Origin of the sequence: Acetobacter sp. (genome assembly GCF_047723915.1) — a bacterium.
Classification (GTDB): Bacteria; Pseudomonadota; Alphaproteobacteria; order Acetobacterales; family Acetobacteraceae; genus Acetobacter.
Genome location: NZ_JBDOBQ010000002.1, coordinates 1 through 57,671, shown reverse-complemented (window position 1 = coordinate 57,671; position 57,671 = coordinate 1). Strand labels below are relative to the sequence as shown.

The following is a 57,671-nucleotide window of genomic DNA, read 5'->3' as shown; positions in this document are numbered from 1 at the left end:
TCGTGAGATTGCGCAGGCTGGAAGCCAGCGCCGAGGCTGCCGTAGTATCTGCCATGTCATGATCCCTATCAAGAAAAGTCCCGGCGGACCGAACAGCCGGGCACCGACATTACGCTTATCAAATATGCCTGCAAGAGCCCATACACCGCCCCGCAGTCCGCGCAACCAGGCCGTTCCGGGCCAGTTCCGCCACCGGCAGGATGCCGCCTGTCATTCACCCAATGGCGATGACGCGCCCTGCCATGATACGAAAAACCGGGCCACGCATGACACCAGACCCGCGCCTGCCCCACTGGCCATGACCAAAGAAGCAATACACGCCTATTTTATGAGATGGCCCCGCCTTAGCCAAGGTGTTTTTTGTCTCTCCGACCCGGTTTTTCTTGCCTTCGGTCCGAATATCCCCGAGATTGTATTGATCCGAAACAATGGTGCAACGCCTTAGCGCGGATTTGCACTGACCTGCCCAGGCCACCGGCGGCCGAACAGAACCGGGCCGGTTGATGTGACAAAATTTTAAAAGCCTGATCACGACCTTTGCCTGACGTGACATCCCGACCACAGGCACGCCGGCTCTGCCGTCATGGCACCGCCCGGCGACTGAACAGAGATGTCGGGCCTATTAGAGACGGAAACAGCAATGCGGATATTGTGCATCGGTGACACTTCGACCCAGGGCGACAGCAGGCCGTGCAACGGATTATCCAAGGCCGCGCTGGAAGGCATGATCTCCATTACCATGTCAGGCCCGGAAGGCGTTGCCGAGACCCTGCGCCGCTCCCATTACGACCTGGCCGTTATCCAGCAGGCGACACCTGACCCACGCCTGGTCCGCCATATCCGCAAAAGCCGCGTGCCCACACCACTGCTGATCATTGCCCGCACCCTTGCCGCAACCACAGTAGCCGACGTACTGTCCGCCGGGGCCGATGACTGCGTGCCAATTTCCGTCGAACCGGTGGAACTGCTGGCGCGACTGCGCGCCATTGTCCGACGTGTCAGCGGCCATGACAGCCTGACGCTACAGGTCGGGCGGCTTTCGGTCAGTCCGGAACGGCGGGTCAGCCATATCGATGGAAAGCTGGTACCGCTGACGCGGCGCGAATATGATCTGGTCGAGCTTCTGGCCCTTCGCAAAGGACAGGTGCTGAACAAGGAAACGCTGCTGGACAGCCTTTACGCCGGAGAAAGCGAGCCACACGGCAAGGTCATCGATGTCATGATCTGCAAAATCCGCAAGAAAATACGCGAATTCGGCATAGACGAACCGTTTACGACCCTTTGGGGCATTGGCTACCGCCTGAACGAAGACGCCTTTATTCCCCTTGGCGCCAGAATGAACAGTGCGGAAAACGCCGGTAATCGCCCTGCGCGCGAAAGCTGCATTCCCGTGACATCGGGCATTAATATCCTGGCGTCGTCAAACGCGCTGGACCTCGCATGACGTCACCCCGGCCGGGCAGGCGGGCATATCAGGCGTCCGGCCCGACATAGCCCGCCCCGGACAGTCAGGAATCGGCGGACGACGTATCGGAATCGGATGACGTGTCCGTATCCGAAGATGAGGTAGAAACATTCTCGACGTCGGACATGGGAATACTGGCGCTGCCCATGTTCACCATCACGCCGGAAGAGCCCTTCTCGATACCCGTTATGGTGCCGCTGACGGTAAACGGAACGTCCGAGGTGGTTCCCGAGGAATCGATCGTCTGGACGGACACGGTATAGGCGCCATCGGCCAGTTGAGTTCCGCTGTTGTTGGTGCCGTCCCAAGTCCAAGTATTGGTGCCTGTTGTCGGGCTCACCAGAGCATCCTTCACGATCGTGCCGCCGGAATTGGCAACCGCGATCGCGACCATGCTGCCCGACGTTCCGGTAAAGCTCAGCGACGCGGATTTGTTCTGCAGCGGCAATGTCGTGGTGCTGGCCGTTGCCGTGCTGCCCACCAGACTGCTACCGGAGGTCAGCTGGCTGTCTTCGTTGAGGGAAATCAGGGTCGACAGGTTGGTATTGGTCTGGACCTGCTGTTCCACCCCTGCAAACTGCGCCAGTTCGGACGTGAAGGTGTCCGTGCTCATCGGGCTGCTGGGATCCTGGTTCTTGAGCTGCGTGGTCAGCAGTGTCAGGAACGTGGTATAGTTATTCGCAAGAGATGACAGAGCGCTTGTCGAAGACGACGCGCTGGAGGAAGACGACGAACTGGCGGTGTTGGCAGCACTTTTAGCCGAGGCTTCCGCCGCCTGCATCACCTTTATTTCGTTGCTGACCGTCGACGTCGTCATATGCTCTCCCTCCCCTCCCCGTGCCTCCGTCAGGCAGTGATGTTGATGCCACTTGTAGCATACATGCCCGTGGGTCGCGCAATGGCTTCGGCGCCGGTATCGGCATTATCCGCATCTGTCGCGGCCAGAAGTCCGGTCGTGCCGTTCTGGGTCGCGCCGGCATAGGTCTGCCCGCCTGCCTGCCCACCGCCATTACCGGCCATGCCAGCGAACGCGCCGCCATTGTCGGAAGACCCGCCAGACGCCCCCTGATCGTAGCTGGTGTCGCCCCCCTGGCTGGCGGTCACGATGTCTATCTTCAGGTTGCCCACATCGACACCCGCCGCGCCAAGAGCCGCCACCAGTTCATGGCGTGTATTGGCCAGATGCCGGGCGGTCACCGAGTCCTCGCTCTGCAGCACGACACCCGTGGTCACGCCGTCCGTGCCCTCAAGCCTGACATGGACCGGTGTTGCGTCATCGGTCATGACGGTCATGGACACGGCGGTTGTTCCATCCGTCGACTGCGACAGGGATGTGGCGGTCGGGGCCGAACCTTCCAGTTCGGCGGATGTTTCGGTCTGGTTCAGACCCTGCGCGTTCTGCACCTGCGCGGTTTTCTGCTCGAGCGCGGCGGCAAACGTGGTGGTGGTGGCAGCAAGATTGATCTGCGGCATGACACCCGACGGCGCCGCCGCAGCGCCCTGCCCCGCATTGCCGCCGTCCTGCCCGGAGGACGAACCGGACTGGCCGGATGACGCATGACCGACAGTCGTCGCAAGCTGGTCCGCGCTGCCCGAGGCCAGAACGGCCGAACCAGAAACCGGCAACCCGTCCGGGCCGAGAGACGCCTGGTCCTGCCCCGCTGTGGCGGTGGCAGCCCCGGTCGTATCGGCCGCGCTGGCGGCAGCCGCCATCTGGGCCGGGGTATTGGCCGCGGATGCGTTCTGCGTATCCGCGACGGAAGCGGTTGCGGCCTGCGCCTGTGCGGTAGCGGACACAAGAGCATCGGACAGGGACGAGCGCGCATCCCGCCCGATTTGCCCCGTAGTGGTGAACAGGGATGACACGGGCGCCATCAAAGACCCATCGGCCACAGAAAGGCTCACAGCCGGGGTTGCCGTCCCCTGCTGAGCCGACGCGCTCCCCTGCGCCGCATGTAACGCACTGGCTGCGCCGGGCGCGCTGCCGCTGCCGGCCTGCGAAGCAGCGGTACCGGCACCATCCGTTCCCGCCGGCAGGGCGGAAGCTGCTGCAAGAGAGACCTCCTGCGCCATCAGCAGGGGTGACCCCGCCAGCGTGGCAGGGGATGTCGTTGTGCTGGCCGCATCGGTCGTTGTGGCGCTGCCGGTCGTCGCGGAAGCCGGCATATCAGACGATGTGCCGGATGTTGCACCGGCTGGCGCGGTCTGAGAGGCCGCCTGCGCCTGAACCAGTGCCGCCTGTGCCGTCATGGACGACGGCAACGTCTGGTCTGCCTGCTGGGTTTGGGCCGCTGCGTCGCCCGATGCGTCAGCGGCAGAACGGGCTTTCCGCGCCTTGCCAGAACTGTCCGCAATACCCTGCGCCGCATTGTGCGACGCCGACGGGGTGGACGCCACACCGCTCTGCCCGTCGGATGGCGCGGCGGAGCCCCCTGCGGACGTGCTGCCAGATGCGTCGCCCGACGTGCTGCTGGACGCCGGGTCGTCGTTAGTCGCATTTTTGCTGGACGATGCCGTGCCTGAACGCTGGGCCTGACCTGTGGCGGATGCGGTGCCGGTCGCGTTCGACCCGGTTGACGTGCCCGCCGTACTATCCGCCTGCCCGTCATACTGGGTAGTATGCGTCATGCCATTGAGAATGGTGCCGAACGTACCCTGCTTGCTGGCATACGTGTTCCTGAACGCACCGCCCGCTTTAGCAGAGACCGCGGGCTGAACAGGGGTTATTGCCGCAAGCAGGCTGGAGACCGAGGAGTCCTGCGCCTGCTCTGTCACGGTCGACGGTTTTGTAACGATCATGCCCATCAGATACGCCGAGCCTGCACGGCCCCCTCCGGTTGGGCGGAAGCCTGCTCAGGCTGTCCCTGCCGCGTGGTTAGAGGACTCAGACAATGCGACGTCCAGTTCGGTAAATGACGGCATGAAGGCATGCGGTATATCCTTACGCCCGATTTCCGCGCTGATCTGGGGCGGGCTACCCTGAAGATGCGCCACAAACACGATTCTGATGATATCCTGATAACGCCCGTCCTGCATTATCACATCGCGCATCTTTGACGCCAGCGGTGCGACGACACCGTACGATAAGAGCACACCAAGGAATGTGCCCACAAGGGCCCCGGCAATCATTTCACCCAGGATGGCGGGAGGCTTGCTGATGGAGGCCATTGTCTTGATGACCCCCAGCACCGCGGCCACAATGCCCAGGGCGGGCAGAGCGTCGGCAATACTTTGCAGGCTGGCGGAAACACGCAGTCTTTCGTGCTGGTTTTTCTTCAGCTCCCGGCTCATGACCTCATCGAGCTGGTAGGCATCCTCGACATTCAGGCTGACCAGACGCAGATAGTCGCAGATCAGGTCGCGGGTGGGCGGGTCGTCCCTGAGTTTGGGCACCAGTGCGAAAATGGAGCTTTCGTTCGGGTTTTCCACATGCTCTTCAAGCGCCATGTTGCCCTTGGCCTGTGCCAGACGCGTAAACCTGAACAGGGTCACAAGCAGTTCGATATAGGCCGCCTTGTCATAGCGCGGGCCGCCAAGTGTCAGTTTGAGGTCGCCCACCAGCTGCTTGAGCGCATCCTTGGAGTTGGCCATGACGAAAATACCCGTCGCCGCCCCCAGAATTGTCAGCAACTCGAAGGGCATGGAAGCCAGAAGCGGCCCCAGAACACCCCCCGAGGCCACAAACGAGCCAAAAACGCAGAGCATCGCGAAAATAAGCCCGCCGAGGAAAAGCATTGAGCAGTCTCCACTTTCATAATTCATGTGCCGGGCAGCCAGGGCGACCTGCGGCTTTTTATGGTTTTCCGGGCGGAATGTCCGCCCTTAAATGATGCAGCGCCCGAAGTTCACGCATTTTTCCGGGCGCTACGGAAAGAACCGTTTATTACTGTGTATTCGTACCGGGTGGTGTCTGGACCTGAGACTGGGGCTGGGACACAGACGGGGCAGGGGCAGCCGCGACGGAAGGCTGCGCGGTATCGGCGGCCGGGTCGGCAAAACGCCTGTGCATCACCAGCACCACGCGCCTGTTCCCCGCCGCAGACGGGTCGGACGCAATGGCCAGGTCACGGTCGGACCGGCCTGACACGTCCAGTATCTTGGTGTCGGGGTAGCCGGCATGCACCAGCGCTTCACGCGCATGGTCGGCACGCAGGGCCGACAGAGTCCAGTTGGACATGCCCCATGCCTTGCCCGAGCGGTAGGATGCCGCATCGGTATACCCGATAATGGAGAGAGTTTCGGGCATGGGGGCCAGCCAGTTTGCGATTTCGGTCAGCATCTTGCGGCCACGGCTATTGGGCACGGCCGAACCGGAATCGAACATGGGCGCGTTATCCGCGTCACGCAGTTCAATCCGGATATCGTCCCGCCCGACCTTGACGGACACATTGGACGAGGCGCCGCGCAGATCGGGATTATTCTGGATCGCCCCTTCCAGGCCCTGGGTCATTTTATTGATCTGGGCCTGTTCGGTCTGGGGCTGGTCGCCCTGGAACGCACTGGCCTGGTCCGTGTCGGCCTGGTCCTGCGTCGCATCCGCCGGGGTGGCGCCGTCAGCACCGATATAGCCGAGATTTTTCGCGCTCCCGGTGCCCGAACCGCCGATAGGGACGATACTGGGCCGCACGGTGGCAATCTGCGCGCGGATGCCAGCGGTGATGTCATTGGACGCCGCCATACGCGCCAGTTCGCCCGCAACACCCTGTTCCGCCGCCTCGCCACTGCCCGAACCGGCACCCTGCCCCGTATCCGGGCTGGTGGATGTCTCCCCGTCCTTGATGCGCTTGACCGACGTACCACCCGTGAGCGGAGAAGGCTGGGCCTCAAGCATGGAATCCGTCGGCTGCGAGTGGGTTTCGCGTTCGGCCATGGGGTTGAAGAACTGCGCAATCCCCTTGCGCTGCTCGTCCGTCGTCGCGTTGAGCAGCCACATGACAAGGAAGAACGACATCATGGCCGTCATGAAGTCGGCATAGGCTATCTTCCACGCGCCACCATGATGGGCGTCTTCGTGGTCGTCGCCGCCATGCTTGATAATGGTGGGGTGGTTGTTGTTCTTTGCCATGGGGTGCTACCGCGCCTGTCAGGCGCCCTTACGGTGTGCCATGCCCAGACGGCTGGCCGGATTGCCACGGAAAGACGCACGCCCTGTATGCGTGAGCGAGATCGACGTATCGAGCCAGACTTCGCCGCCGATTTCGCGCCAGCGGCGGCAGAACGTGAAATCCTCGCTCAGATAGGTGCCGGTTTCGGGGTCTATGCTGGCGTCGAACAGCGCATGGAACTGCGTGCCATCCCCCTCGCCCGACGAATCAATGCGACGATAGGCGGTCTCGGGGTAGCTCTTGATCATCGTGGCAATCGCCTTGCGGCTGATCATCATGAAACCCGTTCCGACGTAATGCGTCTTGATAAGGGGGCCTTTTTCCCATGCCTCATGCATGGCCGCGGTTTCCCCCACATAACGCAGGGAGGCTTCGTCCTGGGATTCGCCGTGCAGCACGTTGTCATGCGTCGCCTTGTCCCAGAACCGGTCCTTGATCGGGTACATGCCGGCCACGACATCCTTGTCCGCAGCCAGCAGCCGGGCGGGGGCTTCAGCCGGGAAGCCGATATCGGCATCGATGAAGAGAATATGCGTGGCGTCGGAACGCGTGAAGAACTGATGCAGGAGTGTGTTACGGGCCCGGCTGATCATGGCATCGTCACCAAGCAGGGAAAGCGTCATGGGAATACGCAGCACGCTGGTGCAGGCAATAACGGATTCCATGTAATCCTGCGTCACCATTCCACCGTAACAAGGCGTTGCGATAAATACCTTCGGTGTCGGCTGCTCTGTCTGTTGCATTCGCTATCCTAATTGCTTGCGGCCATTGGCATGCCTGATCGCGCGGGTTCGATCGCTGTCTGACCTTCCTGAACAGCGATAGCGGGCGCCTGCCAGTTTCTCAAGGACGAAACAGGAGGAAATACGGCCCCTGGCACCCGGTTCAGCCCGATTCCGGCACGGCACGGCCCTGATATGGCTTTGTAGGGTCATGAAAAGACTATGTTAAGTTTATGCTTGTCCGGCGTGACAGGTCGTCTATCTCGTTCTGTTCGCGTCGGGTACGGATTTCGTTTTCTTCCTCCTGGCGTTTGTCCACAATGGCCTGCGCCGCCTTGAGCGCCGCATTGGCCTGCATCATGGCCACACGCGCCTGCTCGCTCGCCCGCCTGGCCGCATCCAGCCCGGTCTGGGCACGCTCCACCGCCTCCCGCCCGACGGGCAGCCAGTCTCCAAAGGCGGTCGCAAACGTGGCGTCCCCCATCGCGGCCTGGCGCTCGCTCTCTATGCGTGCGCGACTGGCCTGCACCAGATCGGCCGCGGCCTGCTCATCCGCCAGCATTCTGGCAAGCGTTGCGCGCGCCCGGTCGGCCTCGGTCCTGCGCAACCGGACAAGCGCATGCAGCGTACGGTTGCGTGGGTCCATTATGCAGGCTCAGGCTTTGAAAGGGCTGTGCGCAACGCCGCGAAACTGTCCGCAAGCGTCGCCTTTTCCCCCCGCCCCTGCTTGAGCACGTCCTCAATGGCCGGGGCAACGCGAATGGCCTTGTCCACCTTGGGGTCGCTGCCCTGACGGTACGCCCCCAGGCGCACCATGTCCTGCATTTCGTCCCAGGTGGACAGGTCGGCACGGGCTTCCTGCACCAGCGCGTTTTCGGCCGGGGCATTGCAGCCCGGCACGGTGCGGGACAGCGAGCGCAGAACGTTGATGGCCGGGTACCGCCCGGATTCGGCAATGCGGCGCTCCATGACCACGTGTCCGTCCAGAATACCACGCACGGCATCCGTCACGGGCTCGTTATGGTCATCACCTTCGACAAGGACGGAAAACATGGCCGTAATCTGGCCAGCCTTGCCATCGGCCACGTCAAGGCCGGGGCCCGCGCGTTCCAGAAGGCGCGGCAGTTCCGCAAACACGCTGGGCGGGTAACCCCGCGTGGCAGGCGGCTCCCCCGAAGACAGACCGATCTCGCGCAGGGCCTGGCAGAAACGGGTGACACTATCCATGAGCAGCAGCACCGACTTGCCCTGATCGCGGAAATATTCGGCCGCGGCCATGGCCGTATAGGCTGCCTCCCGGCGCATGAGGGGCGACGTATCGGAGGTTGCAACTACGACAACCGACCGCGCCAGACCCTCGGGCCCCAGATCGTCCTCGACGAATTCACGCACCTCACGCCCGCGTTCGCCCACCAGCGCAATAACCGCCACATCGCATGCCGTGTTGCGGGCCAGCATGCCCATAAGGGTGGATTTACCAACCCCGGACCCCGCGAACAGGCCCAGCCTCTGCCCTTCACGGCAGGTGGCGAACAGGTTCAGCGCCCTGACCCCGAGGTCGATCCGTGGACCAAGCCGCGCCCTTAACGCCGCATCGGGCGGGGAGGCATGCAGGCGCTGCGGCGTGCCACCCGGCAGCAGCGGCCCCTTGCCGTCCATCGGCCTGCCCATGGGGTCGAGCACGCGGCCGGTCCATGACGCGTTGATGCTGAGTGTCCCCCCCGCGCGCAGCCGCCGCTGCTCCGGGGCGAAAAGCTCGAATGTCGCCTTGCAGCCGGAGCCAATCCCTTCCAGAGACCCATATGGCATGGCAATGGCCATATCCGCGCGGAAGGCCACGATTTCGGCAATGGTTTCGCGCCCGTCCAGCCCGAAAATGCTGACACGATCCCCCACCCCGGTAAAATCGCACAACCCGCTGAGCGAGACGGTCAGCCCTGAAAGCCCGACCACGCGCCCCTCGAGCACGCCGATCGGCACGTCATAACCCGGGCGGGCCACGGCGTCCCTCATCGCGCCGAGCAGATCTGGCAGACCGCCCCCCGGACCGCAGGACGGGGGTGAAAGATCGGCGTTCACCTGATCAATATTCACGGACAGAGCGTTCACTGGGGCAGAGTCCGCCACCGTGGCGTTCACCAAAATGGCGCTCACTGGCGCAGGCCGAAGCGATCATGCTGGGGAAGCCGGGCATCGGCAACGCGCCCGGCCCTTAGAACAGACCGGAATACGGGCTGCTGAACGACGAGGAACTGCTGCTGCTTCCGAAAAGCTGAAGAATGGAGCTGTCGTCGGAACTACCGCCGAACAGGTCCATCATGGTTGCGGCCTTGTCGGGCGTCTGCGGGTTGATCTGGAGCATGGCCAGATACCGTTCGGCGTATTTCTGGATCTGGTCCGGCGTGGAAATTTTCGACAGATCGACCTTGCTTTTCATAATCCGGACCTGCTGATCGTAGTCCAGCGCGCCGAACTGGTCCGGGTCATAGCCCAGCGTGGTTTCGACGACCTTGAGCAGGACCGGGTCGGACATGAGCCCGGCAAGGGAGGTTACGCTGCCCATCTTGCGGGTAAAATAAAGTGCGTTGCCCACACCGGTATCGGTGTTGGAGGTGTTGTTCTCGTACTGGCTTTCCTCGAACTGCGAGGTAATGGAACTGATGAGATCCGAGGTGAACGGCGTCGCGGAGGCAGAGCCACCATTCGCCCCCCAGGTACTGAACGCATCCGCAAAGGCAAGCCACGTGGCGTTGCCAGACGATTTCGCCAGCGATTTGGAGGATGTGGGGTCCTGCGTCAGCAGATCCTTGATCAGAGCGGTCTCGCCCGAAATGGAGCTGAGCCCGTAAGCCCCCAGCACCACCTGCAACGCGGAATAGTTCTTCAGCAGGCCATCGGCCGAGGTAATGGACGGCGCAGCGGTCTCGAACGCCGCCACTTCGCGCTTGGTGGTCGCGTCAGTGGTGGCGTAGGTGGTCGCCGCGGCACTCTCGTCTTTCACAGCGGTGAGGTACTGGGACACCGGTGAGACAGTCTGGATACCCATCAACCCAACCCTTCATTCCCGGTCTCGTGCCGAGATACAGACAAACCTACTCAACCCACCATATCGCTTTTCGCGTTCCATAGCCACACCTGACTTGCCCCACCAGGGCAGGCACCCCAAAACGCCACGCGCCCGTGGGGCTCAGAGCGTTCCGGGCCTGCCCCGCCAGCTTGCGCACAGCAGGACCGCCGTTCCCAGCCAGCCAAGTGCGAGCATGGGCAGAGACTGCCCGACACATGCCAGCACGGCCAGCGCCGCCGCACCCGCCACCTGGGCACCTGCAATGCGGCGCGTCGCCACCCAGCGATAAAGGACCGTGGCCAGCAGGTAGAGCATGGGCCCCACCATCATGACCAGCCCGCGCGCCCCTTCGGCTGAGTCCCAGGGGTTTTCGAGCAGGAGGTCCATCCCCACCGCCACGACAATGATCCCGCCGATCAGCACGGCGTGGAGATAATGAAAATACGCCCCCATGCGTCCGGGATCGGATGAGCGGGCAATGGCGTGTTCGGCCTCTTCGCTCGATGTGCCGAAATACAGCCACCACATGGCAATGGTGCAGGCAAAGCTTGCGCCAAACCCCGCCAGTTCGGCACCGGACCAGCGTTCGGCCTCCGCCATGGACAGGCCGGACGCCATAATGGTTTCGCCAAGGGCCACAATGACGAACAACTGGCACCGTTCCACCAGATGGCCGCCTGATATGGTCCAGTCCGCGGTCTGCGACCGGCCCAGCCCCGGCAGCCAGAACCCGAACATGGGCGAAATGTATTCGCAAAGAACGGCAAGGCTCCAGAACACCAGCCGCGCCTGCGGGTCGGCCAGTCCTCCGCCAACCCAGAAACAGGCCGCGATCACCCCCCAGCCCAGAATACGCCTGTAGTTGGGGGCCAGCGGGTGGGTACGGGGCAGACGCCAGACGATAAAGGCCGAACGCCCCACCTGCATGGCCGCAAAGCACAGCGCAAAAACCAGACCGCGCGACCCGAAGGCGTCCGGGGCGGCAGCACCGCACAGCAGCGCCAGCGCCATGGTTGCGAACAGCACCCCGCGCAGGGCGGGATGCGCCGGGTCGAACCAGTTTGTCACCCAGCCTGTATACTGCCATCCCAGCCACGCCGCGAACCAGAGGATCAGGGTCTGGAACGCGCCAAGCCAGCCAAGATGGTGCAAAAGCCCGTGGCTGATCTGCGTGACAAGAAAAACATAAACCAGATCGAAAAACAGTTCTTCGTTCGTGACACGCGCGGATACAGGCCCCACGCTCCGCACGAAGGGGTGCGACACGGCCCCCGGCCGGGAAATCGGTTGGTTCATGGACACTCCACAGTTCCGTCCGGCAGCATGCCCGCAGCCGCCCGAAAACCGTGTTACGGGCAAATACGGCGCAGGAGAAGCCTTACCCGCGCCCCTGCCCCGTTAAAACATCCGGGACAACGGCGCGTTTCCGGCAGCGTGCAATGCCACGGCGTATCCCGGGCATTGTACGCACCCAGGCGCGGGAAGGGCAGCCCCTCCCGCGCCTGGACTGCACGACCTGCTAGAACTCCGTGCTGATCGTGCCGAAATAGGTGCGTGGCGAGCCGGCCAGTGCGGACTGGTAATCCCCCGAAAGGGGAAAACCGTTTTCCCCGATCTGGGAAATGTAGGAAATATTGGTCAGGTTATAGATATTGAGATCGAACTTGAGATTGCGCAGCGGGCCCACCTTGCCGAACTTGTAGCTCGCCCCCATGGAGGTCATCCAGTATCCGGGCACCGACATGTCATTGATATAGCTGAAATAGCGTTTGGACATGTAATTGGTATCCAGGTAAATGGTCGCTGCGCGATAGGCGTAGGTAATATTGGCCTTGTACATCAGTTGCGGATACGCGATCACCTTTTTCCCTGCGAGGTTGTAGGTTACACCCTGATCCTGGATATTATCGCCATAAGTGGAATGATTGTAGCTGATGCTGTTGGTGATCGACAGGTTCCTGATCGGCCGCACCGTGAACGCCGCATCCACACCATACATGCTGACACTGCCCACGTTCACGACGGTGGAGACCGGCTGCGTAATGGTGCCCGCCGTCAGGTTCTGCAGACGGTTTGAAAAATCCGCGTGGTAAAGGTTGAGAGAACCGGTGATGAGGTTGGAATTATAGCGGTATCCCACATCGTACACCCAGGCGGTTTCGGGCCGGAGCGTGTTCTTGAGGCTGTTGAACGTCTCCTGGTTGGCAATGCCGCCAAAGGCAGAACCAAGCTGGTAGCCACCGTAACTGTAAGCCCGCATGTTGCGTGCAATATCGAAATACACTTCATGGCCGGGCAGGAAATGCCACACTGCATTGAAATGCGGCAGGAACGCCTTGGCACTGGTCAGGCTGCCATTGGCCAGTTGGGACTGGCCGTTATAATCGGCATCGTTCGCGGTGGCACCGCCCACGGTCGTGACCAGCATGGATTTGAACCCGGCCTTGAGCGTCAGCGTCGAAAGCGGGCGATAGGTGTCCTCCAGGTGGAACTGGAAGGTATTGGTATTGAAACTCTCGCCCCAGTTATGCTGGAACGGCGTGCCGAAATTATGCAGCACGCCACTGACGGGCGTTCCCTCGCCGGGAAAGGGCTGGGCGTACATATACTGGTCGATATGATAGCGGTTGTTTTCATACCATACGCCGGTATCGATGGTATTTTTGGCAATCTGGTAGCGGATGGCGGAGGTGAAACCGAATTTCTGGTTCCCGCCGAAATTCACCTGCTCTGACAGAAGCGACCCGCTGGGGGATGGCACATAAGGTGTTGTCCATGTGCCCCAATGGTTTTCGGCCTGCCCGTAAAAAACGGAATTCCATTCCAGGTGCCGGTTCAGGACCAGATGCGCGTTCAGCCCGCCCAGATAATCGACCGCATGGGTCACCCCGTCGAAATAGGACGCATCCAGCGCATCCGAACCGGGCAGTGCATTGTATTGCGCCAGAGCGCCGCTGAAAATGCCCTCCGCCGCCTGATAGGCCGCATTATAGTTGGGGTAGTAATAATCGTTTCGGTGCCCCAGACGTTTGAGCATGTCTATCGTCTGGTCGGCGTAGTTGAACTGGGTCGCGTCATTCCAGTTGAAGAACGCCTTTATGCTGCTTTCCTGCCCGATGGGCTGGACGATCTTGGCATTCATCTGCTGGTCGAACTGCTCGCCCGACCCTTTCCACTTGTTCCCGTCCGACCGTGCATAGGACACCATGAACTTCGTGCCCGAGGCGTTCAGCCTGCCGCTGTCCACCCGCGCATACGTGCGAAAGGCGTTGTAGCTCCCGAACATCTGCGAGACCTTTCCGCCGTAATGATCATGCGGATCGGCCGAGGTGATCTGGATGGACCCGCCCAGATTGGTGGTGGAGGGGACCTCCACATCACCACCCCCGTCCGAGACATCCATACGTTCGATATTATCAGACAGAATGGAAAAATTGATGCTCTGTCCATTATAAGTATAATAATCCTGTGCGCCCAGCGGCACGCCATCGAGCGTGACACCAAGCTGGCTCTGCTGGAAACCGCGCATATACAGGCTGGACCCCCAAGTATCCACGCCCAGCGGGTCGTTCGCCACGAAATTGATGCCGGGCTTGCGCGACAGCATCATCATCGGGCTGCTGCCCTGCACGAACCTGTCCATTTCCACACGAGTCATGGTTTCCGTCGCACCTGCGCCAGTGCGGCGCATGGAGGATACCATCAGTTCCTCCCGCGTGTGCGAATGAAGATCGGCATGAGTATGGCCGGCTTTGCCCGCAGGCGCGCCCGCACTGGCCACAGCAACACCGGACGGCCGGGTTTTGGGGCTGACAGCCTTTCGGGCTTTGGCTCCACCGGTCCGGGCATTACCCGTCGCAGCCTGGGCCGGAAAAAACAGATCCGATACGATAACACTACAAGAGGTCAATAAAAGGAACGATAGCAAGTGTGTAGACTTCATGACGACACCACCCCTGGTTGGCCCGCTTAGCCGTCTCGTTCAATCCGTGGGTGCGGCAAGCTGCGCGCACCGGTCGCTATAAAAATTGGTACATAGTATTCGTGAGTTTTCATTCGGCTGAGCGCTATTCGGCACAGGCATGATCACCATTCCATATCCGAAATGCCAGTTTATTTCGGACTCGAAACTGTATGGAACTGACACATCTCAGGGAATATGGGAAAGTCGCGGAAAATAGCGGATATCCGGCAGCAGCACTCTGCCACGTCACGTCGGGTCACGAGACCGGCTGCCCCACGGGGCTGATACCGGCACCCAAAGACCAACCCGACATGGAAAAAATATATTGTGCTGTTTTTCAGCCCGCAATTCATGACAATAAATATTGATTGTAAAATTATTATGTCACCCCGACTGAAGATGAATTTCCACACCTTCCAGACCTGTTTTTGCGGAGCGACAACATTATTTTCCAACCCCTATATTAGTCATCACCACAACAGGTCACATCAATACGATATACGGGGCATGCCATGAGTTTTATAAAATAACACGATCCAGCGCCGGGGGCCGCAGCACACAGTTACCGCCGTCTGAACACCATGACCCCGGCCGACATGGCAGCATGCAGGCAGCCAGTCAGCGCGTGCGGGCCGACCTTGCGGGCACGCACGGCATGTAAGACCGCCGAGCCGGGCTCACGCTCCGCAGTCCTGAAAATCGGCGCCTGTCGATGCGCCGATTTTTGCGGCTATTGCCCTTATCGCGACCGGGCCTTGCCATCCGGTGCTGTTTGCGCATGAAGCTGCGACGGAAGGGCATGGGGCAGCGTGTTCAGCCGCTGGGCGGCAAGATCCGCAACCTGCCCGACAAGCTGGCTGAGGGCCTGCACCATGCCCTCCGTGCTGCTCACCGCCGGGCCCCGGAGCGTCACACGCTGGATAAAGGGCTGCGTCCCGGTTGTGCCACCGCCCGGCGATCCGGCAGGCACGCCCGCTGCGGCGGACTGGACGGACAGCACGGCGTCCAGTTCCACCAGACCGGACGGACCGCTGGAAAAGCGGCTGAGCGAGAGTTCCACATAAGCCTGCGGCTCTGCGGTGACAGCATCGTTCTCGACAAAAACATTGCTATGGGGCAGCCGCTGCGCAAGGTCACCCGCCAGCACGCGACTGACCTGCCCGGCCAGAGAATCCGCCCATGCGTCACCGGCCGAGACAGTGAGCCTGTACCCGCTATCGGCCGTCACAACCCTGTCACGGTCCAGCCCCGACGCAACCGAAGGCTGGCGTACTTCTATATAAGAGGGCGCGCCCTCTGTTCCTGCCGGAGAGGTCACAACCGCCCCCGGCACGACCGAAAGCGTATACAGCGTCGGCCCGCCTCCCGCACATCCGGCCAGGGCGAAAGCCATGGTGCCCCACAGGCCCACCCTCAGGCTCGCCCCCAGCACCCCGCGGCGCGAAAAACCGGGCAGGGCAGCAGGAATGCGCGCAACAGAAGACGAAAAACGGGCCAGCCTCTGCCCTGTGTGGTGACGTGTCATATGCCTATCGTCCTGCTAGCAGCGCGGAGGGATGGTTGGTCAGGAAATCGGACAGGAAACGCAGCGAGCGCGCCGTCTGCCCCAGTTGCAGGACCATGGACTGCAAATTGCGGTGGAAATCGCTGTTGCCGCCATAACTGGCCAACAGGCGGTTGGCGTTCTGCAACGCCTGGTCGAGTTGGTCGGCCATCTGCGGCAGGCGCTGCATCAGCGGAGCCACACCTTCGCGCAGATCGTGCGAGAGCGCCTGGAAATTCTGCAACGACTGCCGCAGGCTGGCCAGTGACTGTTTGACATCCGGCCCGTTCAGCGTCGCATCGGCATGGGCCAGCAGGCTGTTGGCGTTCGCCCCGATCTGTTCGAACGGCATGGCGGACAGGCGCGCGGTCATGGTCGACAGCGAATCCATGATCCCGCTCATACCCCCGGCCTGCCCGGGAATAACCAGGGTACGGCCTTCCATGCTGGTGGTGGCGTTGTCCGGGTTCTTGACGAAGTTGAGCGCGATCATGCCCTCTCCGGTCAGGAAACTGGCACTGTCGGTGGACGCCCGCAGGCCGTTGGCGACAAGCGTGCGGAACATCCCCACCAGATCGCCATGCTGGAGTTCACGCGCCGACAGAACACGTTCGGGCTGGATTTCCATACCCACGCGCACACGCGGATGACCGGGGGAGGATGTCAGGTCCAGTTTCACACTGGTGACATTGCCGACCTGGATACCGAACATGTCCACCTGCGCGCCGGGGGCCAACCCCTTGACGGAGGATGTCAGATACGTGGCCAGCGGCATGCGCTCGTGATAACCGGCGTTGTCGGCGTCTTCCTTGCTGTCATAGAGCTTGAACACCGTATCTGGCCGGGTCTGCTCCTGGCTGGCTGGCGCCGTATCGTCCTCGGGCGGCAGGCCAAAAGCCACCCCGCCCGAAAACAGCGCCTGAATGGACTGCAACTGCACCTTGAGCCCACCTGCGCCAAACCCGACCTTGACGCCGGACACATTCCAGAAGCGTGATGCGGCGGTCAGGTAATGGTCGTAGGGCTCCTGCACAAAAATCTGGATCAGCACCGGCCCACGCCCACCCGGCGGCATGGTATAGCCCAGCACCTCGCCCACCGCCACGTCACGGAAGAACACCGGGGCCCCCTGCCCGATCGAGCCCAGCGTATCGGACACAAGCATGTAGGTCTGGCCCGGCTGATCGGACCGCACGCCCGGTGGCGCTTCCAGCCCGGTAAAGGTTGACACATGGTGGCCGGCGGGGCGGCCCGTCGTATCCAGCCCGGGGTCGAACGCGATATACGCCCCCGACATCAGCGTTTCCAGACCGGTTACGCTGGCGCCGTTGATGCGTGGCCGCACGACCCAGAACCGGGCCTTGTCGGTCAGCATGTCGCCCGTGCCCTTGTTCATGCGAATGCGCACGCGCACATGCCGCAGGTCATCGGTCAGGGAAATACCCTCGACCGTGCCCAGCACCACGGCCTTGTTCTTGACCTGTGTCTGCCCGCTGGTAATGCCGTCAGCCGTATCGAACACGACAGTAATGTCGGGCCCGTTATCCATGAAACTGCGCCAGACCAGAAACCCCGCGATCAGCACGGAAATAATGGGAATGACCCATATGATCGAAAAACGGATACGCCGCACCAGCGCGTCCTGATTATCGCCCCCACCCCCGGTTGCCCCGGAGGAGGACTGGTCATGCCTGTCTGCGTTCACGCCCTGTTCGGCTCCATGTTGAAATCCTTGTCCGGCGGTGTGCCGCCCGCCCTGCCATCAGGATGGACGACCCACACCATGCCCGCACGGTGCATGTCAGCCCCCATGCCGCCCACCCCGCCTCTAGAAAAGCCTGTGGGAAAGCCTGAGGGGGAACCTGTGGGAGCCCCCGAGGGAGCCCCCGAGGGAGCCCATTTGAGACCCCCCTTGGGGGACGGTTCATCGGCCTCCGGCCCGTTGGCGCCGGCCGCGTCCCACATCGTTCGGGGGTCGAAGACATGGGCTGCGAAAATGGTCAGCACCACCACCGCCGCAAAACAGACCATACCGCCGTTGGCCGTAATATTGGCCATGCTGTTGAAACGGACCATGGCCACCAGAATGGAGACCATGAACACATCGATCATCGACCAGCGGCCAATGACGTCGATAACCCTGTACAGCCGGGAACGGAACGCCAGATGCGCATGCGAATGCCGCCGCGTGCCTACCAGCAGGGTGAACAGCCCGACGATCTTGAGCACCGGCACCGTGACGGAAGCAAACAGCACCAGCAGGGAAAGCGGGATCATGCCGTCTTTCCAGAGTTCGATCGCCCCGGCGATAATGGTGTGCCCCGTGCCCCCGCCCAACTGCACCACCGTCATAACCGGGTAGATATTGGCTGGCAGGTAGAACACCACCGCCGAGACCAGCAGGGCGAGTGTGCGCGCACTGCTGTCGACCTTGCGCCTGCGCACGGTATGGCCGCAGCGCGGGCAGTACCCCACGGCTTTGGTGGCCGACACCGCCGCATCGAACGCCAGCACCACCCCGCAGGACAGGCAGGACGCCATATGCGAGGACGGCGGCAGCGGCGTTGTGCGGTCCACCGTTTCGCACACCAGCCGCACTCGGCTGTCGTCCATGCGCCGCAGGGAAAGGTCTGTGCGGCGTTTCTGCCAGATCAGTTCGGTATCCAGCGTGGCATCAGTCGCGGCCATGGTCACCATCAGCCCCGCCACAAGGAACACCGCCGCCCCGACATGGACATAGGCCAGATCCACCAGCTTGGTGTAGGCCACGAACACACCCAGAATATACACTTCCACCATGGACCACGGCCGCAGCCGTTCGTACCATTTGAGCAGATGCGGCACCCAGAACGGCAGGGTAGGCTGCAAGGCCCCGGTCAGGATCAGGAGCATCATGCCCACCACCAGCCCCGGCACCAGAATAGTGACGACAGCCACCAGCACCGCCACCTCCCCCCAGCCTTCATGCAGGAGTTCAAGTGGGCCGGTCAGGATATCGACCGTGCGTTCGCGCCCGTAAAGGTCGAGCATCATCAGCGTGGAGGCCAGCATGGCCAGGTACAGTGCCGCGGAGCTGATACAGAACGCCAGCGGCGTGGCAATGGGGGATGTCCGGTTGCGGCGGTCCAGCAGTTCGTTGCAGCGGCGGCAGCGGGCCTGCGTTCCCGGCGCCAGTTCGGGCAGGAGCTGCATATGCCCGCAGCAGCGGCATTCCGTCACGCCCCGCAGGAGACGGACATGCCGTTCTTCCTCGACGGGAACATCCTGACCGGGGGCCAGTGCTTCCCTCAACAGGGTCACGACGTGCTGCATCTTCATCCCCTCCGACCCTAAAGCCTAATTCCTCTCCTGTAACGGTAAAAAATCCGCAAACCCGCCCCGCCCGTACGCGGGGGACAGGCGCTTTTTTTGTCAGATTTGCGGTTGCGTGGGGGGTACGATCATGATAGTCACCGCGCTAGAAACACTCCTAGCCCGCTTAGCTCAGCTGGTAGAGCACATCATTCGTAATGATGGGGCCGATGGTTCGAATCCGTCAGCGGGCACCATGTTTCCCCCTTTTCCCGACAGCGTTGCTCGCGGCCATGCCGCACCCCGTCCTGCAAGGCGGTGGCTGCCCTTGATGCCAGCGGGCATTTTGTTCCATGATGGCAACAGGTTTTTCATTCATACCGAAGGCTGACATGGCATGATCGTGCGCGACATTTCTGAACTGCGGAACACGGAGCGCTTTGCCTCCGGCCCCGGCTGGGAGAGCACGCGACTGCTGCTGGCCTGTGACCGCATGGGATTTTCCCTGCACGAAACGCTTGTGGAACCGGGCAAGGATCTTCACCTCGAATACCGCCACCACCTTGAAGCCAATTACTGCCTCGCCGGCGAAGGCGAGGTCGTCAACTGCGCCACGGGAGACGTCCACCCCATCTACCCCGGCGTGCTGTACGCGCTCGACAGGAACGATGCCCATATCCTGCGGGCCACCACGGACACCCTGCGGCTGATCTGCGTGTTCAACCCGGCGGTAAACGGCACCGAACGCCATGTGGATGGCGGCTACGAACCCACCCCGCCCGAAGAACCCGTGACAAAAGCGGAGGTGCCGATCATTGAACAGCGCCGGATCGAAGCGGGCATTCTCAAACAGGTCTATGACACGCTGGCCGCCAGCCATGGCGAGGCCGTGGCCACCCAGACCCTGCGCGACACGGTTATCCGCTCGGCCGAGCAGCAGGGCGAGACCATGCGCGCCCGCTTCGACCATATGCCCGACCTTGTGGACCTGAAGAACGTGCTCGCCCTCTGGACCGCCGAAGACGCGCTCAGGCTGGATGTGCTGGAAGCCACCCCGACCGAACTCTCCTTCAATGTCATGCGCTGCCGGTACGCCGAACTGTACCGGGACATGGGGCTGGGCGCGCTGGGGGGCATTCTGTCGTGCAACCGTGACGGCACGTTCTGCAAGGGGTTCAACCCGGCGATCACATTCGAACGCACCCAGACCATCATGGAAGGGGCGAGCCACTGCGATTTCCGCTTCACGCTGGAAAAAAATCAGGCCTGAAAACCGACCGCGTACCTGTTACCCTGAACGGCACCGGTCCGGCCAACAGGTCCGGGGGCAGAGGGTGGGGTATTCCGGCTCTTTGGCATATCAGCCATCCGGGGCACCTGTCAGGGTGACTCGGGGGTGCCCGGTTCAAGCCTGTACAGGCTGATGTCCAGCACATGCCCGTTGGAATAGTTCAGCCCCCGCACAACGTCACGATGCGTGACACGCCTGCTGTCCGGACCAAGGGCCGCCAGAAAAGCCGCACTGTCGCGCGTATCCACCAGTGCTACGGTGCAGGCTGGCTGCGCGCGCATGGCCCGGGCGGCCTGCGCGGGGCCGTCCAGCGTCACATTGCCGCCCAATAGAAACACCAGACTGGGCTCGGAGAACGACACCGAAAAGACCTGTGTTTGCGGGCAGGGTTTTTCAGCCTGCACCAGCGCTGCCAGGCGCGGAGCCAGCCAGATGCTGTGCAGTTCAGGCACCACCACGGTAAACAGGCCGATATAAAGCAGAACTGCCGCCGCAACACTGCTGAGTGCCGCAAAACGCAACGTACCCCGCCAGATCTGGAGCATGGACAGCCCGACCAGCGGCAACACCCCTGCCGACAGAACCATGGCCGGCAAAGACACGCGGTGCTCGAGCTTCCACAGCAGCAGCGGCCCTGCCGCAGCCAGCGCACAGCCCACAAAACACCACACGACCCCGTATATGCCCATCAGCACACGGCCCCATAACGCGCGTGGACCGCCCTGCCAGACCGCCCCCCCCTGGGCGAGCAGTCCCGCCGTCAAAATGGCAATGGCCGGGTAAGTCGGCAGTACATAATGCGGCAGCTTGGTCGCTATGGCCTCGAACACCAGCCAGTGTGGCACAATCCAGCATAGCAGGTAGCGCACCGCCACGTTCGTACGTTCACGCCACGCCTGGGGTAGCACGCTGGCCACGAAGTAAGAGCCCGGCCAGAACGCCAGCACGAACACCAGCACATGGTAGCCCGGCGGCAATCCATGGGCCTGCTGCCCGGAGGCCACCTTGCCCAGAAAATTCACCCCGACCGCGCGACGGAAAAAATCCCCGTGGCTAACCACGCCTATGGCAATGCACCACGGCAGCAGAAGCGCCAGCGACACAAGCCACCCCCAGCCCGGACGCAGCCTGCGCCACAGGGTGGTATTGCGCTCCACCAGGGCCATGGCCAGCGGCGTGCCAAGTGCCGGAATCAGAATGACCGGCCCCTTGAGCATGAGCCCGCAGCCGATCGCCGCCCAGTAGAGCAGCGCAGTGCCTACAGGCGTAGACCTGCCGGCCTGCCGGTCCCCCACAGCGCGCATCAGGGCGAACTGCGCAAGCAGAACCGTCAGCAACAGGCAGGAATCGATTGTGGCCATACGGCTTTCCGCCGTCACCAGCACGCTGACCGCCAGCAGAACCCCTGCCCCAAGCCCTGCCTGCGGGCTGAACAGCATGCCCCCGATCAGGGCCGTCAGCACGACTGATGCCGTCATGGCCAGCAATGACGGAACGCGGTACGGCCAGACGGCGCGCGCCTGCTGCGTGCCGGTCAACGCACTGGCGACCACGACACTGGCCGATTCGAGCCAGTAAATTCCGGCAGGCTGCAAATAGCGGGGCTTGTCCTGAAAACGCACGTCTATGAAATCATGCGTTTGCAACATCTGGGCCGACGCCTGCATATAACGCGGCTCATCCCGATCGAACGGAGGAATGGAAGCACGGCCGGGCAGGAACAGCACAAAAGCCGCAAGCCCGAGCAGAATCAGCGCGCGAAACCCCTTGCCGACTGTCAGCATTCACGAACCGAGCGTGGCAGGCGGGTACGGTTCCGCAACCACATGACCCCGAGCAGGTCGCGCACGCCCACTATGGCCCGGCCAAGGTTGGTGTATTTCGACTGGCCATGCAGGCGCGGCCGATGCGAAACCGGGGAACAGACCAGCGGCACGCCATAGGCCCCCAAAAGGGCGGGCAGAAAGCGATGCAGCCCCTCGAATTGTGGCAGGCGCAGAAAATCGACCCGGCGGAACAGCTTGATCGGCGCGCCCGTATCGGGGCAGTGATCGTGCAGCAGGCGCTGGCGCAACCCGTTGGCAAAACGGGTCGCCACCCGGCGCGACCATCCGTCCCGCCTGCGGGTGCGCACCCCCACCACCAGCGGCGGCGTGCCCTTTGTCCCACGGGCAAGAGCCAGCAGCGCTACCAGTTCACGGGGGTCGTCCTGCCCGTCTCCGTCGATGGTCGCAATCCATTCCCCGCGTGCGGCGGTAATGCCCGTGCGCAAGGCGGCGGATTTGCCGCAGCGGCGATCATGGGAAAGCACACGCAGGCCGGGCAGGCAATCCTGACGGAGTTGGCCCAGCACGGCAACGCTGCCATCCCGGCTGCCATCGTCGACAAAAATGATTTCTGTAAGAGGCAAAGCCGCACGCATTTCGGCCAGTTCGCGGCAGACCTGCGGCAGGTTGTCCTGCTCGTCCAGCACCGCGATCACGATACTGAGCACGGGCTGTTCCGTCGCCTGCTGCAAGGCCTGCGGCAGGACAGGCGACAGAGAAGGCGATGCCTGATCCGTCACGGCGTGGGTGCTACCATGGTCGATAGCCAAGGGGAAAAGACCGGCAAGGGCCGGTCAGGCAACCTGGCGGGCCATGGCGGCAGGCATGGCCGCCAGCGCCTGGTCGATCAGGGCGGAAGCCCCCTTGTCGTCCAGGGTCTGGGGAATAATGCCATGGGCCGCTTCCACCGCCGCGTCGATCGCAAGCTGACGCACTTCCTTGACGGCAGCGCGTTCGACTGCGGCAATACGGTCACGCGCCATCTGTTCATGACGGGCAACCGCGGCTTCGGCTTCGGCGCGCGCCTTCAGCGCCATATCCTGCGCCTGCTGGCGGGACTGTTCGACCAGGCTGCGTGCTTCGGCAAAAGCCTGTTCGCGCTCACGGGTGGCGTCCTCGAGCATCTGCTCGGCTTCGCGCCGCAGACGGGCCGCCTCGTCCAGCTCTTTGCGGATCAGTTCCGCGCGGTTGTCCAGAATGGCTGCAATCGGGGTCCAGAGTTTTTTGCCCGCAAGGACAAAGAACAGGACAAACGAAACAGCAACCCAGAAACCCGCTTCATGAAAAATGCCGGACATGACGAATATTCCCCCGGAGGCGGTCAAATGCGGTGGTCAGATGGGTCGAATCAGATGGTGTGAGGCGCGCAGGCGGTCTCAACCCTCTGTGCAACAAGCTGTGCATCCGGGACAACACCCGTCAGGCGCTGTACGAGAGCCTGGGTGGTTTCCGCCGCGATGTCTTTGAGCGCGCCAAGGGCACGGGCCTTTTCGTCGGCCACGCGTTTCTCGGCATCGGCAATCTCGGTATCGAGCCGGGCGTTGATTGCCGCAAGCTGCTGTTCAGCCGTACGGTGTTCTTCTTCCAGCACGGTTTTCAGATGCGCCTGCGCTTCGGCCATTGCATCCTTGCGGGCCTGCTGCAGCTCGGCCACGGCCTTGTCGGCGTCGTGCTTGGCTGAGCGGGCTATTTCCAGATCGCCGGAAATGCGCTGGCCACGGTCCTGCAACACGCGGGCAACGCCCGGCAGCATGACCTTGCTCAGCACAAGGTAGAACACCAGAAAGATAATTGCGCCCCAGAAAACCTGGCCGGTTACCAAGGGGTTGGCAAAATCAAGCTGAGGCATTCCCGTGGCGTACGCACCCGGCGCTGAAACGGCCAGCAGGGAAACGCCGCAAACCGTCAGCAGCAGCCCGGTACGCACTGTCCTAGTCATGACACCCACGGAAATGTCTCCTCTTAAATCCCGGACGTTCTCAGACGAAAAGGATCAGGAACGCGATCAGCAGGGCGAACAGCGCGATAGCTTCCGTCAGCGCGAAGCCCAGCATGCCCAGACCGAACACGTGCGGGCGGGAAGCCGGATTGCGCGCGATGCTGCTGACCAGCGTGGAGAAGATGTTGCCGAGGCCGATACCAACGCCGGCGAGGGCGATAACGGCGATACCTGCACCGATTTCCCGGGCTGCAGCGATGTCCATATCAGTCACTTCCTTGTTTCAAGACAGTTTGAAAAGAAACGGGCAAAGCAGCTCCTCAGTGAGCCACGGCCTCCCGCAGGTAGATGCACGTCAGAATGGCAAACACATAGGCCTGCAACACACCGACTAGCAACTCAAGAGCCATCAGCGCCACGTTGATGGCGATGGGCCCGATCGCAAACACGTCGCCCACGACGCCAAAACCGGCGAGCATGACAACAAAGCTTGCGAAAATATCGAACATGACATGCCCGGCCACCATGTTGGCGAACAACCGGATGGACAGGCTGACAGGACGGGACAGAAAGGACAGGATTTCGATCGGGATCAGCAGCGGCGCCAGGAAGGGGCTTGCCCCCGCCGGCATGAAATGCGCGAAAAAGCGCAGGCCCTGCACCTTGAACGAAACCACCACCGTCAGGGCAAACACCATCAGCGACAGGGCCAGCGTGACCGCGATATGGCTGGTGAAGGTGAAGGAGAACGGCAGCAGGCCGATATAGTTACCCGCCAGGATAAAGAAGAACAGGGTAAAGACGAAGGGGAAGAAGGCAGCGCCTTCCGGCCCGATCGTATCCAGCGCCATGTTGTGAATGAATTCGTAGCACACTTCCGCCGCGGCCTGCAGACGACCGGGCACCACGGCCGCGGGCCGCATGCCGAAATACAGGAACGCCAGCACCAGGCAGACGGCGATGATCATGTACAGGGGAGACTGGCTGAAACGCAGCGCATCGCCCAGCCCGCCAAGAACGGGATGAAGCTCAAACTGTTCAAGTACGTTGATGCTGGAACCGCCCGCCACAACCGCTCTCCTAAAACCCTGCACCCGAATCGTGTCTTCGGGCCTAGCTTCCTATGTTTCGTCCGTCGGTCTGACAAGCCGCCAGACGTTGAGCACGCCAGCACCACCGCCCAGCAGCGCGAAGAGAACAAGAAAAACCGCCCTTGTGTGCAGCCAGTGATCCAGCCCCCACCCGATGGCCACACCCACGATCAGGGCCGAGAGCATTTCCGTTCCGGCCCGCAGCGCCAATGTGGCAAGGGGCTTGTCGGCGTCTGCCTCGGGACTGGTGGATGTGTCCTCCTTGACCAGACCGTTGCGGCGTTCAGCCGCCTTCAGCCGGGTATCGAAGGACTCGTCTTTTTCCTTACCCATTCCTCGCACCTCCCAAGGGGTGCAGGCGCTTGCTAACGGGGCTGCCATATCCTGTCAAGAAAGCATGAGGGGGCAGGGCACCAAAATATCGCACACATGCCCTCCGGGCGGCAGATGACCGGGCCTGTGTTGCCACAATACCGAACCGGCGCCGGGGTTCAGCCATCGGAGCGGGCATCGGCACGGGCATCGATCTGGGCAGCCGCGTCGGCCGGGATATCGGCCACGCCCACCAGACCGCGCGCGTAATCGCGCGCATCGAACGGGCGCAGGTCCTCGGCCTGTTCGCCCACGCCCACCGCATGCACCGGCAGGCCGAACGCGTCGGCCAGCGCCACCACGATACCGCCCTTGGCCGAACCGTCGAGCTTGGTCACCACAAGACCGCTGACATTCACAAGTTCGCGAAACACCCGCACCTGCTCCATGGCGTTCTGCCCCGTGGTGGCATCCAGCACCAGCAGCACGGAATGGGGGGCCGTTTCGTCGAACTTGCGCATGACACGGATGATCTTGGCCAGTTCTTCCATCAGCGCGGATTTGTTGTGCAGGCGGCCAGCCGTGTCCATGAACACAAGCTCCGCCCCTTCCGCCCGGGCGCGGGTCAGCGCCTCGAACGCCAGCCCTGCCGCGTCGGCCCCGGGTGGCCCGGCTATGACCGGGCAGTGCGTGCGCTCGCCCCAGATTTGGAGCTGTTCCACGGCGGCGGCGCGGAACGTATCGCCCGCCACCAGCATGACCTTGCGGCCTTCCTCGGTAAAAAAGCGGGCCATCTTGCCGATCGTGGTGGTCTTGCCCACACCGTTGACCCCCACCACCAGCACCACATGCGGCCTGTGGGCCGGGTCCGGCACAAAGGGCTGGGCCACGGGTTCGAGAATCCGGGCAATCTCTTCGGCCAGGGTGGCGCGGATTTCCTCATCCGTCACTTCCGTGCCGAAGCGCGAGCGACGAAAGGACTCGATCACCCGTTCGGCCACGGCGGGGCCGAGGTCGGCGGTAATCAGCAGGTCTTCCAGTTCCTCCAGCGCCTCATCGTCCAGACGGCGGCGGGTGAACATGCCGCTCAGCCCGCCACCCAGCTTCTGGGTGGAACGCGACAGCCCCTGCTTGAGACGAGAGAAAAAACCAAGCGCCATCTCAGATCCTTTCCGCCACCAGCCCCGTGGCATCGACACTGACGGGCACGAGGGTCATGATATCCCCCACCGCCGCCTCGCCCTGGGCCAGCCGGACCGGGGCGAACTGTTCACTATGCCCCGTTGTGGCGGTTTCCATCAGCACATGCAAAGGCCGCCCCAGCAGGGATGCGTAATACCGCGCGGCCGAGGCCTCCCCCACCGCGCGCAGACTCGCGGCACGCGCGCGGCGTTCTGGCACCGGCACCGCACGCATGCGCGCGGCCGGGGTGCCGGGGCGTTCGCTATAGGGAAACACATGCAGGTAGGGCAAGGCCATGTCGGCCAGAAACTGGCGAGTTTCCTCGAACAGTCCCTCGTCCTCGGTGGGGAAACCCGCGATCACATCCGCCCCGATCCCGATATCGGGGCGCAGGGCGCGGGCGCGTTCGACCACACGCACGACATCGGCCACCAGGTGGCGGCGCTTCATGCGTTTGAGAATAAGGTCCGCCCCCGCCTGCAGGGACAGATGCAGATAGGGCATGAAACGCGGCTCGGCCTCCAGCAACTGCCAGATCCCCTCATCGATCTCCACCGGATCGACCGAGGACAGGCGCAGCCGCTCGAGTTCGGGCACCAGCCGCAGCACCCGGCGGCACAACTGCCCCAGTGTCGGGCGGCCCGGCAGGTCCGCCCCCCACGATGTCATGTCCACGCCGGTCAGCACGACCTCACGGTAGCCAGCCCCTACCAGCGCGCGCACCTGCTCGACCACAGCCCCCACCGGCACGGACCGCGACGGCCCCCGCCCGAAGGGAATGATGCAGAATGTGCAGCGATGGTCGCAGCCCTGCTGCACCTGCACGAAAGCCCGCGTACGCCCCGCGAATTCGGTGACCAGATGGGCCGCGGTTTCATGCGCCGCCATGATATCCGACACCGCCAGCGGTACTGACAGGGCGGCGGGGGACCAGCTTTCGGCCTTGAGTTTTTCCTCGTTCCCCAGAACGCGGGCGACACCGGGCAGGGCGGACCAGCGGTCGGGATCGATCTGGGCGGCACAGCCGGTCACGACAATACGCGCCCCCGGATTGTTGCGATGGGCCTTGCGGATGGCCTGACGGGCCTGACGCTCCGCCTCACCCGTGACCGCGCAGGTATTGACGATAATGACGTTCTCGAGCCCCTGCGCATGATTGCGCATGACCTCGCTTTCCCACGTGTTCAGGCGGCAGCCGAAGGTCAGGATTTCGGGCGCGGGACCGGACGGAGCAGGTGGAACATGGATAGCCGCCGCAGCGACCTGCGTGGCTCCGTCCACAGGATCTGGCGCGCCCCCCTGCCCATGACCGGCGACAGCCGCAGCGGATGCTGGCCGGGCCCCTGCCCCGACCGCATGGAGGGTGCCGGCATCAGGACGGGACATGGGACCAGAGGCAGCGCCCGACACGGAGCCAGACACTGGGGCAGACACTGGGGCAGACACTGGGCCAGACGCAGAACCAGACATGGGGCCGGGCACCAGAGGTTCAGGCGCGGTGGCGGGCGCGTATGCTGTGTCGGTCATGACGGATACGCGGTGAGGTCCACCGTCCCTTCATATGCGGTGGCGGCAGGACCGGTCATGAGCACATGATCGTCCGGCGTCCATTCGATACGCAGCATGCCGCCATCCAGTTCCACATCGCAGATCCGCTCTGCCAGACCGCGCCGCACCGCATTGACCACGGCGGCACAGGCCCCGGACCCGCAGGCTTCGGTCACACCGGCCCCGCGTTCATGCACCTTCAGGCGCATGCGGGCCGGATTTTCCATGATGGCAAAGCCGATATTGGCCCGTTGCGGAAACAGCGGCGCGTGTTCCAGAGCCGCCCCTTCGCCCAGGCCGGAGAAATCGGACACGAAAAACGTGGCGTGCGGGTTGCCCATGGACAGGGCCGCCGGGTCACCCGGCAGGGGCAGGTGCAGCGTATCGACCTCCGCTGCCAGCGGCACGGCCTGCCAGTCCAGCCGGGGCTGGCCCATATCCACCGTGACCAGACCAGATGCCTCGATCCGGGCGGGCAGCAGGCCCGCCAGCGTTTGCAGTACCGGCCGGGTGGTGCCACCGGTGCGCCACAACAGGTCGGCCACACAGCGCGAGGCATTGCCGCAGGCCCCGGCTTCGGACCCGTCAGGATTGAAAAACCGCACGAATACATCCGCCCCCGGCCGCGTGGGCGGGCTCAGGGTCACAAGCTGGTCACAGCCAATACCGCGCCTGCGCTCTGCCAGGGCGGCAATGCGGGCGGGGGTAAGCGGCAGGGGGCCGGGGCGTTCGTCAAATATGACAAAATCATTCCCCAGCCCGTGCATTTTGTAAAAAAATGTCGGCATTGGGCGTGTTATAAGCGAAATCGCGTCCTAACGCCATGCTCTATACCACGCTCCGGCCACCTGCCGTCCCGGCAGGTCATGCGCCCGCGTAACGCTCACAGGCGTGACCCTGCCTGAAAACCCCCGAACATTCCCCGCTCCTGGCAACCCGCAAAACGCGAGCGTGCAACAGCACGGCCCATCCGCAGATATGAAAATATATTTAATATTGAACGCAGGTTTAAACCTGACAATTTTTCTAAAATTATTTTTTAAACACTTCCGCCTTTACGGGCAGGCTTTTAAAATGCTTCAAAGCTCGTAGGTTTCCACACCCCTATACTTGAATAGAGCGCATGTCCCCTTTCTCCGCCCTTTCTCCCTCCATGGTGGTTCGTATCAAAGCCGGCCTGTTCGCGGGCACGGTCATCGCCACGGGCAGTCTGCTTCCCCACATGGCCCACACGGCCCGGGCAGCCGATCTGGACGCGCTGGAAGAGCAGATCGCGCATATTCAGGCCGAACAGCGGGCGTTGCAGAAAGCGCTGGTCAGCGTGCAGCAGCAGATTGCCGCCCACCGCGCCACCCATGGGGGAGAGCAGGGGAGCGGCCATCACCTCGGGCATAACGCCACCAGCACGCTGCACGCGGTCCGTGACGACGCGGAACTGGAAGAACCGCGCGAGGAAGAGCCCGGCCTTGCCATGCCCGCCCACGCCCATGCCATGGCCATGAATCACCACCACGCCACGGGACCGGACGCGCAGCCCATCTTCTCGGGCGTGCATGACGCACCGGACGTGGAATCTGTGGTGGGCCACCGGGCGGAAGACGTCGTGGCCCGTCTGGCGGACAACAATGTCGGCGCCCACGGGCGTGAGACCGTGGGCGCGCAGGCCGCGGGTGCGCTGGGCGACCATGGCGTGTTCCGCCTTGGGCCGGTCACGCTTATTCTGGGCGGGTTCCTGGACGCCGCCGCCGTGGAGGAAAACCGGCACACCGCCACGGGCACGTTCAATTACTGGCAGGACATTCCCTACCGCAATGAATCGCGGTACCATACCGACAATTTCGAAGGCAGCGCGCGTTACAGCCGCCTGTCGCTCATGGCACGCGGCAATGTGGATGCGCATTCCACCATTTCAGGCTTTTTCGAAATGGATTTCGGCGCGGGTGCGGCAACCACCGATGCGTATGAAAGCAACAGCTACGCGTTCCGCATGCGTCAGGCCTACCTGGCCTACGACAACAGCGACCTGGACTTCCATTTCCTGGCGGGACAGGCCTGGAGCATGCTCACACCCGGGCGTATCGGCATTACCCCGCGCCAGGAAAGCCTGCCCGAAACCATTGAATCCTCCATGCTGGCCGGGCAGACCTGGGCACGCCAGTTGCAGTTCCGCTTCGTCAAGGACTTCCTCCAGCACCGTCTGTGGGCCGGCCTGTCGATCGAGAATTCGGCCACGCTGTACGACACCACCGGCTTTACCGACAACAGCGGCGCCGTCACCCTGCCCAACGGCAAGGTTGCCACCATTTCCACCAATGGCACGGGCCTGACCAACCCGGCCCCGTTCTCCAACGAGATCGCGCCCGATGTCATTGGCAAGATCGCCTGGGACCCGCACTGGGGCCATTACGAAGTCGAGGGTATCCTGCATTTCCCGCATGACCGCGTGGCCACACTGGGCAGCGGCCACAACAACACCTCCATCGCCGGGGGCGGGGGTGGCTCCATGATCCTGCCCGTGGTCCCCCACAAGGTGGAACTGCGCATGGCGGGTCTGGCCGGGGTTGGTATCGGCCGCTATGGCTCCGTCCTGCTGCCCGACGCCACGCTGAACGCCCAGGGCGAGCCTGCCCCCCTGCCCTCCATCCAGGCCACGGGGGGCATTGTCGCCCACCCCAACCCGCTGCTGGATGTTTACGGCTTTTTTGGCTACCAGGCCGCCGGACGGCGTTATTTCTCCGCCGGGGGCAGCGCTTACGGCTATGGCAACCCGGCCTACAACAATGCCGGCTGCGCCATCGAACTCTCGGACGCGTCCACCTGCACGGGCAATACGCGCAGCGTGATGGAAGCCACGGCAGGGGCGTGGTACCGCTTCTTCAAGGGGCATTACGGCACCATGGAAGCAGGCGTGCAGCTTGCCTATTCCCGCCGTAGCGCCTGGACGGGCCAGGGCGGCGCGCCCGATACCAGCCTGAGCGAAGTATTCATGGACTTCCGCTACCTGCCGTTCCAGTAACGCCGCACCCCGCGCGCGGCACCCACCGGCCCCGATCGATACCGGACAGCCCGCACCAGGCTGCCAGCGGGGCCGCGCCCCCAGGCCGAATAACGTAAAAGAGACACACAGGAATAAAAACACGCCGGACAGACAAGATGCTGGCCTTTCGGGGCCGGAGTCTATAATCCGTGTTCTCTTCCTGTTGCCTGGACCTGACCGAATGCCTTTTCAAAAAGCCCCCTTACCGCTTGCACATGCTTTGGCCGCGCGCGGTTTTACCGCCCCCACATCCGTGCAGGCCGCCGTTCTGGCAGATGACGCGCTGGGACGCGACCTGCTTGTTTCGGCCCGAACGGGGTCCGGCAAGACAGTCGCCTTCGGTCTGGCCCTGGCCGACACGCTGCTTGACGACAAGGACCGCTGCCCCCCGCCCGGCGCGCCGCTGGCCCTTGTCATTGCGCCCACGCGCGAACTGGCTCTGCAGGTCCGCAGCGAACTGGACTGGCTGTATGCCCAGACCGGCGCGCGCATTGTCTCCTGCGTGGGGGGCATGGAACCCCGCACGGAAGCCCGCGCCCTTTCGGCGGGCTGCCATATCGTTGTGGGCACGCCCGGACGGCTGTGCGACCACCTCAAACGCGGCAACCTGAACCTTTCCGCCCTGAAGGCCGTGGTGCTGGACGAAGCGGACGAAATGCTGGATCTGGGCTTTCGCGACGAGCTGGAAACCCTGCTGGACGCGGCCCCCAAAACGCGGCGCACATTGCTGTTTTCGGCCACCATCGCGCGCGAGATCGCGGGGCTGGCCCGGCGCTACCAGCAGGACGCCCTGCGGGTGGACACAGTCGGCACCAACACGCCGCATGCCGACATCACCTACCGCGCCGTGCTGGCCGACCCGCCGGACATGACCGGAGCGATCGTGAACGTATTGCGGCTGGAGGAAGCCCGCACCGCCATTGTGTTCTGCCACACACGCGAGGCCGTGCGCCAGCTCCAGGCCATCCTGACCGAGCGGGGATTTTCCTCCGTCGCCATTTCGGGCGATCTGGGGCAGAACGAACGCAGCCGCGCCATTGAAAGCCTGCGCCACGGTCAGGCCCGCGTCTGTGTCGCAACGGACGTCGCGGCCCGCGGGATCGACATTCCCGATCTTGGCCTGGTGATCCATGCCAGCCTGCCCACCAACCCCGCGACACTGCTGCACCGCTCGGGCCGCACGGGGCGCGCCGGGCGCAAGGGCACCTGCGTGCTGCTGGTCCCGCCCGTGCGCCGCCGCATGGCCGAACGCCTGTTGCAGGCCGCCAAGGTCACGGCGGAATGGACTGCGGCCCCCAGCAGGCAGGCCATTGCCCAGGCTGATGCGGAACGCCTGCTCAACGCGCCGTTCCTGGCCGTGCCGCAGGCCGACGCAGCCACCGAAACAACCTCGGATGCCGCAACAGCAGAGACCGCAGTGCAGGCAGCGCCCGCCCGGGAGGTTCCGGCCCTGGTTCAGCAGCTTGTCGCCAACCGCACGCCCGAACAGCTTGCCTCGGCCCTGATCAGCCTGTGGCAGGCCAGCCTGCCCGAACCCGCGAACGTGCGCGTGATCACGCCCGATGGCGTGCGCGGCGGCACCCCCCGTGGGGCGAACCATGACAGCCCACGCGAGCGCGAACACACACCGCGCGAGCGCGCCGCCCCCATGGCGGGAAGCTGGTTCCGCCTGTCTGTCGGCCGGGCCGACCGGGCAGACCCGAAATGGCTGGTGCCCATGCTGTGCCGCCTTGGCGGCATTCGCAAGCAGGATATCGGCAGCATCCGCATTGCGGGGGACCATACGCTGGTCGAAATCGCGCAGGACAAGGCCGAACGCTTTGCAAGCTGCGCCGCAGGGGCCGACGCCGATGAAATCACGGTCGAAGCAGCCAAGCCACCGCACGGGAATGCAGGCGGCGGTCGCCCGTCATATGCCGAACGCAAACCCGGCAAGCCCCGTGGCAAAGGGGGCCCACGCTCCGACTTCGGTGGCGGAGCACCGGCAAAAACCGGGGCATCGTCACGCAAGCGCAAGGCCCACTAAAACCTGCCGAACACCCGCCATGGCATGAACTGGCGGGCTGAGCAGACCCCACCCATAAAAAACGGGCCGCGACGGCATAACGCCCCGCGGCCCGTTTTTTTATACCCTACCCCCACCCGCAAGCGGCCTGCCGGCCCGGGAATGCAGGGGCAGGAAAGCCTCCCCCACAGACCGGCCATTAGCAGCCTGCCACCAGCAGCAGGCGCGCACTTCAGAAATGCGGCAGGGTCGTTGCATCCCGCACATCCGAAGACAGGCGGTTACGCTGTTTCCGGATCGCGTTTTTCGGTGCGTTTTCCGCCGTATTCACCCGGTTGGTGACAGACTGTTCAGCACTGGTCACGCGGCTCGTCGCGGAATTTCTTGCGTTATCCACACGCGACGTCACGCCATTTTTCAGGTTGTCACGCGTGGTCGTAACACCGGACGTAACCTGCTTTGCATCCTGGCCAATAGCATTGCGGGTCGTGCTGATCTGGTTGCTGACCCCCTGCTGCGCGCACGATCCGATAGACAGGCACGGATCGGCATGGGCTGCGGACGCAGCACCCGCCAGAACGGCCACAGGCAGCACCAGTGCCGCAATTTTCTGAACAACTCGCATATGTTTTCCTTTTTCCTGGCCCACCCGGCCACGGAACCGGCCGGGCGGGCAGCAGGACGCTTTTGAACACGTTTTGTCTTTAGCCATTCAATTTTGGCAAAAAATGGTTACGTTCCCCAAGAGCCTGCATTCTTTTGCAGCAGGCACCGTTGCAGGCGCGGCATGGCTGCCTGACGGCAAGCAGAGGACCATCCTTTTTCATGCAAGATCACGGCCCGTATTTTCCCCGCCCCCGCAAAGCCCGGCCGATCCTGGCCCGGGTTCCGAACGCTGCCGGAACCGCCATGCCGGCCGCTGGCAACATGCCTGCCAGAGCATACACCCACACACCTGTCGCGGTTCGCGGCCGGGCAGCCCTGGCCGTCCCTTTGCTGGCAGCAGTACTGGCGATCGCCCCCTTGGCCGCGCTTGCCCCCGTCACGCCAGCGCATGCCCGGGCCGACAGTCCTGCCGCCGAAACCACTGGGGCGGCTGAAAAATCGGCCCGGCAGGCCCCCAAACCCGCGACCGACACGGCGACGGACCCCGCATCCCTGCTGCCGGCAGATGCCCTAACCCACCACAGCGGGACGTTTGCAGGCCGCAAGATCGCCTACACCGCCAAAGCGGGCACGCTGATCCTGCGCGACGAAACCGGCAAACCCACGGCCCACATCTTCTACACCGCCTACACGCAGGACGGCGCACCCGCCGCACACAGGCCCGTAGCGTATTTTTTCAATGGCGGGCCGGGAGCCGCGACCGCCTACCTGCATCTGGGGGCGGCGGGGCCTTCCGTTCTGGCTTTTCCGTCAGGCAACCCGGCCGATGGGGCCAATGCAAAACTTGCACCCAACCCGGATAGCTGGCTGGCGGCAGCCGACCTCGTGTTTCTGGACGCACCGGGCACAGGCTGGTCCATTCCCACCGACCCGCAAAAAGCCAAAGACCAGTTCTATGGCGTCACGCAGGATGCAAAAGCCTTCGCCAAGGCCATACAGCTCTGGGCCAGCACCAACGGGCGGCTTGAATCGCCACGCTACCTCGTGGGTGAAAGTTATGGCGGCCTGCGCGCCATAGAAGTGGCGAACGCCCTGGCCGAAGACCAGAACATTCTGGTGAACGGCCTTGTCATGATCTCCCCCGCGCTGGACATGACCCTGCTCGATACCGCCAACGATCTTCTGGCCCAGGCCTTCGTGCTGCCGTCCTTCGAACTGGCGGGACTGGCCCTGCAACACAAGCTGACCCCCGAAAACGCCACCGCCCACCAGGAAGACGCCTATAGCTATGCCCTTGGCCCGTATCTGAGCACGCTGGTCGGCCGCGAGCCCACGGCTGACGCCGCGAGCGATTTTTACGACGATATCGCTGCCCGCACCGGCCTGCCGCGTGACGTGATCGTGCGTGAACGCGGCAGGCTCCAGCCGGTCGCCCATGACGTGCGCAGCCGCGACGGACGGCTGTATTCGCTGTATGATGCAACACTGTCCATTGCAGACCCTTTCCCCGAGGGAGTGGACAACGCCGCAAGCCCGGATGCGGTGCTGGACGGCTTTACCCGTGCGTATGGCAGCGCCATGCAGGATTACGCGGCCACGGAACTGAACTTCCGCACCGAACTCAGCTACGCCCTGCTGAACATGAAGGTCAACGCCGCCTGGGACTACCGCGAGGGCGACAACCCCATCGTGCGCCCCATTCCCACGCTACGCCGCCTGCTGGCGCTGAACCCCACGCTGCGGGTCTTTATCGCCAATGGTTATTATGATCTGGTCTGTCCCTATGCGTCATCGCGCTGGGTGGTCGAGCATATTCCCGTCGGCCGCAACCGGATCGGGCTGCATGTCTATCCCGGTGGGCATATGCTCTACACCCGCGCCGACAGCCGCACCGCGCTGGCGCAGGACGTCAAGGCGTTCCTGACCCCCTGACCCACACCTTTTTTAGCCGCCTGGCTCCGCTGCGCTTTACGGGGTCCGTTCGCGGTGGCCAGGCAGGATCGCGGGACCCGGATCAGCGCGTTTGTCTTGCCAGCCGCCCCAAGGCCCTGGAGCCGCCAGAAGGCAATACCTCTCCGAAAACCCTGCCCTGGCGGATAAAAACACACTTGCCCCCGCCAAAACCGGGGCAACAGGCAGGACAGGCAAGAGCACCTGAGCGGCCACAACCCTGCGGGCCTTGTGCGCATAATTCAGAACCGCACGAGAAAGGGCATAAACGCAGCCCCCGGCCCTAGAGCCTAGAGCCTAGAGCCGGAAACCGGGTGTCAGAATAAAAAAAGGGCGGGAGAGCCATGCTCCCCCGCCCTTTTCCGAACGGCGATGCGTTCCTGCCGGATCAGCGCTTGCTGAACTGGAAGGAGCGACGAGCCTTGGCGCGGCCGTATTTCTTACGTTCGACCTGACGGGAATCGCGCGTCAGGAAGCCAGCAGCCTTAAGGATGCTGCGCAGTTCCGGTTCGTAGTAGGTCAGCGCGCGGCTGATCCCGTGACGGACCGCACCGGCCTGACCGGACAGACCGCCACCGGTCACGGTGCAGACCACGTCAAACTGGTTGTAACGGTCGGACACGAGGAAGGGCTGGGTCAGCAGCATGCGCAGCACGGGGCGTGCGAAATACTGAACGACCGGACGGCCATTGACCGTGATCTCGCCCTTGCCGGGCTTGATCCAGACGCGGGCAACCGCGTCCTTGCGGCGACCCGTGGCATAGGAGCGGCCCTGCGCGTCGCGCTTGGCTTCGTAAACCGGAGCATCGGCGGACACCACCGGGGCAACGGTCTTCAGATCGGCCAGGGTGCCTGTACGTTCCTGAGTTTCAGACATGGTACTCAGCCCTTCTGCGCGTTAACGACGTTCTTGCGGTTCATGGCCGCAACATCGAGCATCTGTGGATTCTGGCCGCCATGCGGGTGTTCGCCACCGGCGTACACATGCAGGCTGCGCATCTGCTGGCGCTGCAGCGGGCCGCGCGTGATCATGCGTTCGACAGCTTTTTCCACCAGATGACCGGGGTGGTTGCCTTCCAGACGCTGGCGGACGGTGCGGGTCTTGATGCCGCCCGCGTAGCCGGTGTGGTAGTGGAACAGCTTCTGTTCCGCCTTGCGGCCGCTCAGCGCCACTTTTTCGGCGTTGATGACGACAACATGGTCACCACAGTCGACATGCGGAGTGAACTGGGCCTTGTGCTTGCCGCGCAGGCGCTGGGCGATGATGACAGCAAGACGACCAAGAGCGAGGCCTTCGGCATCGATCAGGATCCAGTTCTTCGTCACCTCCGCGGGTTTCAGCGAGAGGGTGGTCTTCATGAGACTGATTCCATTTAGGACAGTTACGTAATTGATGGCGCGTTATGATGCGCGCGATGGTCCCAGTCAAGCATTTTTGGCGTTATGGGCGTTATTTTATGGCGAGTTTTATAAGGTAACATGTTACCGAATAGCCGCTTGCCTGCGCATCGGCCATGCACTAAAGCTTTTACAAAGGCTGAACAGCAGGATCGTCCCGGGTTGAAAAAAAACGTCCTTTTCATGGTATGCGGTATCGGGATTCTGGGCGGCATCGGCTGGCTGGGCACGCGCCATGCCGAACATGTCATGCTCGATGCCGGGCTTGCCCATTTCAAGGAAGCGCTGGGGCCTGACGCCGCGCTGACCTACGCCAAGGCGCGCCCCGGCCTCCTGGGCCGCAGCCTGGAATTCACCAACCTGGTGTTCCGCCAGGGGCCCGAGACCATAACCGCCGACACCGCCGAACTGACCAAGCCCGACACGAACGAGGACGGCGCATCGCATATAAAGCGGCTGAGCTTTCGCAATTTCCAGCTCGCCGATCCGTCGGGCAGCCTGCACCTGGACCGGCTGGACATGGACAACGTGATCCTGCCCGCCCGCATGACCGATGGCAGTACCTATAGCGGGCCGGAAGCCGCAGCGGCCCAGTCCATCAGCATCGGCAGGGCGCAGGCCGGCAAGCTGCATGGTTTTGTCAGCAGCCTGCAATCGGACATTGCCGCGACAAGCCTTACCCTGACGGATTTCGGGACAGGCGAGTTCTCTCACCTGCAAGCCAATGACGTCACCCTCGCGACGGATGACGCAGCATCGCGCCATGTCAGTGCAAAAACCATTACGGTGGACGGCGTGGATCTGGCGGCCCTGTACCGCAACCTGTCCGACGGTACGCCCTACACCCCGCTGATCGGCCCGCGTGATATCGATATCAGCCAGCTTGCGGTCAGCGGCACGGCCCCCCTGCTTAAAATCAGCCACCTGCTCTCACACGCCAATCGCACCCCCGCGACGGAAACCGAAGTGTCCAGCGCGCAGGGGCTTGAACTCTGGCCGGGTATACCCAATCTGGGCTGGCTGCCCCTGCTGGGATACGACCATTTTCAGGGTGCGCTGGTACTGAACGATACGCATGACCTCAAGACCGGTGTCCTGCACGTGGAGGAACTGAGCGTCGATTCGCCGAGCATGGGCCACATGCACCTGCATGGCGATTTTGCGCAGGCGGCATCCACCTCCGTGCTGGCGGGCGCCACCCCCGACATGCAGGTGATATCCCTTGCGCTGACCTATGTGGACCACGGGCTGGTGGCCAGGGCGCTCCAGGCCATCGCCACCACGCAGGGAACGACCGTGCAGGGTGTTCTGGCCCTGTTACGCCCCGCCCCCCCGGTTGCAACCCCGGCCGAAGCCCCGTTACCGTCCCCTGCCCCCGAACGGAAAAAAGGGCGCAAGGGACAAAAAGACAAACGGGCGACCCCTCCCCCCGTTGTGGTTCGGGCACCGCCCGCGGCACCACCGCCCCCCACGGTCATGGACCATTTCGTGGAATTTCTGACCCACCCCGATGCCGGACCGCTGCAAATCAACGTCCACCCGCCCCAGCCGCTGCCGCTGCTTGACGTGATAGCAGCGATTGGTGCCGTAGCAACCGCGCCCGAGATCGCCCAGCGTATCGGACTGAGCTTACGCTGAACGCGTGATACAGCAGACCAACCGGACACACGACCGCGCCACAAGAGCGGCCTGCCCTATGCCGCCTGTGTGACCACGGGCCGGCTGTCGGGCAAGAAAACGGAAGGTCGGGATGTCTGCCGTGTGACAAGACGGAAGCAGCACGCAACAGGCCCGGTCCGGACAAAACCCGCGGATTCAGCCCGAAACGACGGATTTGAAGCACCGATCGGCGACCGGGCCAAAAATGCCAGGCAGGGTCTGGCCAAAAACACCCAGCAGACCCGGCAGACAGATTTTTTGAGACATGTCGGGCGAACGGCCCAGCCGGACAGCGCCATAGGCCGGATACCGCATAAACAGGCCCGGCCTATGGCCAGAGCACTTCGCGTCACCCTCCCCCATGGGGTCAGGCCGTATATCAGGGGAAAAAGCCGGGCCGAGCAGAATGCAACCCGGCAAAGGACGCGGCAGGGAACGCGGCATAGTCAGCCGCGCCCATGACCCTGCGCCTGTCAGTCGTCCTGGGAGATCGGCTTTTTTGCCGCTTCCCCGCCACGCGGGCGTTCGGAGGGGAGCATTTCGCCGGTGACGGCATAATAGACCCGCTCCGCGATATTGGTCGCGTGATCTCCGATGCGTTCAAGGTTCTTGGCCACGAACAGCAGATGGATGCACGGGCCGATATTGCGCGGGTCTTCCATCATGTAGGTGACCAGTTCGCGGAACATGGTGGTGTAAAGCTCATCCACCGCCGTATCGGCGTTCCAGACTTCCTTGGCGCGTTCGGCGTCGTTCTCGACCATGGCTTCCACCGCGCGGTGCAGGTTTTCCTGCACCAGACGGCCCATGGCGCGCAGGGCCGAAAAGGACAATGCGCCGTCAAGCGGTTCCACCTTGAGCGCACGCCGGGCGATGGAGGATGCGTAATCCCCGATCCGTTCCAGATCGCCGCTCATTTTCAGCACCGCCACGATCTGGCGCAGATCCACCGCCATGGGGGCACGCAGGGCCAGAATACGGATGGCAAGCTGTTCGGCTTCCCGCTCCAGCGTATCGACCTCGGGGTCCAGCATCGGGGGTTCGCGCGCAGCGTCCTCGTTCTGGTCCACCACAGCGGCCACGGCCTGGGCGGTCTGCCGCTCCACCAGCCCGCCCATGCGTGCGACGATGCCGCGCAGGCTTTCAAGTTCCTGATCGTAGCGGGTAATGGTGTGTGCGGGTTCGTTGCCCATGGCGCTGCCTTTCCTGGCTGGTCCGAGACGATAGGGGTGTTTAGCCAAACCGGCCGGTAATATAGTCCTGCGTCTGCTTTTCCTTGGGGGCGGTAAACATGCGTGGCGTGCTGTCCACTTCCACCAGGCGGCCCATATAGAAAAACGCCACCTGGTCCGCGCAGCGGGCGGCCTGCTGCATGTTGTGGGTGACGATGGCAATGGTGAATTCGGTTTTCAGTTCGTCGAGCAGTTCCTCGATCCGGGCGGTGGACACCGGGTCGAGCGCGCTTGTGGGTTCGTCAAGCAGGATCACTTCGGGGCGCACGGCAATGGTGCGGGCAATGCACAGGCGCTGCTGCTGCCCGCCCGAAAGCGCCGTGGCCGAGCTGTTCAGGCGGTCCTGCACCTCGGCCCAAAGGGCGACGCGGCGCAGGGCGTCCTCGACCCGGCCATCCATTTCCGAGCGGGACACCCGTTCATGCAGGCGGATGCCAAACGCGATGTTATCGTAAATGGACATGGGAAAGGGCGTGGGTTTCTGGAACACCATGCCCACGCGCGAGCGCAGCACGTTCAGGTCTATGCCCGGAGCCAGAATATTCTGGTTGTCGAAAATCACCTCCCCCGTGGCGCGCTGGCCGGGATAGAGATCGTACATCCGGTTGAGCACACGCAGCAGGGTGGACTTGCCGCAGCCCGAAGGCCCGATCATGCCCGTGACACTGCGTTCGGGAAAACCGAGCGAAATATCGTGCAGCGCGTGGGACGTGCCATAATAGAAGTTGAGATCCCGCACCGCGATGGCGGGGGACGCCTGCTGTTCGGCCGGGGTCGTCAGGCTGTCGGAAGAAATGCCCATGGCTCTGTTTCCACCTTCGGTCAGGGCATGCCCGGGGGCGGCCTGGGTTGTCGGTCCGTTCTGGACACCTGTGTTCATGTCCGTCCTCCACGGGTTCCAACCCGTACCACGATATTGATAATCAGCACGCCCACCGTCACCAGCAGCGCGCCGGTCCAGGCCTGCTGCATCCAGTCCTGATAGGCGGAACCGGCATACTGGTAGATCGCCACCGGCAGGCTGGCCATGGGCCGCCCCATGTCGAGCGACCATTCGGAATTACCGAGGGACGTAAACAGCAGGGGCGCTGTCTCACCCGCCACGCGGGCCACCGCAAGCAGGATACCGGTCATGACCCCCGCACGGGCCGCACGCAGGCAGACAAACAGGATCACCCGCCATTTGGGCGCGCCCAGCGCAATGGCCGCCTCACGCATGGCCACGGGCACCAGGCGCAGCATGTCCTCTGTCGTGCGGACCACGATGGGCATGGCCAGGATCGCCAGAGCCACCGCACCGGCAAAACCCGAAAAATGCCCCAGCGTCGCCACCAGCACCATATAGATGAACAGCCCCACCAGAATGGAAGGCGCGGACAGCAGCATGTCCGACACAAACCGTACGGCCTGTGCCAGCGGGCTGGTTCGACCGTATTCGGCAAGGTAGATCCCCGTCAGCAGCCCGGCGGGCGCGCCGATCAGGATGGCAAGCCCGGTTTGCAGCACACTGCCCACGATGGCGTTGGCCAGCCCGCCATCCTGCCCCGGGGGGGCCATGGAACGGGTGAACAGGTGCAGGCTGAGCCCGCCCACGCCGTTGCTGAGCAGGGACCACAGGATGGAGCCCAGCATGCACACCACGACAAGCATGGCGAACCAGCTCAGCCCGGTGGCCAGCCTGTCCATCATGCGCCGGCGCAGCAGAAGGGCCGCCGAACGGTCAGCCCGCATAAGAGTGGGGGAAGAAGAACCGCTCATGCCGAACGCCCCGCCTTGTCGCCCCTGGCCAGCAGCCAGCGCGAGAACCAGAGGGTAATGAATGAAATCGCCATGAGAATGGCCCCAAGCGCGAGCAGCGACGCCAGCTTGAGACTGCCTGCCGGACTTTCGGGGAATTCCAGGGCGATGAGAGAGGCTATGGTATTGGCCGGGGCAAACAGCGACCAGCCGATATGGTTGCTGTCCCCGATCACGAAGGTCACGGCCATGGTCTCGCCCATGGCGCGGCCCATGCCCAGCACGACCGCCCCCACCATGCCCTGGCGGGACCACGGCAGCACGACGTTGCGCATGACCTCCCACCGTGTCGCGCCCAGCCCGAAACCGCTTTCGCGCAATACGGTGGGCATGGATACGAACACGTCACGCATGACGGCGGTAATGGACGGGGTGATCATGACAGCCAGGATGAAAGCCGCCGTCAGCAGGCCGGTGCCGAACGGCGCACCCGCCACCAGGGCCGAAATGCCGGGCACATGCCCGAACAGATGCCGGGCCGTGGGCTGCACGTAATGCGCCACCAGCGGCACGACCACGAAAAACCCCCACATACCGAAAATGATTGAGGGCACGGCGGCCAGAAGCTGCACCGCCATGCCAATGGCCGACGCCGCGGCCGGCGGGGCCAGCGCCGTCAGCCAGAAGGCCGTGCCAAAAGCAAGCGGCACGGCCAGAAGCAGGGCCAGCACCGTACTGACAATGGTGCCGAAAACAGGAGCAGCCGCCCCGAAATGCTGGGTTACGGGGTTCCAGACATCGGAAATGAGAAAACCCGGACCAAAGGTCGCGAAGGCGCGCCAGCCGCCACGGGCCATGACGGCGATGATCGCCCCCATGATCACCAGCACACCAATGCCGGTGGCACTTGCCAGCACCCGGAAAGCCGGATCGCCTGTTCGTTTACGGGCCGCCAGCGGGCCTTCTTGGGTTGCGGGCAGCGTCTGCCTTGCGGAAACGTCCATCTGTTCTCCGTTGCCGGACTCTTCAGCCGGATGCCGAGCAATAATAAAGGGTTGCCTCTCCTGCAACATAAACGGGTCGCAAAGACGGGATTTGGGGCCGAATATCATCAAACTGTAGCACTTCGGCCCCGCGTGCGTCAGCCGGACATGCCAAACGGGCGGGACCCGGGAGCAGCCTGCGGACGGCGGGCGGCCCGCATGCAGCCTTGGGTGCGGGCGGGGTGCGGGCTGCTTTGGGCGGGGGACTTCAGGCGGCGGGGCCGGCCATGCGCAATCCTGACCTGACAGCGCGGGCATTGTGGCGTAATATGCGCTCCAGACACCGGCGGGCCCGCCAGAGCGGCCAACCCGGACCCACAGTCCCGCACCCCTGCATTACCCGGTGCCCAACACAGACAGAGAGACCCGTATGCCCGCCTACCGATCCCGCACAACCACCCATGGGCGCAACATGGCTGGCGCTCGCAGCCTGTGGCGCGCGACCGGCCTGAAGGAAACCGATTTCGGCAAACCCATTATCGCGGTCGCCAATTCCTTCACCCAGTTCGTGCCGGGGCATGTACACCTCAAGGACATGGGCCAGCTCGTATGCAAGGCCATTGAGGAAGCCGGCGGCATCGGTCGGGAATTCAACACCATCGCGGTGGATGACGGCATCGCCATGGGGCATGGCGGCATGCTGTACAGCCTGCCCTCGCGCGAGCTGATCGCGGATGCGGTGGAATATATGTGCAATGCCCACTGCGCGGATGCGCTGGTCTGCATCAGTAACTGCGACAAGATCACCCCCGGCATGCTGATGGCGGCCATGCGGCTGAACATTCCGGCCATTTTCGTCTCCGGCGGGCCGATGGAAGCCGGGCGCGTCACACTGGCCGACATCGAACAGCGCGTGGACCTTGTTACCTCCATGGTGGCTGCGGCCAGTGCTGCCGTGAGCGACGCCGATTCCCTGAGCATCGAACGCTCCGCCTGCCCCACCTGCGGGTCGTGTTCGGGCATGTTCACCGCCAATTCCATGAACTGCCTGACCGAAGCCCTGGGCCTGTCCCTGCCGGGCAATGGCAGCCTTGTGGCCACCCACGCCGACCGGCGCGGCCTGTTCGTGGAAGCAGGGCGCCGCATTGTGGACCTGGCCCGCCGCTACTACGAACAAGACGACGCCACGGCCCTGCCGCGCAACATCGCCTCCATGAAAGCGTTCGAGAACGCCATGACGGTCGATATCGCCATGGGTGGGTCCACCAATACGGTGCTGCACCTGCTGGCCGCCGCCAATGAAGGCGAAGTGCCCTTTACCATGCGCGATATCGACCGCCTGTCGCGCCGGGTGCCGCATCTGTGCAAGGTTTCGCCCTCACGCCCGGATGTACATATGGAAGACGTGCACCGCGCGGGCGGGGTGCCCGCCATCATGGGTGAACTGGACCGGCTTGGCCTGCTTCACCATGACGTGTCCATGGTGCATGCGGCCGACCTGCCCGAAGCCCTGGCGCAATGGGACATCCGCCGCCCGGACGCCGAGATTTCCGCCCGGACACAGGATTTCTTCCGTGCATCCCCCGGTGGCGTGCGCACGACGGAGGCGTTTTCGCAGTCCAGCAAATATCACTCCCTCGACACGGACGCGCAGTACGGCGCCATTCGCGACGGGGAAAACGCCTACAGTCAGGATGGCGGGCTGGCCGTGCTGTACGGCAACGTGGCCGAGGATGGCGCGATCGTCAAAACGGCCGGCGTTTCGGAAGGGCAGGAAATTTTCAGCGGTCCGGCCCGGATCTTCGAAAGCCAGGAAGCGGCTGTCTCGGCCATTCTGGCGGACAGGATCAAGGCTGGCGATGTGGTCGTGATCCGCTATGAAGGCCCCCGGGGCGGCCCGGGCATGCAGGAAATGCTCTACCCCACCAGCTACCTGAAGTCGAAGGGGCTGGCGTCCAAATGCGCGCTGATTACCGATGGCCGGTTCTCGGGCGGGAGTGCGGGCCTGTCCATCGGCCATATTTCCCCCGAAGCGGCGGAAGGCGGGGCCATCGGACTGGTGGAGGAAGGCGATATCATCGAAATCGATATTCCCGACCGCCGTCTGGCCGTAGCCGTGTCCGACGCCGAAATGGCCGCCCGCCGCCAGCGCATGGACGACCTGGGCGAAAACAGCTGGAAACCCACGCGTGAACGCGTGGTGTCCAACGCCCTGAAAGCCTATGCCGCCCTCACCACAAGTGCGGCGCGGGGTGCCGTGCGCGACGTCACCCAGATGCACCACCGCGTGCCACGCTAAGGCGGCACACACGACAGACGCCAGCGCGGCACCGACCGCGCCCCGGCATCCTGTCCACCCCTGCCCCGCCCCTGCGGGGTGGGGGTGCTCAGAACATTTTCTGCCCGTTTGGCACCGGGCGTTCGGGCTGCAGCAGCACGATATCCCCGTTCCGGTCCGCGACACCCAGGGTCAGCACCTCGGAAATGAACGGCCCGATCTGGCGCGGGCCCAGATTGACCGCGCACATGACCTGCCGCCCGGCCAGGTCCTGCGGCGTATAAAGCGCTGTAATCTGGGCGCTGGACCGCCTGACCCCGATTTCGCTCCCCAGATCTATGGTCAGTTTCCAGGCCGGTTTGCGGGCCTGGGGAAAGGGCTCGGCCTCCAGCACCGTGCCAACCCGGATATCGACCTGGGTAAAGTGGTGATACGCAGTCTCTGACGTCATGATGGCTGTTGTCCTTATCCGTTGAAATACATCAAAACTCATTGCCCGGCGCGCTGCCGCCATTCCGCGCTCCGTGCGCACGGACGCAGGCCAGCAGGCTCAGCATGACACAGCAAAACGCCAGACTTTCCATACGTGTCGGCAGGCGATGCTCCCACATAAACCCGTACAGCAGCGCGAACAGGGTTTCGAACAGAACCATGTGCCCCGCCAGTGTCAGCGGCAGAAGCCGGCTCATGCGGTTCCACAGCGCGTTACCACAGATCGAGGCCAGAAGGGCCACACCCGCGCAGACCAGCCCGAACCGCCACCACAGCCACGCGGGATGCGCCACCGGATCGAGGCTGAACGCCACGGGGGCCAGCACCCCTGCCTGAAGCGCCGTCACAAGTCCCATCAGCAGGTTCCAGTCCATCGGACCCACCCGGCCATCGAGCAGCGCAATAGCCCGGCTGTTGCCCACGGCAAAACACGCCCAGCACCCAAGTGCTGCCAGTGCGCACACCGCTCCGCCAAGCGGGGCCGGCGCCATGGCGGAGGCGGGTTCGGCCATGGCCTGCCAGGCAATGCAGGCCGCCCCCGCCACGCACAGGACCATGCCCGGCGCCAGTCGGACCAGCGGAACCGCATGGCTGTCCCGCCGGCCGGCGCAGGCGACCACAACAGGCAAAAAACCGCTCACCAGTGCTGTCATGGCCACGCCGCCATAGCGCACCGCGCTGCAAAGCAACACGTAATAGGCCGTATTCCCGGTCAAGGAGAGCCATACCAGCCGCTGCCAGTCAGCCCGCCGGATATGACGGCCGATACGCCGCCAGCCCGGCGCAATCAGCACCGATGCGAACAGACCGTAAAAAAGGTAGCGCCCGCATGCCAGGTCCATGGGGGTAAAAGGCCCGATCAGGTCAGGGGCCAGAAAAATGATACCCCATAGGGCCCCTGCCCCCATGCCGCAGGCAACTCCCTCACCCAGCCGCCGGTTTTCCAGTCGCGGCAATCCTGCCATATCCTGCGTGTTCATACGGCAGGTTTATGAAACGGCGGGCGCGCCCCGTCTTGTCGGCAGGTCCTGCCGGCTTGTCGCCATCTCGTGCCATGATCGCCTGTAGGCGCCGGGGGGCAGGCCCGTCGCATTGCGTATGGCGCGGGTCATGGCAGGCTGGTCGGCATATCCCGCGCGGCAGGCTATGTCAGCCAGCGGCAGGGTGGTTGTCTCGATCCAGGTGCGGGCAAGCGCGCAGCGGTGCTGCGCCAGCCACGCCCGGGGCGTTGTGCCCAGCTCGTGCTGGAACAGCACATGAATGCGGCTGGCGCTGATCCCGAGCGTGCGCGCCATGGCGGCAATGGTCCAGTTGGCGGCCGGGCTGGCATCGATCCGGGCCAGCAGACCCGCCAGCCGTCCGCCGTGCAGGCTGTCGGACGACGGGTCACCCTGGCCCAGTTCGGCCAGAAGCAGGCTTTTCCATTGGGCCAGCATCAGGGCCGAGGGCGGCCTTTGCCGCAGACTGAGCGCCATGTAGCCCACTAGGGCCGCGGCCCCCGGCGGCAGGGCAAAGAAACGACGGCCCGCAAGGCTGTCCGCCAGGGCCGGGCTGATCTCGGACTGTTCCAGATCGAGCACGAGGGAGCAGTTCGTGTCGCGCGCTTCCTGCACATGGGGCGCGCCCACCCCGACATAGGCGGCGTGGTGTTCGGCAAGGCAGGTCTGGCGACCGGCCACCTCCAGACACAGGGCACCCTGTACCGGCACAACGATCTGCGCGAAATCATGAGTATGGCTGGCGTGACCCACGCCGTACTGCCGCAGACTGACGGAATGCACATGGGTCATGGTGCGATCATCTACAGTGCGATGCCGGGGCCTGTCGCCCCGGGCTGTCCGCTGGGTTCTGGCCCAAGGCAGCCGCACCACCCGCCCCCGGGGTCAGATCGGGGCATGGCAATGCGGCTGGACGGGTTCGTTACTGGCCCGCAGGTGCTGGAGAAACCACATCCCCGGCCGGAACGGCCAGTTGCGGCGTTGCAGCCTGCGGCTGGGCCACCACCTTGCTGGTAATGACGTAGGAAATGGATTCCATACGGGTGATGTCCACCACGTCGCCCACTTTCAGCGTGGCCAGGAAGTCCTGCATGGCTTTCGTGCGCAGGGCGGTCACGTGCAGGCTGCCATCGTCGGTGACGAAAGAGAGGGTATGCGTTTTCAGGTCGATGGTCTTGACCGTCGCACGCTCACGGTTGAACGCCGCGATCACCCCGCGCGGGTGCCCATGCACGAAGCCGCGGGCCGTGGTGAGCGTGGATTCGGGCATGGGGCTGCCGGGGGCCGCGATCTGCGCGCCCAGCGTTTCCACATAGCTGATCCGCAGGTGGTCGCCTTCGTGCAGGTTGGGCAGGTCCTTGACGGCCGAACCGTATTCGACGGTCAGCAGGTGGCCGTTATCCTCGCGCAGCAGAATTTCACGCGCGTCGCGGTCCACCGTTTCGACAATGGCGCCAGCCTGCTGGTTTTTCAGCAGGACGGAAGCCTGGGCATGCGCCGCGGACGGCAGGGCGGCAAGGGCTACGGTTCCAAGGCCGAACAGGGCAAACGCGCATCGCGCCACCATCGCCGTGGCGTGAGAGGAAAAACGTGAGGCAGGAGATTGCAACGGTCTCTATCCTTTCCTTCATCGGGCCCAGGCATAGCGGATCAGGAAAGGCAGGCCGCATCAGCAAGGGGCGACCGGGCCGGAATATCCGAAACATCTGCTCTCAGGGCCAGCGGCGCCAGGCCGCAATGGGCCACCCTAACACACGAGGCGGCAAAACGTTATCCGTCACGACCACAAATGAACGCACGGACCGGAGCGCACCAAAAAACAAAACCCCACCGGGCAGACCCGGCGGGGTTTTGTCGCAGTCAGGACGCGGAAGCTGGGGAAAAACCCTTCAGCCCCGCGACGGGTCCATGCTCAGGCGCTGCACTTCTTCTTGCGGAAGAAATAGAACACGGCCGCGGCCAGACCAACCAGCAGAAGACCGCGCACGCACGGAGACTTGGGACATTTTACGGGGCAATTCGCCATTTCGAAGCATCCTTGAAACTCATGGGCCACCCGAACGGGCCGGGTGATCCCGACAACCCTAGCGCATTCGCACCCCCGCGTCATGCCGTCTGGTCCAGGAGTGGCCGAAGCGGCGCGCCGGGGTGGGACAGGGGTGGGGCAGGACCGCCGCTTTCCCGGCTGCGGCGGCCTGTATCATAGCTGCCCTGTGCCACGCGGGTGCAGCCGCGGGCAGGCCGGGGCCACGCGGGATCAGGGCACGAGAATGGTGCTGCCCGTGGTCTGGCCCGATTCCAGCGCCTGATGGGCCTGCGCCGCATCCCCAAGCGCGAAACGCTGCCCGATGCTCGGCTTCAGCACGCCCGAGACAAGCAGGTCGAACAGTTCACGGGCGGCGCTTTCCAGGTCCGCGCGGGCGGCAACATAGGTCATCATGGTCGGGCGGGTCAGATACAGGCTGCCATGGGTCGCAAGCGTTCCGACATCCACCCCCGTTACCGGGCCGGATGCGTTGCCGTAGCTGACCATGAGCCCCCGGGGGGCGAGACAGGACAGGCTGTCCTCGAACGTGTCGCGGCCGATGCTGTCATAGACCACGGGCACCATCTTGCCGCCGGTCAGTTCGCGTACCCGTTCGGGCAGGTTCTCACGGCCCACCACAACGTCGGACGCGCCACAGGCCCGCGCGATCTCGGCTTTTTTCTCCGATGAGGTCACACCGATGACGCGGGCCCCCAGATGCCTGCCCCACTGGCACAGAAGCTGTCCCACACCCCCGGCGGGCGCATAGACCAGAATGCTCTCGCCCGCGCGTACGTCATGCACGCGGCGCAGCAGCATATGGGCGGACAGGCCGCGCAACATGACAGCCGCCGCAACATCCGCCGGCAGGCCGTCAGGCAGCGCCACCAGCCTGTCGGCGGCAATGAGCCGGTAATGGGCGTAGCCACCCAGCACACCCGCATAGGCCACCCGGTCCCCGACCCTGAGGGTTGTAACCCCCGGCCCCACGGCCTCGACCACGCCTGCCCCTTCCATGCCCGGAACCCCCGGCATGGAGGGAAATCTGTAAAGCCCGGCGCGGAAATACGTGTCTATGAAATTCACGCCAATCGCGTCCTGCCGCAGCAGGACCTGCCCTTCGCCCGGCTGGTCCACGGGGGCTGTCTCACGCTGGAGAACCTCAGGCCCGCCGGTCCGATGAACCCGCACCACGGTGTTGTCTGACTGCGCTACCATAACTTTTCCTTCCTGCCTTTTTCGGCCGTGTTCGGCCCGATCTCTGTCCGGCCGGGGCTTTCCCCGCGCGGTTCCTGCCCGTGGGGGCCCGCCCGCATGCGGGCGGCCCGCGTGGGGTCAGACCGCATGGAGTCAGCCCGTCTCGGCCGGGCGTTCGGTGTCGTCATCACCCAGCAGGGCGATAAGCTGCTTGAGGTCCGCCAGAAGAATGCCGACCAGAAAACGAATGGTCGGGTCCCCGGTTGCGCTGGACGATGGCAGGGCGGAAATTACCCCCGCCGCGACATTGCGGTCTTCGCCCGTGCGGGCCACGGCCTCGCTTTCGCAGCGTTCCATGATCCACGTGAAACCACGCTGCAGCCCCGCGCGAATGGTTGCCAGTTCATGCGGGTCTATGGCCACCGCCCCCGGTGGCAGGCTCAGCAGGGCGCGGGCGACCACCAGTGCGTCGATCTGCAACTGGCGCAGCCCCTGGGGCAGGCGGGCCAGCATGGGGTCGCGCTCTTCCAGCGGGCGCCAGTGTTCGCGCCGGGCTTCCTCCAGTGCGGCCTGCACCTTGCGCAGCGACGCCGCGCAGTCATCGTTCATGTCCTGGATCCGGGGCCAGTCCACCTCCCGGGCGCGGGCTTTGTTCAGCATGTCCATGATCTGGCGCACGGTCTGCGCGGCACAGCGGAACGCATCGCGCCGGGCCTGTTCATGCAGCACCACGTAGGTCACGAGGGTCGACACCCCCACCCCGATCAGAATGGCCAGCACCCGCTCGACAGGTTGCAGGTACGGGCTGTTATTGGTGGGAAAGAGGATGGCGATCATCAGCGTCACCACCCCCATGCGGGCCTCCGGCTTCCAGGACACCAGCACGGCCAGCGGCACGAAAGCCAGCGTGAAGGCGAGCCATAGCGGCCAGTGCAGGACCGCGATCAGCGTAATGGGCACGATACTGACCGAAGCCCCGATCAGGGTGCCGACAAGCTGGTCCCGCCCCTTGGAGATCGTGTCGGTAATGCTGTTCTGCGTCACGATGACCGAGGTAATCAGCGCCCAGCCCGGTTCCTGCAGGTTGATAAGCCAGGCCACGCACGCCGCCAGACCGACCGCACTGAGCAGGCGCACGGTCTGGCGCACGGTCGTATCCGCCCGCCAGCGCGCGAGAAGAGAGAGCACGCCCGACATGGTTCAGCGCGCCCCCATGCCGGTGGGGCCTGCACACACCGCAAACCCGGGCCAGACATGGCCCGCTGGCATGACGGGGGTCAGGGCGCGTCATCCCCGTTCAGCGGCAGGGGAACCCAGCGCAGGCCGTCAGCATCGTGCACCAGCAGCAGCACGGAGCGCTTCTTGTCCTTGCGGGCGGCCTCGATACGTTGTTTCAGGGCGGCGGGAGTGTTCACCTCGGCCTGCTGGACCTCGGTTATCACATCGCCTTCCTTCAGCCCGCGTTCGGCCGCAACCCCGTCATCATGCACGGCGGTGACCACAACCCCCTTCTGGCCCGGGGCAAGGCCGTATTTCTGCCGGGCTGGCGCGTCCAGCGCGCCGACCGAAAACCCGAAATCTGCAAAGCTGACGGAATTGGCGGTCTTGTGGTCCGGAACGGGCTTGGGGGCCGGATCGTCCTCGGTTTCGGGCAGGGCGGCAATGGTAATGGCGGTATCCAGCGTCTTGCCGTGCCGCCACAGGCCAAGATGGGCCTGGCCGCCAACGGGCAACTGCGCGGACAGGCGCGGCAGGGCCCGGCCATCCACCGGCTTGCCATTGAGCGAGAGAATGACATCCCCCGTTTTCAGCCCGGCCTTGGCGGCGGGACCATCCTTTTCCACCCCGGCCACCAGCGCGCCACTGGCCGAAGGCAGGCTGAGCCCGTCGGCAATATCCTGCGTGACGTTCTGGATCCGAACGCCCAGCCACCCGCGCGAGACCTTGCCGCTCTTGCGCAGCTGCTCGACCACACCGCGCGCCTCGTCCGAGGGAATGGAAAAGCCAATCCCCACCGACCCGCCGGAAGGCGAATAAATGGCCGTGTTCACGCCTATGACATTGCCGTCCATGTCAAAAAGCGGACCGCCGGAATTGCCCTTGTTGATGGGCGCGTCGGTCTGGATGAAGTCGTCATACGGGCCCTGGTCGATATTGCGCCCGCGAGAGGAAATAATGCCCGCCGTCACCGTGCCGGACAGGCCGAACGGATTGCCGATGGCCAGAACCCAGTCCCCCACACGGCGATGATCGCTGTCCCCGAAGGAGACGAAAGGCAGGGGTTTCTTGCTTTCCACCTTCAGCAGCGCAAGGTCCGTGCGGTCGTCATGGCCGATGGCGCGGGCCGTCAGCACCGTATTGTCCTGCAACGTGACGGTAATCCGGTCCGCGCGGCGGATCACGTGGTTATTGGTCACGATATAGCCCGCCGGGTCGATAATGAAGCCCGACCCCAGGGCCTGCATGCGCCGGGGCGGCGCGTTGGGATCGGTCTGGCGGTTCATGAAATCATGGAAGAATTTCTCGAACGGCGACCCGCGCGGAAAATCCGGCAGTTGCGGCTGCTGGTCGTCATCATCGTCATCATCCGCCGAATCCCCCCGCACCGTCTGGGTGGTGGAGACATTGACCACGGCGGGCAGCAGCCTGGCCGCCAGGTCGGCAAAGCTGTCGGGCACGGGGCGCGCACCCGACACCGCAATGGCCTGCGCCGCCGGGGGCGAGGCCGGGGTCGGGCCAGCGGAGGCGGGATTCTGCGCCCATGCCGGTGCGCACAGGCCACCACCCATCAACAGGCCGGAAAGGGAGACGGTACCGAACAGACGAACAGACAGGGGCATGGGCACGCGGACTTTCAGGCGGAAACGGACACACAATACAATCGCGGGAAAAGGTTAGGCCAATCCTTCAGGCCGCAGCAAGACCGGGGGCGGTCCCGGCCCCCGGTCGGGACGGGCGGCGGCGGGTGTCAGGTCAGCGCGCAGGGGCCACAACCCGCACATTGCGCCGCCTGTCCAGCCAGAAGGCCACGCTGAACAGAATGGCCAGCCCCACCACGTTCACACCAATCTGCAAAAGCCAGCTTTCACCGAAGGTGCTGAAAATCAGCCGGGCATACAGGTCGAGTATGGTGCCGACCACGAAAACCTCGAGCGAATGGCGGCCAACACAGGCCAGCGCCTGCCCCACCCCCGACTCCGCTGCCCAGCGCCGCGCCGCAAGCGAGGACTGGACGAGGTAGAAAATGGCCACCACATCCAACAGCCGCAGCGGAGACAGCCATGTCTTGGCGGGGGCCACGGCGTCGCCAAAGGGGCGCAGGTCGGGCAGGCCCCACAGCACCCAGGGAAAAGCCTGAAGGGCCGAAAACCCCAGATACCCCCAGCACAGCCCGGCCAGCCACGTCCTGTATGGAAAATTGCCGCCATGGCGCTGGGCCTCGGCCGACGCGCTGAGCCCCAGCGCGAACAGGAACTGCCAGGCCAGCGGGTTGAAGTACCAGCCGTCGGGGTCCAGCCAGTTGGGAAAATTCAGCGCCGGGTCCAGGTTGACCAGCAGCCACAACGCCCCGGCCAGCAGCAGGGCCAGCGAATGCTGCGCGCGCACCAGCAGATAAAAGACCGGGAACCCCGCCAGCAGCACGATATAAAGCGGCAGAATGTTCAGGTTGCTGGGCAGCGCGTCGAACATCATCACCCGCCAGACCCAGCCCATGCCGTGCGCCAGTTCAGGTTCGAGATAATCGACCGAGACAGGGGTGAACTGCCGCCAGATCCGGATCGTGAACACATACACCGCCACCATGATGGTCTGGCCGATGTAAAGCTGCACGCAGCGCCGGAACAGGCGTTTGAGGGTAACCGCCACGCCGTATTTCTCGAACCCGCGCCCATAGGCCAGCCAGGACGCATAGCCCGCCAGCAGCACGAACACTTCCGCCGCGTCCGCAAAGCCTACATTGCGCATGGTAAAGCGGTTGAGCAGGTCCTGCGGAATATGGTCGATGAACATCATCAGCAGGGCCACACCCCGCAATGCGTCTATGCGGTGGTCGCGTCCCTTGCCGGCCAGCGCCCGGGCGGTGGCCGCAAGGCCCGCACGCACGCCCCCCGCGCCCGGGTCATGGGGCGCGGCCGCTGCCTGTCTGTCCTGTGTCTGCCCCGTCATGACCCTGCCCGCCATATCGGACCCTGTTCCTTTTCCACCAGCATAGCCACGCCCGACCGAAACGCGCACCCGCTCCCCTGCCCCGCGTGTAGGAGAAGCGACGCGGAAAGTCGATCCGCACGGCACCCAGCCGCATGTCGGGGCGGATGAAGACACCCGCCTGCCCGCACGCGCACCACAGCGCCACAGGCTGCGCCAGCGTGCAGCCCTGCGAGTTGCACATAGCCCGCGCACCCAGCGCGCCCGATCCTGCCTGCCGGTGTGTTACGACTCCGTTTACACGCCTTGTGGCACCCCTTCGCGGCATCGCTATGGCGCAGGGGCTTCTGGCCCTTCCCCTATATGGCCCCAGGCCGGACACCGCGCCAGACCGGCCCGGCAGGCCATGCCAGTACGGACCCTGCCCGCAGACATGACCTGCTTGTGACTCAAAGCCGTTTCATGCCATCGTAACGGCCTTATCCCCCCGGGCGGGAGGGATGGAACGACCGGCCTGCCAACATCATTCGGGCATCGTCCCGGCAGCAGTCTCCCGGTCGTGACAGGACCGTTCGGGCAGGACATCGGGCAGGCGGGGCGGAATACCGGTGCCCGGCTACAGCCTGGCAAGGCGCTTTGGGCCGTTGCCCTGCCCCCCGACGAACGGTAACACCCTCCTGCTCACGCAGCCCATAATCATGCAGGACCGACACCTTTGGCGCACGACCTTCCCTTTTCCCTGGACGACATCACACAGGCCCTGTTCGCGGCCCGCGACCCGCGAACAGGGCTGTCCCTGACGCAGGACGGGCAGATACAGAGCTGCACCCTGGAAAACGGCAAGCTGGTGCTGACACTGACCGTCCCGCGGGACGCCGCACAGGCGCTGGCAGCGCTGTGCCCCGCCGCCGCCAGCCAGCTCGAAACCCTGCCCGGGGTCAAGACCGCCAGCCTTGTCCTGACGGCCCACCGCCCCGCCGGTGCGCCAGCAACCGCCCGCGCCGGGACTGCCGCCGGGTCTGCTGCTGAGGATACCGCCGGGGCTGCCACGGGGACTGCCTCGGGCCCTGCCACGGGCCCTGCCGGAAAGTCTGGCGGAGGAACTGCCGCAGGCGCTGGCAGAGGAACCGGCGGGGGGCACCGGCCTCTGGGAGGAACACCGACACAGGGCCCGATCCTGCCGGGGGTCAAAACCATTCTTGCCGTGGCATCCGGCAAGGGTGGAGTCGGCAAATCCACCACGGCGGTCAATCTGGCCGTGGGGCTGGGGATGGAAGGGCTGAAAACCGGCCTGATGGATGCCGACATCCACGGCCCGTCCCTGCACCGCATGCTGGGTGCGCCCGCCAAACCTGCCGTAGTGGATGGCGTGCTTCAGCCCGTGGCGGCATGGGGCATTACCGCCATGTCACTGGGCATGCTGGTCGATGAAAAAGCCGCCATGATCTGGCGCGGCCCCATGGTCATGGGTGCGATCAACCAGCTTCTGGGCGATGTGAACTGGGGTGATCTGGATGTGCTGGTGGTGGACCTGCCCCCCGGCACGGGAGATGCGCAACTGACGCTGACACAGAAAGTGCCACTGGCCGGGGCCGTGATCGTGTCCACCCCGCAGGATATTGCCCTGATCGACGCCCGCCGTGCTGTCAGCATGTTTGAAAAACTGGATATTCCGGTGCTGGGTCTGATCGAGAACATGTCGTATTTCTGCTGCCCCAACTGCGGCCATAATACCGAACTATTCGGCCATGGCGGCGCACGGCAGGAAGCTGAAACACTGGGTGTGTCTTTTCTGGGCGAAGTCCCGCTGCTGGCCGATATCCGCGCCAGTGGCGATGCCGGGGTGCCCGTCGTGATCGGCGCGCCACAAAGCGAGGGCGGCAAGGCATGGCGGCGTATTGCCCATACCGTGGCCCAGGCCGTGCGGACCGCGCACCGGGCCTGAAAAACCGGGCGGCACAATACCGCACGACCGGCCTGCCGCACGCCACCACGCGGTACTTTTTCCACCGGGCAGGCAGGCAGGCAGGCAGGCAGGCAGGCAGGCAGGCAGGCAGGGCATTTGCCGCCCTGGCTGCCGGGGCTAGCCCCGGTCGCGTAATGACCGGAGAAAAAATGCCCGCGGGCCTGCTGCACGCGGGCGTGGCAGAGCGGGCGCTGGATGAACACCGGCTGTCCCCGCCCTTAATCGCGCCATAAAACAGGCCCGCGGACTCAGCCTGCGGGATCGGCCTTCAGGCTGGCCATCATTTCATCCCATTCGCGGCGCGACAGGCCCGAGGCAGCCTGCTCCACCGTCTCGCCCGCCAGCATGCGGCGCAGCACGGCCAGCATGCTGGCCGAAAACGTGACCGCGCCCCGCCGGTAGTCCTCGAAGGCGGCGGCTGTCTGCGGTACCCAGGCATGCAGGATTTTCAGCATTTCCTCGGCGTAGACGCGAATTTCGTACTGGGCATGCGGGTCGATCCGCAGGGCCAGGAAATGCATGAGGTTATGCAGATCCGTCTTCCAGTACCACTGGGTGTAGGTGTTCAGGGTCAGGTTGATGCGGGCCAGTTCGCGCGCCAGACCATACCCCTGTTCGGCGTCGAGCATGCGTTCGTAATCACGGTAGGTGCGCATGGCGTCATCGCGCAGGATATCCAGCACCTCGGCCGCCTGTTCCGGGGCCAGCACATCCCCCCGGCCCTGACGGTTCACCTCGCTCTGCACGGCCATATGTTCGGGCGCGGGCAGATAGAATTCCTGATCGAGAATCGAATACCGGGCCGAATACTCGTTCACGCTGGCCATGCGGTGGCGAATCCACTGGCGGGCAATGAAAATCGGCAGTTTGACGTGAAACTTGATCTCGCACATCTCGAACGGGGAAGAATGGCGATGCCGCATGAGATAGCGGATCAGCCCCGCATCCTCGGACACCTTGCGTGTGCCGCGACCGTAGGATACCCGCGCCGCCTGCACGATGGCCGCGTCATCCCCCATGTAGTCGATCACGCGCAGAAAGCCGTGGTCCAGCACTTCCAGCGGCTGGTACAGCAACGCTTCAAGTGCTGGTACCGTGGGCCTGCGGGTGGGATGCGTTTCTTGCGCATGCGCGGCAATTTCCGCGCGCTGGTCTTCGGTCAGGGACATACGCGGGGCCTCCACCATTCTGGTCTGCAACACTGCGCGCCCGGCGGACCGGAACCCACAGGGGCGCCGGGCGCTTCTACAGGCTCGGCCGCCTGTAGAAAAGCGCTAATGGCACGCGCGCTTGCATTCGCCCCCACGGGTGCCTATGTTCTGCGTGCCGGAAGATTTCTTGCGGCTATGGCAATAAACGGGGTGTGGCATAGGCGTAGTGGACCCGGGGGCGGTACCCGGCGTCTCCACCATGTATCCGGGCCGTTACGGTCCGGACCGCAGGGGACGAAACAGGCTCGACACGCGCAGTAAAGACACTTTTTTTGCTCGGCATTGTACCACCGATATCGGGCTATTTTCACAAGTGCCAATGATAACTCTGAGGTGCTCGCTGTCGCTGCATAAGCGATAAGCGCGGTTCGGGAGGGCACCGGGCAACAGAAGCCCTCCCACCT

The 57,671-nt window shown here is 63.9% G+C and carries 49 protein-coding genes, 1 tRNA gene and 1 other RNA gene (1 of these 51 running past the window's edge); 11 read left to right on the top strand and 40 right to left on the bottom strand.

Annotation, left to right across the window (positions count from 1 at the left end):
* Positions 1-55: the start of a hypothetical protein gene (locus tag ABF990_RS02390; RefSeq protein WP_415500343.1), read on the bottom strand. The gene continues 194 nt to the left of window position 1, outside the view; only the first 55 of its 249 coding nucleotides appear in the window; it begins with the start codon at positions 53-55; its stop codon lies off the left edge, out of view.
* Between the two features lie 585 nt (positions 56-640).
* On the opposite strand from ABF990_RS02390, the gene ABF990_RS02385 reads away from it, so the two are divergent.
* A complete protein-coding gene (locus ABF990_RS02385) occupies positions 641-1,444 on the top strand; it encodes a response regulator transcription factor (protein WP_415500342.1) in 804 nt (267 codons plus the stop codon).
* Positions 1,445-1,508: 64 nt separating this feature from the next.
* On the opposite strand, the gene ABF990_RS02380 is transcribed toward ABF990_RS02385, so the two are convergent.
* From ABF990_RS02380 to ABF990_RS02335, 10 genes are all read right to left on the bottom strand, one after another.
* Entirely contained in the window at positions 1,509-2,282 is a 774-nt protein-coding gene (locus ABF990_RS02380) for a flagellar hook assembly protein FlgD (protein ID WP_415500341.1), read from the bottom strand.
* 29 nt (positions 2,283-2,311) lie between these two features.
* Complete coding sequence (locus ABF990_RS02375; RefSeq protein ID WP_415500340.1) at positions 2,312-4,264, bottom strand: hypothetical protein; 1,953 nt, start codon at positions 4,262-4,264, stop codon at positions 2,312-2,314.
* Positions 4,265-4,318: 54 nt separating this feature from the next.
* A complete protein-coding gene (motA, locus tag ABF990_RS02370; protein WP_415500339.1) occupies positions 4,319-5,200 on the bottom strand; it encodes a flagellar motor stator protein MotA in 882 nt (293 codons plus the stop codon).
* Positions 5,201-5,348: 148 nt separating this feature from the next.
* On the bottom strand, positions 5,349-6,530 hold the full coding sequence (locus ABF990_RS02365) for a flagellar motor protein MotB (RefSeq protein WP_415500338.1): 1,182 nt from the start codon (positions 6,528-6,530) through the stop codon (positions 5,349-5,351).
* Positions 6,531-6,548: 18 nt separating this feature from the next.
* A complete protein-coding gene (locus ABF990_RS02360) occupies positions 6,549-7,313 on the bottom strand; it encodes a hypothetical protein (RefSeq protein WP_415500337.1) in 765 nt (254 codons plus the stop codon).
* A gap of 199 nt (positions 7,314-7,512) precedes the next feature.
* Positions 7,513-7,938: a flagellar FliJ family protein gene (locus ABF990_RS02355; RefSeq protein WP_415500336.1), complete on the bottom strand. Its 426-nt coding sequence runs from the start codon at positions 7,936-7,938 to the stop codon at positions 7,513-7,515.
* Positions 7,938-9,305 carry a flagellar protein export ATPase FliI gene (gene fliI, locus ABF990_RS02350; RefSeq protein ID WP_415500354.1) on the bottom strand — a complete coding sequence of 456 codons (1,368 nt, stop codon included), beginning with the start codon at positions 9,303-9,305 and terminating at the stop codon, positions 7,938-7,940. Before fliI ends, ABF990_RS02355 begins: the two co-directional genes overlap by 1 nt.
* 199 nt (positions 9,306-9,504) lie before the next feature.
* The gene (locus tag ABF990_RS02345; protein WP_415506462.1) at positions 9,505-10,293 is read right to left on the bottom strand and encodes a DUF1217 domain-containing protein; all 789 of its coding nucleotides are present in this window, start codon (positions 10,291-10,293) and stop codon (positions 9,505-9,507) included.
* A gap of 186 nt (positions 10,294-10,479) precedes the next feature.
* Positions 10,480-11,655 carry a low temperature requirement protein A gene (locus tag ABF990_RS02340; RefSeq protein WP_415500334.1) on the bottom strand — a complete coding sequence of 392 codons (1,176 nt, stop codon included), beginning with the start codon at positions 11,653-11,655 and terminating at the stop codon, positions 10,480-10,482.
* A gap of 223 nt (positions 11,656-11,878) precedes the next feature.
* Complete coding sequence (locus tag ABF990_RS02335) at positions 11,879-14,302, bottom strand: TonB-dependent receptor (protein ID WP_415500333.1); 2,424 nt, start codon at positions 14,300-14,302, stop codon at positions 11,879-11,881.
* Between the two features lie 191 nt (positions 14,303-14,493).
* Here ABF990_RS02335 and ABF990_RS02330 point away from each other — a divergent pair, with 191 nt between their 5' ends.
* On the top strand, positions 14,494-14,691 hold the full coding sequence (locus ABF990_RS02330; RefSeq protein WP_415506461.1) for a hypothetical protein: 198 nt from the start codon (positions 14,494-14,496) through the stop codon (positions 14,689-14,691).
* A gap of 371 nt (positions 14,692-15,062) precedes the next feature.
* Here the strand turns inward: ABF990_RS02330 and ABF990_RS02325 are convergent, their stop codons facing one another.
* The 3 genes from ABF990_RS02325 to ABF990_RS02315 are packed head-to-tail and all read right to left on the bottom strand — an operon-like array spanning position 15,063 to position 19,178.
* A complete protein-coding gene (locus ABF990_RS02325) occupies positions 15,063-15,848 on the bottom strand; it encodes a membrane integrity-associated transporter subunit PqiC (RefSeq protein WP_415500332.1) in 786 nt (261 codons plus the stop codon).
* A 4-nt stretch (positions 15,849-15,852) separates the two neighbouring features.
* A complete protein-coding gene (locus ABF990_RS02320; RefSeq protein ID WP_415500331.1) occupies positions 15,853-17,571 on the bottom strand; it encodes an intermembrane transport protein PqiB in 1,719 nt (572 codons plus the stop codon).
* Positions 17,568-19,178 (bottom strand): paraquat-inducible protein A, encoded by a 1,611-nt coding sequence (locus ABF990_RS02315; RefSeq protein WP_415506460.1) that lies wholly within the window; start codon positions 19,176-19,178, stop codon positions 17,568-17,570. Before ABF990_RS02315 ends, ABF990_RS02320 begins: the two co-directional genes overlap by 4 nt.
* Before the next feature lie 160 nt (positions 19,179-19,338).
* On the opposite strand from ABF990_RS02315, the gene ABF990_RS02310 reads away from it, so the two are divergent.
* A tRNA-Thr gene (locus tag ABF990_RS02310) sits at positions 19,339-19,414 on the top strand.
* A gap of 146 nt (positions 19,415-19,560) precedes the next feature.
* Positions 19,561-20,427: an ectoine synthase gene (locus tag ABF990_RS02305; RefSeq protein WP_415506459.1), complete on the top strand. Its 867-nt coding sequence runs from the start codon at positions 19,561-19,563 to the stop codon at positions 20,425-20,427.
* Between the two features lie 110 nt (positions 20,428-20,537).
* On the opposite strand, the gene ABF990_RS02300 is transcribed toward ABF990_RS02305, so the two are convergent.
* The 10 genes from ABF990_RS02300 to dapF all read right to left on the bottom strand — a co-directional run bounded on the left by ABF990_RS02300 (position 20,538) and on the right by dapF (position 29,134).
* Positions 20,538-22,232, bottom strand: a complete 1,695-nt coding sequence (locus ABF990_RS02300; protein ID WP_415500328.1) for an ArnT family glycosyltransferase — start codon at positions 22,230-22,232, stop codon at positions 20,538-20,540.
* A complete protein-coding gene (locus ABF990_RS02295) occupies positions 22,226-22,978 on the bottom strand; it encodes a glycosyltransferase (protein WP_415500353.1) in 753 nt (250 codons plus the stop codon). The genes ABF990_RS02300 and ABF990_RS02295 overlap by 7 nt, the downstream gene beginning before the upstream one ends.
* Positions 22,979-23,068: 90 nt before the next feature.
* Positions 23,069-23,563: a F0F1 ATP synthase subunit B gene (locus ABF990_RS02290; RefSeq protein ID WP_415500352.1), complete on the bottom strand. Its 495-nt coding sequence runs from the start codon at positions 23,561-23,563 to the stop codon at positions 23,069-23,071.
* Positions 23,564-23,622: 59 nt separating this feature from the next.
* Positions 23,623-24,213 carry a hypothetical protein gene (locus ABF990_RS02285; protein WP_415500351.1) on the bottom strand — a complete coding sequence of 197 codons (591 nt, stop codon included), beginning with the start codon at positions 24,211-24,213 and terminating at the stop codon, positions 23,623-23,625.
* A gap of 40 nt (positions 24,214-24,253) precedes the next feature.
* Complete coding sequence (locus ABF990_RS02280; RefSeq protein ID WP_003624142.1) at positions 24,254-24,478, bottom strand: ATP synthase subunit C family protein; 225 nt, start codon at positions 24,476-24,478, stop codon at positions 24,254-24,256.
* A 55-nt stretch (positions 24,479-24,533) separates the two neighbouring features.
* On the bottom strand, positions 24,534-25,283 hold the full coding sequence (locus tag ABF990_RS02275) for a F0F1 ATP synthase subunit A (RefSeq protein WP_415500327.1): 750 nt from the start codon (positions 25,281-25,283) through the stop codon (positions 24,534-24,536).
* A gap of 51 nt (positions 25,284-25,334) precedes the next feature.
* Positions 25,335-25,637 (bottom strand): AtpZ/AtpI family protein, encoded by a 303-nt coding sequence (locus tag ABF990_RS02270; protein ID WP_415500326.1) that lies wholly within the window; start codon positions 25,635-25,637, stop codon positions 25,335-25,337.
* A 158-nt stretch (positions 25,638-25,795) separates the two neighbouring features.
* A complete protein-coding gene (gene ftsY / locus ABF990_RS02265; RefSeq protein ID WP_415500325.1) occupies positions 25,796-26,776 on the bottom strand; it encodes a signal recognition particle-docking protein FtsY in 981 nt (326 codons plus the stop codon).
* Between the two features lies 1 nt (position 26,777).
* Complete coding sequence (gene mtaB / locus ABF990_RS02260; RefSeq protein WP_415500324.1) at positions 26,778-28,184, bottom strand: tRNA (N(6)-L-threonylcarbamoyladenosine(37)-C(2))-methylthiotransferase MtaB; 1,407 nt, start codon at positions 28,182-28,184, stop codon at positions 26,778-26,780.
* Between the two features lie 137 nt (positions 28,185-28,321).
* Positions 28,322-29,134 carry a diaminopimelate epimerase gene (gene dapF / locus ABF990_RS02255; RefSeq protein WP_415500323.1) on the bottom strand — a complete coding sequence of 271 codons (813 nt, stop codon included), beginning with the start codon at positions 29,132-29,134 and terminating at the stop codon, positions 28,322-28,324.
* A gap of 335 nt (positions 29,135-29,469) precedes the next feature.
* Between dapF and ABF990_RS02250 the strand changes: the two genes are divergently transcribed.
* Positions 29,470-31,362, top strand: a complete 1,893-nt coding sequence (locus ABF990_RS02250; protein ID WP_415492398.1) for a hypothetical protein — start codon at positions 29,470-29,472, stop codon at positions 31,360-31,362.
* 202 nt (positions 31,363-31,564) lie between these two features.
* Positions 31,565-33,409 (top strand): DEAD/DEAH box helicase, encoded by a 1,845-nt coding sequence (locus tag ABF990_RS02245; protein ID WP_415492399.1) that lies wholly within the window; start codon positions 31,565-31,567, stop codon positions 33,407-33,409.
* A gap of 211 nt (positions 33,410-33,620) precedes the next feature.
* On the opposite strand, the gene ABF990_RS02240 is transcribed toward ABF990_RS02245, so the two are convergent.
* The gene (locus tag ABF990_RS02240) at positions 33,621-34,013 is read right to left on the bottom strand and encodes a hypothetical protein (protein ID WP_415500321.1); all 393 of its coding nucleotides are present in this window, start codon (positions 34,011-34,013) and stop codon (positions 33,621-33,623) included.
* A gap of 302 nt (positions 34,014-34,315) precedes the next feature.
* Between ABF990_RS02240 and ABF990_RS02235 the strand changes: the two genes are divergently transcribed.
* On the top strand, positions 34,316-35,926 hold the full coding sequence (locus tag ABF990_RS02235; RefSeq protein WP_415500320.1) for a S10 family peptidase: 1,611 nt from the start codon (positions 34,316-34,318) through the stop codon (positions 35,924-35,926).
* 406 nt (positions 35,927-36,332) lie between these two features.
* Here the strand turns inward: ABF990_RS02235 and rpsI are convergent, their stop codons facing one another.
* Both rpsI and rplM read right to left on the bottom strand, forming a co-directional pair.
* Positions 36,333-36,821: a 30S ribosomal protein S9 gene (rpsI, locus tag ABF990_RS02230; protein WP_207845393.1), complete on the bottom strand. Its 489-nt coding sequence runs from the start codon at positions 36,819-36,821 to the stop codon at positions 36,333-36,335.
* Between the two features lie 5 nt (positions 36,822-36,826).
* The gene (rplM, locus tag ABF990_RS02225) at positions 36,827-37,303 is read right to left on the bottom strand and encodes a 50S ribosomal protein L13 (RefSeq protein WP_415492402.1); all 477 of its coding nucleotides are present in this window, start codon (positions 37,301-37,303) and stop codon (positions 36,827-36,829) included.
* A 201-nt stretch (positions 37,304-37,504) separates the two neighbouring features.
* On the opposite strand from rplM, the gene ABF990_RS02220 reads away from it, so the two are divergent.
* Positions 37,505-38,980: a hypothetical protein gene (locus ABF990_RS02220; protein ID WP_415506458.1), complete on the top strand. Its 1,476-nt coding sequence runs from the start codon at positions 37,505-37,507 to the stop codon at positions 38,978-38,980.
* Between the two features lie 494 nt (positions 38,981-39,474).
* On the opposite strand, the gene phoU is transcribed toward ABF990_RS02220, so the two are convergent.
* From phoU to pstC, 4 genes are all read right to left on the bottom strand, one after another.
* Positions 39,475-40,194 (bottom strand): phosphate signaling complex protein PhoU, encoded by a 720-nt coding sequence (gene phoU, locus ABF990_RS02215; RefSeq protein WP_415500962.1) that lies wholly within the window; start codon positions 40,192-40,194, stop codon positions 39,475-39,477.
* Between the two features lie 40 nt (positions 40,195-40,234).
* Complete coding sequence (gene pstB, locus ABF990_RS02210; RefSeq protein ID WP_415490912.1) at positions 40,235-41,035, bottom strand: phosphate ABC transporter ATP-binding protein PstB; 801 nt, start codon at positions 41,033-41,035, stop codon at positions 40,235-40,237.
* A gap of 74 nt (positions 41,036-41,109) precedes the next feature.
* On the bottom strand, positions 41,110-41,991 hold the full coding sequence (pstA, locus tag ABF990_RS02205) for a phosphate ABC transporter permease PstA (RefSeq protein ID WP_415490859.1): 882 nt from the start codon (positions 41,989-41,991) through the stop codon (positions 41,110-41,112).
* Positions 41,988-42,974, bottom strand: a complete 987-nt coding sequence (gene pstC, locus ABF990_RS02200) for a phosphate ABC transporter permease subunit PstC (protein ID WP_415490860.1) — start codon at positions 42,972-42,974, stop codon at positions 41,988-41,990. Before pstC ends, pstA begins: the two co-directional genes overlap by 4 nt.
* Positions 42,975-43,383: 409 nt before the next feature.
* On the opposite strand from pstC, the gene ilvD reads away from it, so the two are divergent.
* Entirely contained in the window at positions 43,384-45,252 is a 1,869-nt protein-coding gene (ilvD, locus tag ABF990_RS02195; RefSeq protein WP_415490861.1) for a dihydroxy-acid dehydratase, read from the top strand.
* 88 nt (positions 45,253-45,340) lie between these two features.
* On the opposite strand, the gene ABF990_RS02190 is transcribed toward ilvD, so the two are convergent.
* From ABF990_RS02190 to ABF990_RS02155, 8 genes are all read right to left on the bottom strand, one after another.
* Entirely contained in the window at positions 45,341-45,682 is a 342-nt protein-coding gene (locus ABF990_RS02190; protein ID WP_415490862.1) for a tRNA-binding protein, read from the bottom strand.
* A 31-nt stretch (positions 45,683-45,713) separates the two neighbouring features.
* Complete coding sequence (locus ABF990_RS02185) at positions 45,714-46,688, bottom strand: DMT family transporter (protein ID WP_415506457.1); 975 nt, start codon at positions 46,686-46,688, stop codon at positions 45,714-45,716.
* Between the two features lie 24 nt (positions 46,689-46,712).
* Positions 46,713-47,513, bottom strand: coding sequence for an AraC family transcriptional regulator (locus tag ABF990_RS02180; RefSeq protein WP_415500964.1), 801 nt, complete (start codon positions 47,511-47,513; stop codon positions 46,713-46,715).
* 130 nt (positions 47,514-47,643) lie between these two features.
* Complete coding sequence (locus tag ABF990_RS02175; RefSeq protein WP_415490913.1) at positions 47,644-48,288, bottom strand: hypothetical protein; 645 nt, start codon at positions 48,286-48,288, stop codon at positions 47,644-47,646.
* Between the two features lie 690 nt (positions 48,289-48,978).
* A complete protein-coding gene (locus ABF990_RS02170; RefSeq protein WP_415490866.1) occupies positions 48,979-49,965 on the bottom strand; it encodes a quinone oxidoreductase family protein in 987 nt (328 codons plus the stop codon).
* 132 nt (positions 49,966-50,097) lie between these two features.
* On the bottom strand, positions 50,098-51,141 hold the full coding sequence (locus ABF990_RS02165; RefSeq protein WP_415490867.1) for an FUSC family protein: 1,044 nt from the start codon (positions 51,139-51,141) through the stop codon (positions 50,098-50,100).
* Between the two features lie 80 nt (positions 51,142-51,221).
* Positions 51,222-52,784, bottom strand: coding sequence for a DegQ family serine endoprotease (locus ABF990_RS02160; RefSeq protein WP_415490868.1), 1,563 nt, complete (start codon positions 52,782-52,784; stop codon positions 51,222-51,224).
* A 133-nt stretch (positions 52,785-52,917) separates the two neighbouring features.
* Positions 52,918-54,126 (bottom strand): OpgC family protein, encoded by a 1,209-nt coding sequence (locus tag ABF990_RS02155; protein ID WP_415500149.1) that lies wholly within the window; start codon positions 54,124-54,126, stop codon positions 52,918-52,920.
* Between the two features lie 679 nt (positions 54,127-54,805).
* Between ABF990_RS02155 and ABF990_RS02150 the strand changes: the two genes are divergently transcribed.
* The gene (locus ABF990_RS02150) at positions 54,806-56,035 is read left to right on the top strand and encodes a P-loop NTPase (protein WP_415500150.1); all 1,230 of its coding nucleotides are present in this window, start codon (positions 54,806-54,808) and stop codon (positions 56,033-56,035) included.
* 269 nt (positions 56,036-56,304) lie between these two features.
* Here the strand turns inward: ABF990_RS02150 and thyX are convergent, their stop codons facing one another.
* On the bottom strand, positions 56,305-57,225 hold the full coding sequence (thyX, locus tag ABF990_RS02145) for an FAD-dependent thymidylate synthase (protein WP_415490870.1): 921 nt from the start codon (positions 57,223-57,225) through the stop codon (positions 56,305-56,307).
* 117 nt (positions 57,226-57,342) lie between these two features.
* Here thyX and ssrA point away from each other — a divergent pair.
* Positions 57,343-57,670: a transfer-messenger RNA gene (ssrA, locus tag ABF990_RS02140) on the top strand.
* Position 57,671: the final 1 nt, after the last annotated feature.

Coding starts and splice junctions, on each gene's coding strand:
- ABF990_RS02385 (WP_415500342.1), top strand. CDS start 641: ATGCGGATATTGTGCATCGGTGACACTTCGACCCAGGGCGACAGCAGG.
- ABF990_RS02380 (WP_415500341.1), bottom strand. CDS start 2,282: ATGACGACGTCGACGGTCAGCAACGAAATAAAGGTGATGCAGGCGGCG.
- ABF990_RS02375 (WP_415500340.1), bottom strand. CDS start 4,264: ATGATCGTTACAAAACCGTCGACCGTGACAGAGCAGGCGCAGGACTCC.
- motA (WP_415500339.1), bottom strand. CDS start 5,200: ATGCTTTTCCTCGGCGGGCTTATTTTCGCGATGCTCTGCGTTTTTGGC.
- ABF990_RS02365 (WP_415500338.1), bottom strand. CDS start 6,530: ATGGCAAAGAACAACAACCACCCCACCATTATCAAGCATGGCGGCGAC.
- ABF990_RS02360 (WP_415500337.1), bottom strand. CDS start 7,313: ATGCAACAGACAGAGCAGCCGACACCGAAGGTATTTATCGCAACGCCT.
- ABF990_RS02355 (WP_415500336.1), bottom strand. CDS start 7,938: ATGGACCCACGCAACCGTACGCTGCATGCGCTTGTCCGGTTGCGCAGG.
- fliI (WP_415500354.1), bottom strand. CDS start 9,305: ATGAGGGACGCCGTGGCCCGCCCGGGTTATGACGTGCCGATCGGCGTG.
- ABF990_RS02340 (WP_415500334.1), bottom strand. CDS start 11,655: ATGAACCAACCGATTTCCCGGCCGGGGGCCGTGTCGCACCCCTTCGTG.
- ABF990_RS02335 (WP_415500333.1), bottom strand. CDS start 14,302: ATGAAGTCTACACACTTGCTATCGTTCCTTTTATTGACCTCTTGTAGT.
- ABF990_RS02330 (WP_415506461.1), top strand. CDS start 14,494: ATGGAACTGACACATCTCAGGGAATATGGGAAAGTCGCGGAAAATAGC.
- ABF990_RS02325 (WP_415500332.1), bottom strand. CDS start 15,848: ATGACACGTCACCACACAGGGCAGAGGCTGGCCCGTTTTTCGTCTTCT.
- ABF990_RS02315 (WP_415506460.1), bottom strand. CDS start 19,178: ATGCAGCACGTCGTGACCCTGTTGAGGGAAGCACTGGCCCCCGGTCAG.
- ABF990_RS02300 (WP_415500328.1), bottom strand. CDS start 22,232: ATGCTGACAGTCGGCAAGGGGTTTCGCGCGCTGATTCTGCTCGGGCTT.
- ABF990_RS02285 (WP_415500351.1), bottom strand. CDS start 24,213: ATGACTAGGACAGTGCGTACCGGGCTGCTGCTGACGGTTTGCGGCGTT.
- ABF990_RS02280 (WP_003624142.1), bottom strand. CDS start 24,478: ATGGACATCGCTGCAGCCCGGGAAATCGGTGCAGGTATCGCCGTTATC.
- ABF990_RS02270 (WP_415500326.1), bottom strand. CDS start 25,637: ATGGGTAAGGAAAAAGACGAGTCCTTCGATACCCGGCTGAAGGCGGCT.
- ftsY (WP_415500325.1), bottom strand. CDS start 26,776: ATGGCGCTTGGTTTTTTCTCTCGTCTCAAGCAGGGGCTGTCGCGTTCC.
- mtaB (WP_415500324.1), bottom strand. CDS start 28,184: ATGTCCCGTCCTGATGCCGGCACCCTCCATGCGGTCGGGGCAGGGGCC.
- dapF (WP_415500323.1), bottom strand. CDS start 29,134: ATGCCGACATTTTTTTACAAAATGCACGGGCTGGGGAATGATTTTGTC.
- ABF990_RS02250 (WP_415492398.1), top strand. CDS start 29,470: ATGTCCCCTTTCTCCGCCCTTTCTCCCTCCATGGTGGTTCGTATCAAA.
- ABF990_RS02245 (WP_415492399.1), top strand. CDS start 31,565: ATGCCTTTTCAAAAAGCCCCCTTACCGCTTGCACATGCTTTGGCCGCG.
- ABF990_RS02240 (WP_415500321.1), bottom strand. CDS start 34,013: ATGCGAGTTGTTCAGAAAATTGCGGCACTGGTGCTGCCTGTGGCCGTT.
- ABF990_RS02235 (WP_415500320.1), top strand. CDS start 34,316: ATGCCTGCCAGAGCATACACCCACACACCTGTCGCGGTTCGCGGCCGG.
- rpsI (WP_207845393.1), bottom strand. CDS start 36,821: ATGTCTGAAACTCAGGAACGTACAGGCACCCTGGCCGATCTGAAGACC.
- rplM (WP_415492402.1), bottom strand. CDS start 37,303: ATGAAGACCACCCTCTCGCTGAAACCCGCGGAGGTGACGAAGAACTGG.
- phoU (WP_415500962.1), bottom strand. CDS start 40,194: ATGGGCAACGAACCCGCACACACCATTACCCGCTACGATCAGGAACTT.
- pstB (WP_415490912.1), bottom strand. CDS start 41,035: ATGGGCATTTCTTCCGACAGCCTGACGACCCCGGCCGAACAGCAGGCG.
- pstA (WP_415490859.1), bottom strand. CDS start 41,991: ATGAGCGGTTCTTCTTCCCCCACTCTTATGCGGGCTGACCGTTCGGCG.
- pstC (WP_415490860.1), bottom strand. CDS start 42,974: ATGGACGTTTCCGCAAGGCAGACGCTGCCCGCAACCCAAGAAGGCCCG.
- ilvD (WP_415490861.1), top strand. CDS start 43,384: ATGCCCGCCTACCGATCCCGCACAACCACCCATGGGCGCAACATGGCT.
- ABF990_RS02190 (WP_415490862.1), bottom strand. CDS start 45,682: ATGACGTCAGAGACTGCGTATCACCACTTTACCCAGGTCGATATCCGG.
- ABF990_RS02185 (WP_415506457.1), bottom strand. CDS start 46,688: ATGGCAGGATTGCCGCGACTGGAAAACCGGCGGCTGGGTGAGGGAGTT.
- ABF990_RS02180 (WP_415500964.1), bottom strand. CDS start 47,513: ATGACCCATGTGCATTCCGTCAGTCTGCGGCAGTACGGCGTGGGTCAC.
- ABF990_RS02175 (WP_415490913.1), bottom strand. CDS start 48,288: ATGGTGGCGCGATGCGCGTTTGCCCTGTTCGGCCTTGGAACCGTAGCC.
- ABF990_RS02170 (WP_415490866.1), bottom strand. CDS start 49,965: ATGGTAGCGCAGTCAGACAACACCGTGGTGCGGGTTCATCGGACCGGC.
- ABF990_RS02165 (WP_415490867.1), bottom strand. CDS start 51,141: ATGTCGGGCGTGCTCTCTCTTCTCGCGCGCTGGCGGGCGGATACGACC.
- ABF990_RS02160 (WP_415490868.1), bottom strand. CDS start 52,784: ATGCCCCTGTCTGTTCGTCTGTTCGGTACCGTCTCCCTTTCCGGCCTG.
- ABF990_RS02155 (WP_415500149.1), bottom strand. CDS start 54,126: ATGGCGGGCAGGGTCATGACGGGGCAGACACAGGACAGACAGGCAGCG.
- thyX (WP_415490870.1), bottom strand. CDS start 57,225: ATGTCCCTGACCGAAGACCAGCGCGCGGAAATTGCCGCGCATGCGCAA.